We start from the raw sequence: 40,933 nt of genomic DNA, 5'->3' as shown, positions 1-40,933 counted from the left end.
AGGTATTACAATAACGACCGCATCAAACTTAAACTAAAAGGCCAAAGCCCTGTACAGTACAGGACCCAGGCCATGGGCGCTTAACGACTTAACGTCCAACAATTTGGGGTCAGTTCACTTCGCCGACCACCCTACAACAAAGAAACCCGCCTTTCGGCGGGTTTCTTTATTACTTCATCAGCTCTTCAATCATCTTCTTCAGCTTGATCGAATCGGCCACGAAGGCGCGGATGCCTTCGGCCAGCTTCTCGGTGCCCATCGCGTCTTCGTTCAGCATGAAGCGGAAGCTCTTTTCGTCAATCGCGATCTTCTCGATGTCTGCATTGGCGTCCGCCACCAGCTTGCGCTCCACCGCCGCATCGCTATCGGCCAGCTTCTGCAGCAGGTCCGGCGAGATGGTGAGCAGGTCGCAGCCCGCCAGTTCCAGGATCTGCGAGGTGTTGCGGAAGCTCGCGCCCATGACTTCGGTCTGGTAGCCGAACTTGCGGTAGTACTGGTAGATGCGCTTGACCGACTGCACGCCCGGGTCGTCCGCACCCTGGTACTCAAGACCGGTCGACTTCTTGTACCAGTCGTAGATGCGGCCCACGAACGGGGAAATGAGCTTGACGCCGGCTTCGGCGCAGGCCACCGCCTGGCACAGCGAGAATAGCAGGGTCAGGTTGCAGTGGATGCCGTCCTTTTCCAGGATCTCGGCGGCGCGGATGCCTTCCCAGGTCGAGGCGATCTTGATCAGCACGCGCTCGCGCGACACGCCGGCCTTTTCGTACAGGGCGATCAGTTCGCGGCCCTTGGCGACGGTGGCTTCGGTATCAAAAGAAAGGGCGGCATCGATCTCGGTCGAGACGCGGCCCGGCACGTACTTCAGGATTTCGACGCCGAAGGCGATCAGCAGGCTGTCGACGATGGCGTCGATCGAGGCGCCATTGGCGTCGGCGACGGCTTTTTCCAACAGCGGACGGTATTCCGGCTTTTGCACAGCCTTCAGGATCAGGGACGGGTTGGTGGTCGCATCCTGCGGGGCGTAGGCCTTGATCGACTGGAAGTCGCCGGTGTCGGCGACCACGGTGGTGTACTGCTTGAGTTGTTCGAGTTGGTTCATGGCGGAAAATCCTGGGTGGAGGTGGTTTGGTAGGGTGGGCGGGTCTCCCGCCCGCGCGTTCAACGAGCTTTTGCGCGGCCGAGCACGAAGCTTTGGACGCGTGGGCAAGGAAATGCCCACCCACCGGATTACGAAAAGTCGGTGCCGTCCATGAAAGCGGTGAGCATGCGCTCCAGCCCTTCACGGTCTTCTTCGGAGAAACGGTCCGGCAGCGGGCTGTCGATATCGAACACGCCGACCACGTCGCCGTCCTTGATGAGCGGAATCACGATTTCCGAATTCGACGCCGAATCGCAGGCGATGTGACCCGGGAAGGCGTGCACGTCCGGCACGACAATGGTCTTGCGCTCGACGGCGACCGTACCGCAGACGCCGCGCCCGAACGGAATGCGGGCGCAGGCCGGCTTGCCCTGGAAGGGGCCGACCAGCAGGTCCTGGCCCTCACCCTTGCGCGCGGGAACCGTGAAATAGAAGCCGGCCCAGTTCAGGTCGGCCAGGGTGTCGTAGACGAGCGCGGAGAACTGCGCCGCGTTCGTCATCAGGCTGCGTTCGCCTTCAAGGACGCTCTCGACCTGGCGCTCCAGCAGGGCGTAGTCGGGACGGGAGCTGCGTTCGGGATTGATGTGCATGGCGTGACCCGGAGTGCTATGGAAACCGGGTATTTTACACTTGTGGTGGCCATGGTGCGTTTCGGGCGGCGTGGCGAAACCGGGCAGCCTGATGGGCGACGCGTCAGCCGATGAACGAATCGAACTGCATGTCGAACTCCTGCAGCGCCTTCTGCGCATTCTGCATCTTCTTGCGGAACTCCGGCCCGCGCTGCAGCGCCAGGCCCACTGCCAGCACGTCGATCACGACCAGGTAGGCCAGGCGCGCCGAGATCGGCGTGTACGGGTCGATCGCGAACACCAGGTCGATCGGGATGAACAGGGTCGCGATCTCCGCCAGGGGCGTGCCGGACGGCGCCAGCACGATCACGTCGGCCCCGCCGCGCCGCGCCAGCTTGGCCGAGCGGGTCAGGGCGGGATTGTTGCCGCGCTGCGAAATCGCCACCACCGCGTCGCCCTGGCGCAGCAGCGCCGCAGCGATCGAGTGGATCGCCGGGTCGGTATAGGCCACCGTCGGCACCCCCGAGCGGAAGAACTTGTGCTGCGCGTCCGACGCCACGAAGCCCGACGAGCCCTGGCCGTAGAATTCGATCTTGTTGGCGCGCGACAGGATGTCGAGGGCCTTCTGGATCAGCTCCGGCTTGAGGTTGTTGCGCAGGTCGAGCAGGGTATTGATCGAGCGGCTGCAGATCTTGTTCACCAGGTCCGACGCCAGGTCGTCCGGCGCCGGCTGCTCGTTCGCGCCCGGCAGCGCCAGCGCCAGGCCCTGGGCCAGCTTGAGCTTGAACTCGTGCCATCCGTCGTAGCCGAGCGTGCGGCAAAAGCGCACCACGGTCGGCTCCGACACCTGCGCGCTCTTGGCCAGCGCCGTGATGTTCTGGCTCACCGTGACGGATGGCGCGGCCAGCACGGCGAGCGCTACCTTGCGTTCCGATTTCGACAGCGAATCGAGCTGGGTGCGGATGGAATCGAGCAGCATGATGGGCGCCCTCAGTCTTCAGGCAGCACTTCTTCGCGCCACTGCAGTCCGTCGCGCCCGATCAGCGCACTCGACGCGGCCGGACCCCAGGTACCGGAGGTGTAGGGTACGGGCGCGCTGTCGTCCTGTTCCCAGTGCGCCAGGATCGGCTCGACCCATTCCCAGGCCGCTTCCAGCTCGTCGCCGCGCATGAACAGGGTCAGCTGGCCGCGCAGCACGTCGACCAGCAGGCGCTCGTAGGCTTCCATGCGCGGGCTGGTGAACTGTTCGCGGAAGTCGAGTTCGAGCTCGGCCTGCTTCAGGCGCATCGAGTCGCCCGGGGTCTTGGCCATCAGGTTCATCGACAGGCCTTCGTCCGGCTGCAGGCGGATCACCAGGCTGTTCGGCTGGAAGCTCGAATTCGGCTGGTTGAAGATCGAATGCGGAATCTGCTTGAAGCGCACCACGATCTCGGCCAGGCGGTCGGCCATGCGCTTGCCGGTGCGCAGGTAGAAGGGCACGCCTGCCCAGCGCCAGGTATCGATCTCGGCCTTCATGGCCACGAAGGTCTCGGTCCTGGAACCTTTCGGTGCGCCCGGCTCGTCGCGATAGCCGGGCACTGCCTGGCCGTCGATGTGGCCGGAGCGGTACTGGCCGCGCACGATGTTCTGCGACAGCGTGGTCGGCGTGAAGCGTTTCAGCGAACGCAGGACCTGCAGCTTGGCGTCGCGCACGGCGTCCGGCGCGATCGAGGTGGGCGGCTCCATCGCCACGATGCACAGCAGCTGCAGCAGGTGGTTCTGCAGCATGTCGCGCAGCGCGCCCGAGGTGTCGTAGTAGCCGAGGCGGTTGCCCACGCCGATCTTCTCGGCGATGGTGATCTGCACGTCCGAGATCCATTCGCGGCGCCACAGCGGCTCGAACAGGATGTTCCCGAAGCGCAGGGCCAGCAGGTTCTGCACCGTTTCCTTGCCCAGGTAGTGGTCGATCCGGTAGATCTGCGATTCGCTGAACACCTTGCCGACGTCCAGGTTGATTTGCCTGGCCGAGGCCAGGTCGCGCCCCAGCGGCTTTTCGAGCACCACGCGCGAGTTCGGCGTGGCCAGCCCGGTTGCGGCCAGGTTGTCGCAGATAGTGGCGAACAGGTGGGGCGGGGTGGCCAGGTAGTAGACGCGGGTCAGCGACTCGTCCTTGCGCAGCGCCTCGACCAGCGGGCCGAAGGTACCCACGTCGGTGGCGTTCAGCGAGACATAGACGATGCGCTTCAGGAAGCGGGCCCAGGTGTCCGGCGCCGGCGTCTCCTTGATGTGCGGTTTCGAGTTCTTCTCGATGAACGCGATGAAGTCTTCCTGCGTGGAGTCGTCGCGGCCCACGCAGATGATGCGGGCCGTGGCGGGCAGGTCGTCGCAGACGTCACGCGCGTACATGGCGGGAAGCAGCTTGCGCATTGCAAGGTCGCCGCTGCCGCCAAAGAAAACGAGGTCGAAATCGGAAAGGGCCATGGTATCTAGGGAGAGGTGAAAGCGTATTGTGTAAATTTACTACACAAATTGCGGGGTTCGCAAGAAAATCTACTACGGAATCGCTGTATTGCGTAGGGTGGTCGGCTTGGCCGACCGCGCGTTCAAACAGTGCGGGCTATAAAGAAACGATGTGTCGACCGATACATCGATGCGGTCATCTTCGTATCGGTTCATATGGGAGTTGAACGCGCGGTCGGCGGAGCGTGGTTCAGTCCACTGGACTGAACCACCCCTACAGGTCAGCGGTGAAGGTATTCCGGCTCTTCGCGCCCGGCCACGTCGACCCGGATCGACAGCACTTTGCCGCTGAGCGGATATTTCGCCAGCTCTTCGGCCGAACGCCCATGGCTGGCGCTGGTGATGTAGAGGGTGCGCAGGTCCGAACCGCCGAAGGCCACCGAGGTGGGGCAGCGCACCGGCAGGGCGATCTCGCGCAGGATCTCGCCTTCGGGCGACATGCGCAGCACACGGCCGCCCTCGAACATCGCGACCCAATAGGCCCCTTCGCTGTCGATGGTGGCGCCGTCCGGGCGGCCGCCGTAGTCCGCCGCCGACTTATCGCTCGGGAAGGTCTTGATGGTGCGCCCGTTCGTGTGCATGCCGGTGGCCGGGTCGTAGTCGTAGCAGTCGACCCGGTGTGTCGTGGTGTCGGCATGGAACATGGTGTGTCCGTCCAGGCTCCAGGCCAGGCCGTTCGAATTGGTCATGCCCCCTGCCCAGGCGCGGCGCAGCTGGCCGTGCTCGAGCACGTACATCTCGGCGGCCGGCTTGTCGCGCGGTTCGTACATGGTGCCGATCCAGAAGCGGCCGGCCGGGTCCACGCGGCCGTCGTTGAAGCGCACGATCGCCGTGTCGTAGGGCGCGTCCGCGACCGGGGTTTCCTTGCCGCTGGTCGTGTTCAGGCAGACCAGGCTGGTCCGCGTCGCGACTACCAGGTTGTTGTCGCCGTCGACGGCGAGCGCCGAGGGCTCGGCGCCCATCTTCCAGTACGAATACTTGCCGCTGGCCGGATGGACGCGATTGACCGTGAGGCCATTGATGTCCACCCAGTACAGGGCCGACTCGACCTCGTGCCAGGTTGCTGCTTCGCCGACGAGCATCGGCGCCTCGTGCACCACTTCGAATTTATCGCTTGCCATGTGAGCTGAAAGGTTGGGGTTCAGGTTCAGATTGCGGCCTTGGCGCGGGCGATCAGGCCGTTGGTGGAGCTGTCGTGCTTGGCCGGCTGGACCTCGCCCGCCAGCTCGGCTTCGATCTTCTTGGCCAGCACCTTGCCCAGTTCAACGCCCCACTGGTCGAAGCTGTTGACGTTCCAGATCACACCCTGCACGAAGGTCTTGTGCTCATACAGCGCGATCAGGGCGCCCAGGGTGGACGGGGTCAGGCGTTCCATCAGGATGGTGTTGCTCGGCCGGTTGCCCGGGAAGGTCTTGTGCGGCGCCAGGCGCTCGACTTCCTCAGACGCCAGGCCCTGGTCCTGCAGGTCGGCGCGCACTTCAATGATGGTCTTGCCCGTCATGAAGGCTTCCGACTGGGCGAAGCAGTTGGCCAGCAGGGCCGTGTGGTGCTGCTCCATCTCGTGGGCCGGACGCAAGGCGGCGATGAAGTCGATCGGGGTCAGGTCGGTGCCCTGGTGCAGCAGCTGGAAGTAGGCGTGCTGGCCGTTGGTGCCGGGTTCGCCCCAGATGGCCGGGCAGGTCGCGGTGTCGACCGGGTCGCCGTCGCGCGTGACGCACTTGCCGTTGCTCTCCATGTCGAGCTGCTGCAGGTAGGCCGGGAAGCGGTTCAGGTCCTGGTGGTAGGGCGCGATCGTGACCGAGTGGGCATCGAGGAACTCGCGGTTCCAAAAACCCACCAGGGCCAGCAGCACCGGCATGTTCTGTTCCACCGGCGCCGTGCGGAAATGCTCGTCCATCTCATGGGCGCCGGCCAGGAAGTCGGAGAAATAACCGAAGCCCACCGCCAGCGCGACCGACAGGCCGATCGCCGACCACACGGAGTAGCGTCCGCCGACCCAGTCCCAGAAGGGGAACATGTTGGCCGGGTCGATGCCGAAGGTCTTGATGGCCTCGGTATTCGTCGAGACAGCGACGAAGTGCTTCGCCAACGCTTCTTCAGGCGCATGCCCGAGGAACCAGCGGCGCGCGGTCTGCGCGTTCATCATGGTCTCGGCTGTGGTGAAGGTTTTCGACGCGACGATGAACAGGGTCGTTTCCGGGTTGACCAGCGACAGGGCCGCGTCCATGTCGTGGCCGTCCACGTTCGACACGAAGTGCAGCTTCAGGCGCGGGTGGGCGTAGTGGCGCAGCGCCAGCACCACCATCTTCGGGCCCAGGTCCGAGCCGCCGATGCCGATGTTGACGACGTCGGTGATCGGCTTGCCGGTATGGCCCAGCCATTCGCCGCTGCGCACGGCGTCGGTGAAGCTGCGGATACGGTCGAGCACCGCGTGCACGTCGGCATTCACGTCCTGACCGTCGACCACGAGCTTGCTGCCGCGCGGGGCGCGCAGGGCGGTGTGCAGGACGGCGCGGTTTTCGGTGCTGTTGATGCGTTCGCCCGCGAACATGGCGTCGCGCTGCTGCTCGACGCCGCGCTCGCGCGCCAGCGCCGCCAGCAGTTCAAGCGTGCGCCCGTCGAGGCGATTTTTTGAATAGTCTAGGAATAGCCCTGCCGCCTCGAGGGAGAAGCGCTCGAAGCGCTGCGGATCGGCGGCGAACAGGTCGCGCATCCGCCAGTCTTCGGCAAGCTGGGCGTGGTTTTCGAGGGCCTGGAAGCTGGCGGTGCTGGTCAAGGTCGGCTGGCGCATGGGGTCGATATTAATGGCACAATGTTGTCAATTGCAGATTATCGAATAATACAGGAAGCGCGCGTAAAATCACTACATAAAAGCTTGCCAGTTTGTCGTAGGGTGGTCGGCTTTGCCGACCGCGCGTTCAGCCAGCGTGGGAATTGATGATGCGCTGATAACATGCAATCGAGGTTTGAACGCGCGGTCGGGAGACCCGACCACCCTACGAAAGCGCACGCCTCATCGGCCAGGTCGCCGGCGAGCTCTGGCCGGCCAAGCCCCATCGGGTGCACCCCTCCAAATTCTGTAGTAAAATTTCAGCTACCAAATTCAAGAAGGAACGATCATGGCGCTGCACCCCGTAGTCGAACAGGTAACGAACCGGATCATCAAGCGAAGCCGTCCATCGCGCGCGGCTTACCTTGCGCATATGGAGGCGGCCCGCGTCCAGGGCGTGCAGCGCGGCTCGCTGTCGTGCACGAACCTCGCGCACGGCTTCGCGGCCTTCCCGGCCAACGACAAGCTCAAGCTGAAAGAGTACAAGAAGCCGTCGGTGGCGATCGTCTCGTCCTATAACGACATGCTGTCGGCGCACCAGCCCTTCGAAACCTACCCGCAGCTGATCAAGGAAGCCGTGCGCGAGGTCGACGCCGTGGCCCAGTTCGCCGGCGGCGTGCCGGCCATGTGCGACGGCGTCACCCAGGGCCAGCCGGGCATGGAGCTGTCGCTATTCTCGCGCGATGCCATCGCCATGGCGACGGCGGTGGCGATGTCGCACAACATGTTCGACTCGGCCCTGTACCTGGGCATCTGCGACAAGATCGTGCCGGGCCTCCTGATCGGCGCGCTGCACTTCGGCCACATTCCGGGCATCTTCGTGCCGGGCGGCCCCATGACCACCGGTATCTCGAACAAGGAAAAGGCGGCGATCCGCCAGCGCTACGCCAAGGGCGAGGCCACCCGCGATGAACTGCTGGAAGGCGAGTCGGCGTCCTACCACGGCGCCGGCACCTGCACCTTCTACGGCACTGCCAACAGCAACCAGATGCTGATGGAGATGATGGGCCTGCACATGCCGGGCGCCGCCTTCATCACGCCCGGCACGCCGCTGCGCGACGCCTTGACCCGCGCCGCGGCGCAGCAGGCGGTCGCGATCTCCCAGCAGGGCAGCAACTACATGCCGATCGGGCAGATCGTCGACGAGAAGAGCATCGTCAACGCCATCGTCGCGCTGCACGCGACCGGCGGCTCGACCAACCATACCCTGCACCTGATCGCCATCGCCCGCGCGGCCGGCATCGTCGTCGACTGGAACGACTTCGACGAACTGTCGAAAGTCGTCCCCTCGATCACCAGGATCTACCCGAACGGCGAAGCCGACGTGAACCACTTCCAGGCCGCCGGCGGCCCGGGCTTCGTGATCCGCGAGCTGCTCGACGCCGGCCTGGCGCACGAAGACGTCAACACCATCCTCGGCCGCGGCCTGCGCGCGCACTGCAAGGAGCCCTTCCTCGGCGAAGACGGCAAGGTGGTGTGGAAGGATGCGCCCGGGAAGAGCGGCGACGAAGCGGTGCTGCGCCCAGCCAGCAACCCGTTCGTCAACAACGGCGGCATGGTCCTGGTGCAGGGCAACCTGGGCCGCGCCGTGATGAAGATCTCTGCCGTCAAGCCCGAGTACCACGCGATCGAAGCCCCGGCCATCACCTTCGATTCGCAGGAAGACTTCATGCAGCGCTACAAGGACGGCCTCCTGAACCGCGACTTCGTGGCCGTGATCCGCTTCCAGGGCCCGCGCGCCAACGGCATGCCGGAACTGCACGCGCTGACCCCGGCGCTGGCGAACCTGCAGGACGCCGGCTTCAAGGTGGCGATGGTGACCGACGGCCGCATGTCGGGCGCTTCCGGCAAGGTGCCGGCAGCGATCCACGTGTCGCCCGAGATCCTGGCCGGCGGCCCGCTCGGCCTGGTGCGCGACGGCGACATCATCCGTGTCGACGCCATCACCGGCACCCTGGAAGCGCTGGTGACCAACACGGTCTGGGCCTCGCGCCGCATGGCCAGCGCCGACCTGTCGAAGAGCCACATCGGCATGGGCCGCGAGCTGTTCGCCATGTTCCGCACCCATTCCAGCCCGGCGGAGGAGGGGGCGGCCACCTTCCCTTTGCCGTCGCCGATTGAAACCACCGTACCGCTGCACGACGGCATCCAGACCGATGAAGTCCAGCCCGGTTCCGACGAAGACTATCTCTTTAGGACGCAGAAATAATGGCACAAATGAGCTTACTTGACATCATGCGCTCGGCGAGCGTCATCCCGGTCATCGCCATCGACGACCCGGCGCATGCCGTGCCGCTGGCGAAGGCCCTGGTGGCGGGCGGCATCCGCGTGCTCGAAGTGACGCTGCGCACCGAGCACGGCCTCGATGCGATCCGCGCCATGAGCGAGGTCGAAGGCGCCATCGTCGGCGTGGGCACCCTGACCCAGCCGCACGAATTCGCGGCCGCGCGCGATGCGGGCGCCGTGTTCGGCGTGTCGCCGGGCCTGACCCCGTCGCTGATCGAGGCCGCGCGCAAGAGCGGCCTGCCGCTGCTGCCGGGCGTGATGACCCCGTCCGAAGTGATGGCCGCGCGCGAGCAGGGCTTCAAGCAGCTGAAACTGTTTCCGGCGGTGCCGGCGGGCGGCGTGGGCATGCTCAACGCGATCGGCGGCCCGCTGCCGGATGTGACCTTCTGCCCGACCGGCGGCATCTCGATCGAGACGGCGCCCAAGTTCCTGGCCTGCAAGAACGTGGCCTGCGTGGGCGGCTCGTGGCTGACGCCGAAGGACCTGATGCTCGCCGGCCAGTGGGACCAGATCACCGAACTGGCAAAGGCGGCGGCTGCGCTGCGTGCCGCCTGACGTCTTCATGAAACGGCCTCGTTCCCGGCCCCTGACCGGGAACGAGATCGCGATGGCGTCGCTGCTGTTCCGCGACGCCATCGACTACAGCCGCGTCCGTATCCACGGCCGGCGCTACATGCCCTTCCAGCCGAAGAACTGCTGCATGACGCCGAACGGCAGCATGTACTTCCACCGTTCCTGTTTCCTTCCCGATTACACCCGCGGCGATCCCGGCGCCATCCACTGGTTCATGCACGAGATGGTGCACGTATGGCAGCACCAGCTGGGCTACCCGGTGCGGCTGCGCGGCGCCGTGCGCATCGGCCTTTCCTATGCCTACACGCTGCGCGAAGGGGCGGTTCTCTCCGACTACAACATGGAGGCGCAGGGCGACCTGCTGGCCGACTACTTCGTGCTGAAATACCTGCGCAAGCCCGGCGCCATGCGCCAGGAGCGCTATCGCGGCAGCCTGGCGCTGTACGAGCAGGTGCTGGCGGACTTCCTGGCCGATCCCGCTGACCGGGGCAACCTGCACCGCGGCCCGGCACGCTGGCTGGCGGCGCGCACCTAGTGCCCACTCGAACGCAGCGGCGCACCCGGCTGATCGTCTTTGGCGCCGCCGTCCTCAGTGTTCCGCCGCCAGGCCGGGACGCAGCGCAGCTCGCGCCGCGGACATGGCGGCAGGCGCTCCCACTTCCTTGACCGTATAGCCGTCGCGGCCCGTGCGCTTGGTACGGTACAGGGCCGCGTCGGCGTGCTGCAGCAGTTCGCCGACCGCCGGCACCGGGAAGCGGGCGACGGCGATGCCGATGCTGGTGGTGACGGTCAGCTCCGCGCCGCCGGCCTCGAAGGGCCGGCGGATCGCGCGCAGGATCTTGGCCGCGAAGCGGCGGGCATTCTCGGCAGTTTCCAGGCGTTCCGAGACGATCACGAACTCGTCGCCCGCCAGCCGGTAGCAGCGGTCGGTCGGCCTGATCACGGTGCGCAGGCGGCGCGCGAATTCCTTCAGCACGGCGTCGCCGGCCGCATGGCCATAGGTGTCGTTGATCGACTTGAAGTAGTCGATGTCGAGGAAGGCGACCGACAGGCCGAAGCGGTAGCGGCAGGCCTGTTCGGTCAGCAGGCCGACTTCGTGGTCGAACTGGCGCCGGTTGCCGAGGCCGGTGAGCACGTCGGTGAGGCTGAGTTCCTTCAACTGCTGCTCGGTGATCTGGCGCTTGACCGACAGCGCGTGGAAAGCGCGCCCGAGCGCGCCGATTTCATCGTGCCGCTCGAGATCGAGCACCTTGATGTCGGCCTCTTCGCGCTCGACGGCCTGGACATGGCGGCGCAGTTCGCGCATGGGGCGCAGCAGCAGCACCATGGCCGACCAGCCGGCCGCCCCGGCGCACAGGGCAAGAACGGCGCTCCAGAACCAGGCGTGGCTGCGGGCCCGATGGATGCCGGCAAAGGCGTCGTCGGCGGGGAAGGCGGAACCGAGGACCCAGCCGGCGACGCCGACCTGTTTATAGGTGAGCAGGGCCGGCGTGCCCACGGCGTCGGCGCCGAAGGTCCAGCCGTCCCAGCCGTCCATGGCGGCATCCGCCATCGACGGCTGCGACCCCTTCACACCATCCGTGCCCCTGGCGCCGGCGCGGCGTCCATGGTCCGGGTGGTACAGGATGGCGCCGCTGCGGGTCAGGGCGAACAGGTAGCCGGTAGCGCCGGGGCGCAGGCGCGCGGCCTGGCCGAACAGGGAGGAGTCCTCCAGCCTGGTGGCGCCGCAGAGCACGAAGGCGGTGCGGCCGCCGGCGTCGACCACCGGCTGGGTCAGCAGCACGGCCGCATCGGCGCCGGCCTGGCCGGCCGGCGGCTCCAGCATCAAGGCCGAGCGTGCGCGCAGCGTCTCCCGCAGGCAGCGCTTGTCCGCCTGCTGCGTGCGAACGAAGTAGCCGGGCTGGTGCAGGCCGGCGATACGGCCGGCCGTATCGATGACCACCAGGTCGGCGAAGGCCTGGCGCAGGCCGGGATGGCGGGCCAGGGTGTCCTGGACCGACCCGCCCCCGGCCTCTTGCTGCGCGATTTCCTCGGCCAGCATGCGCAGGAGTGCGCGCCTGGCGTCCAGTTCCGAGGCAAGCTGGGCGGCCACGCTGGTGAGCAGCGCATATTGCTGCCGCCCCGTCGATTCCTTCATCTCCCGATAGGCGACGTCGAGCGAGAGGGCGGTGGCCAGCACGCAGGCGGCGGCCACCAGCGCCGTCACGGCGGCGGCAAGCCTGCCTTTGAGTGTCCGGGGAAGCATTCCGATCCCTCAGGCGCCGTCCGTCCCGGCCGTTTCTGCCGGCGCGAGCACGGCGAAGATGTCGGCCAGCAGGGGCGGTTTGGTCAGGTAGGCGTCGAATCCCGCCGCTTCGGCGGCGGCGCGGCATGCCGCATCGGTGCGGCTGGTGACTGCGACGATGCGGGTGCGCGCCAGGCTGGGCAGGCCGCGCAGGCGGCGCGCCACTTCGAAGCCGTTCATGCGCGGCATGCCGAGGTCGAGGAAGACCAGGTCCGGTACGAAGCGGACCGCCGCCGCCAGGGCATCGGTCCCGCTGTGCGCGGTCTCGATATGGTGCCCGTAGTGCCGCAGGGCCATGGACAGCATCGTGGCGGCGGCCGCGTTGTCGTCGACGATCAGGAGCCGGCGCCGTTCGGGCATGGCGCTTGCGGAAGCCCCGGTGGTCGGGCCTGGGTGGTTGTGCACGGTGAAGTCCTGGAGGGTACTGGCGAGCCGTCCTGATGGACGCGGCTTGCAAACGTGTTGAGAAAGGCTGGATTTGCCGAGATTCTAAAAGCGTTTGCGCCGGTCGGGACGCCTTGCCGAGCGTTTCCCCCCTGGGTGGTGGAACTTTCCACCTAGATACAAATTTAAGACATTTGACAAGTTTTCGGCGTGGATGCCCTTCTCGGCCAGGCTGACGATGTGGGGCGGCCCGACGAATCTGATCGTGGCCGCAGGGTCACGCGGGACAGATTGGACAGCCCACGCTGGCGCACGGACAGCCGGATCGCCGACATCGGGGGGATGTCGGCGCCGCAGGCCCGGCGCCAGCGCACTTCACTTCGTACCTCACTCGTAGCGCAGGCAATCCACCGGCAGCAGGCGCGAGGCCCGGCGCGCCGGATAGAATCCGAAGAACACGCCGACCGCCGTGGCGAAGCCGCAGGCGACCAGTACGCCCTGCAGGGTCAGGTACACGTCGAACTTGCCGGTCGAGGTAATCGCCGCCGCGCCGGCCGCCGCGATTGCCACGCCCACCAGGCCGCCGGCCACGCAGATCACCACCGACTCGGCCAGGAATTGCAGCAGCACCGCGCTCGGCCGCGCGCCGATCGCCATCCGGATGCCGATCTCGCGGGTACGCTCGGTGACCGACACCAGCATGATGTTCATGATGCCGATGCCGCCGACCAGCAGGGAGATCGCGCCGATCAGGCCGAGCAGCATGGCGACGCCGGCGCTGATCGTTTCGGCGGTCTCCGCGAACGAGGCCACGTTCTCCACCCGGAAGTCGTCGGGGTCGCCGGGACGGATGCGGTGGCGCACGCGCAGGGTGTCCTTGATGTCTTCCACCGCCTCGTCGAGCGACATGCCCGGCTTGCCCTGCGCCGCGATGTAGTGGGCGTTCTGGGGAAACGGCGTACGGATCAGGTTCGAACTGGCCGTCGTTCCCGGCACCAGCACCATCTCCGCGATGTTGCCGCCGTCGATCTGCTTGCCTTCGCCGGCAAGCACGCCGATCACCTGGAAGGCGACGTTCTCGATGCGGATGTAACGGCCCAGCGGATCGCTCTTGTAGAAGAACTGGTCCGCCACCTTCTGCCCGACCACCACCATGCGCGCCGACGCCCGCATGTCGGCTTCGCTGAACATGGTGCCCGCCTCGAGTTTCCAGTTGCGGATCCTGAACATGGCCGGGGTGATGCCCTGGACCGTGCTGTTCAGGGTCTCGTTGCCGGCGCTGAGCTTGAAGCCGCCCTGCAGGGCAGGCGCCGCGCCGACCAGGCTGGGGAGCCGGTTCAGGGCCTCGGCATCGGCAAGGGTGATCGACTGGATCGCGCCGGCGCGCGCGCGCCGCTCGGTGGTCCGGTCGCCGCCCGGGAACACGTAGATCATGTTCGTGCCCAGCTGCTGCAGTTCCTTGCCGATGAAGCGCTGCATGCTGTCGCCGATGGCCAGCAGCAGCACCACCGAGGCGATGCCGATCACGATGCCGAGCATGGTCAGTGCCGTGCGCAGGCGGTTGGCCGCCATCGAACGGAAGGATTCGATCAGGACCTGGATGAAGTTCATGCCGTCACCTCCGCGTTGGCCGGGTGTGTGCCCGCGTTCAGCTGGCCCAGTCCCTCGGCGGACGGGCCGTCGTACAGCACGCGGCCGTCCTTCAGGCGCACCAGCCGGCGGCTGTAGGCGGCGACGTCCGGCTCGTGGGTGACGAGCACGATGGTGATGCCGCGCTCCCTGTTCAGCTCACGGAAGCTGTTCATGATGTCGTCGCTGGTCTGCGTGTCGAGGTTGCCGGTCGGTTCGTCGGCCAGCAGCAGGGGCGGGTCGGTGGCAAGCGCCCGCGCGATGGCCACGCGCTGCTGCTGGCCGCCCGACAGCTGGCTGGGCGTGCGCCTGGCCAGCCCGCCCAGGCCCACGCGCTCGAGTTCCTGCAGGGCGCGCGCATGCGCCTTGCCCCGGCTGCTTCCCGCATAGATCAGCGGCAGCGCGACGTTCTCGGCCACGCTCATCCGCTTGATCAGGTTGAAGCTCTGAAACACGAAGCCGATCGCGCGGTTGCGGATGTCGGCCAGCTGGGCGCGCGTCAGCGACAGCGTGTCGACCCCATCCAGCAGGTAGGTGCCGCCGGTCGCCTGGTCCAGGCAGCCGAGGATGTTCATCAGGGTCGACTTGCCGGAACCGGACTGGCCCATGATGGAGACGAAGTCGCCGCGCGCCACGCCCAGGTCGATGCCGTGCAGCACGCGGGTCTCCACGCTTCCGCTGACGTAGGTCTTGGTGACGCCGCGGATGTCGATCAACTGATCAATCGATGAAGAAGTCACGTCGGCTCACTCGTCTTCTTGCGGTTTCGCCAGGGCGCGCGTGACGATCTGGTCGCCCAGCTTCAGGCCGCCCGACACGACTTCGGTATAGCGGAAGTTCGACAGGCCGACGCGGATGTCGACGGGCTGCGGCTGGTTCCTGGCGTCCAGGCGGTACACCTTGTACTGGCGCGCCGTCTCGCTCGCGGTACGGAAGGCGATGTCGTCTTCCTGGCCCGGCTGCGGCGTCATTTGCGCTACCTGCCGCAGCTTCGCATCCTTGCCGGCCTGCTGCCGTTCCTGCTCCTGCTCTTTCTTGCGCAGCTTTTCCTGCTCTTCTTCCGGCAGCTGGAAGCGCAGGGCGGTGGTCGGGATGCGCAGCACATTGGGACGATGGGCCACCACCAGGCGCACCTGGGCCGTCATGCCGGGCTTGAGCAGCTCGTCCTTGTTGTCGACATCGAGCACCACGTTGTAGGTGACGACGTTCTGCACCACGTTGGCGGCCAGGCGGAACTGGCGCATGGTGGCGTGGAATTCGCGGTCCGGATAGGCATCGACGACGAAGCGCGCCGGCAGGCCGTCCTTCAGGGCGCCGACGTCGGCTTCCGACACGCTGGTGTCGATCTGCATCTTGGTCAGGTCGCGCGCGATCTGAAACAGGTTCGGTGTGTTGAACGAGGCGGCCACGGTCTGGCCCAGGTCGATGGTGCGCTTGATGATCACGCCATCGATCGGCGAGCGGATCACGCTGTTGTTCAGGTCAGCTCTAGCCCGGTCGAGCTGGGCCTGGGCCAGCTGCACGTTGGCGCGGGCCACCTCCATCTCGCGGCGGCTGGCGTCGAGCGCGGTGCTGGAGACGAAGCTTTGCGTGACGAGCTGCTGGTTGCGCTGGTAGTTGGCTTCGGCCAGCTTCAGGTTGGCCTGGGCGGAGGCGCGGCTGGCCTCGAACTGGCGGATCTGGGCATTGAAGATGGTCGGGTCCAGCTTGAGCAGCACCTGGCCCTTGGTGACGCGGTCGTTGAAGTCGGCATTCAGCTCGACCACGGTGCCGGACACCTGCGAGCCCACGTTCACCAGCGCCACCGGGTTGATGGTGCCGGTGGCGGTGACCGACTGGTTGATGGCGCCCATGTCGACCTGCGCGCTGCGGTACTTCGACGGCGGCACCTCCGGCTCGCCTTTCGGCATCCACCATGCTGCGGCCGCGCCGCCCACCACGATCACGCCAGCGGCGATCGCAATCCGCTTCTTCGTCAAGAGTTTCATTGTGTTGTTCTATTTGCTTACGGAAAGACTAGTGTGATGTACAGATAAAAGCTTGGCAATGCGTGGCGCATCGACGGTCGAAACGGTGTGACGAAGCGTCGTTTTCGGGGGGCGAACGGTGCAATCCGCTAAAATGGCGCCTTCCCCCATTCCTCCAACTTCTCATTCACAGCATCATGACCCAGGACGAACTCAAGCAAGCCGTGGCGCGCGCCGCGATCGATTACGTGGTGGACGGCGAGATCATCGGCGTCGGCACCGGCTCGACGGCCAATTTCTTCATCGACGAACTGGCCAGGATCAAGGACCGCATCAAGGGCACCGTGGCCTCGTCGGAAGCGACGGCCAGCCGCCTGCGCGGTCACGGCATCCCCGTGTTCGACCTGAACGAAGTCAGCTCGATGGCGGTCTACATCGACGGCGCCGACGAGATCACCGCCAGCGGCGCGATGATCAAGGGCGGCGGCGCGGCGCTCACGCGCGAAAAGATCGTGGCCTCGGTCGCGAAGCGCTTTGTCTGCATCGCGGACGGCTCGAAGCTGGTCGATACGCTCGGCAAGTTCCCGCTGCCGGTCGAGGTGATCCCGATGGCACGCGCCTCGGTGATGCGCCAGCTGGCGGCGCTGGGCGGCCAGCCGCGGCTGCGTACCAAGGCCGGTTCGGACGAAGCCTTCATTACCGACAACGGCGGCGAAATCATCGACGTGGTCGGCCTGTCGATCAGCGACCCGGTGGCAATGGAAGAGCGGATCAACCAGATGGTCGGCGTGATCGCCGTCGGCCTGTTCGCCAAGGCGGGCGCGAACGTGTGCCTGCTGGGTACTCCGGAAGGCGTCAAGACCCTGGTTTTCTGAGCGGAGAACGCACGATGAAGCATGCGCTGGCCTCTTTGCCTGTCCTCGTGGCCGTCCTGCTGGGCGGCTGTACCCTGTTCAAGAGCGGGATGAAGCCGGCGCCTGCGCCGGTCGCGGCGGCCAGGCCGGCGGCGCCGGCCCTGCTCGACCCGAGCGGCACGCCGATCGAGCGCGTGCCGTTCCGGATCGGCGTGTCGTCGGCGACGGTCGAGAGGATGGCGAAGGGGCAGGGCTGCACGGGCGGGCAGGGCGCCGGGCTCGTGACGGAAGAAGGGCCGGTGGAGGTTTACCGGATGCGTTGCGAGGATGGGAAGGTATTTATGGCGCGCTGTGAGTTGCGCCAGTGCGTGAAGATGTAGTTGGCAGCTTAGTTGGACGTAGGGTGGTCGGCTTCGCCGACCGCGCGTCCAAATCACACATGCATCGCGACGACGCATCCCGTGCTTGAACGCGCGGTCGGCGGAGCCGACCACCCTACAAATGAATCAGGCCGCAGGCGGCACGTAACCCTGCGCCTGGTCGGCAGCGCCATCACCGAAGAAATGACGTTCCATCTGCGTCGCCAGGTACTTGCGCGCGCGGTCGTCCGCCAGGTTCAGGCGGTTCTCGTTGATCAGCATGGTCTGGTGCTTCAGCCATGCCTGCCAGGCTTCTTTCGAAACCGACAGGTACAGCTTCTTGCCCATTTCGCCTGGTACCGGCGGGAAGTCCAGTCCTTCGGCTTCCTTCTTCAGTTTGATGCATTGGACGGTGCGGGCCATGGTAGTGCTCCTGTAATCCTGTTATTCAAGCCGTGCGGGTCGGGCCGGCACGCAGTAAAGCTCTATTATAGGGTCTTGATGAAAACCTGTGACCGGCGCTGCCAGTTGTACATGTGCTGGCGGTCCTTCGGCAGGTCGTCCACCGTGGCCGGTACGAAGCCGCGCTTCTTGAACCAGTGCGCGGTGCGCGTGGTCAGCACGAACAGCTTGGTCAGGCCGGCCGCGCGGGCGCGGTTCTCGATGTGCTTGAGGATGCGCTCGCCGTCGCCCTGGGTCTGGGCGTCCGGGCTCACCGTCAGGCAGGCCATCTCGCCCATCTTCGCCTCCGGGAACGGATACAGGGCGGCGCAGCCGAAGATCACGCCGTCGTGGTCGATCACGGAGAACTGGTCGATCTCGCGCTCGATGAGTTCGCGGCCGCGGTAGACCAGGGTGCCGTCAGCTTCGAGCGGCTCGATCAGCTTGATAATCCCGCCGACGTCCTCAATTGTGGCGTGACGCAGGCTTTCGAGGTTTTCGTGGCTGATCATGGTGCCGACGCCGTCGTGGGTGAACAGCTCCAGCAGGGCGGAACCGTCCATCTCGAAAGACACGATGTGCGCGCGGTCGACGCCGCTATTGCAGGCCTTGACGGCGTGCCGCAGGTAGAAGGCCGCGTCAGGCGGCAGGAAGCCGGCCTGCAGCACGGCCTCGGCCTGGTGCGAGGACAGTTCGCGGATCTCGGCGCCGGCCGCGTCGCTCATCATCGAGGTCTCGGTGATGAAGATCAGCTTGTCGGCGTGCAGGGCGATCGCGGCCTCGGCGGCCACGTCTTCCATGGTCAGGTTGAAGATTTCGCCGGTGGGCGAGAAGCCCAGCGGCGACAGCAGCACCAGGCTGTCCTCGGTCTGCAGGATCGGCTGGATCTTGTCGGCGGCGATCTTGCGGGTGACGCCGGTGAGTTCGAAGTCGGTGCCGTCGATCACGCCCAGCGGGCGGGCGACGACGAAGTTGCCCGAGACGATGCTGATCTGGGCATGCGACATCGGGGTGTTCGGCAGCCCCTGGCTGAAAGCGGCTTCGATGTCGAGACGCAGTTCGCCGGCGGCTTCCTTCGCGCACTCGAGCGCGGCGCTGTCGGTGATGCGGATGCCGTTGTGAAAGCGCCCTTCCACGTTACGCAGGGCGAGCTGCTCGGCCACCTGCGGACGCGAGCCGTGCACCAGCACCAGGCGGATGCCGAGGCCCAGCAGCAGGGACAGGTCCTGGGCCAGCACCGGCAGGGCGCCGGATGCCACCAGTTCGCCCGGGAAGGCAACGACGAAGGTCTTGCCGCCGAAGGTGTGAATGTATGGCGCGACGGAGCGCAGCCACTGGACGAATTGGGTAGGATTTTCCATTTGCCGCATTATAATTCGCTGCGCGTTGTGCGCACCAAATACCGTATAAAAATCAATGTCTGAACAGAGTAACAAGCCTTCGCAGCAGCAGGCGCGCACTGCTTCCCGGAACCCTTCCGCCACCGATACGGATACCCGGCGGCCGGAGGACGAAACGCGTGCGCCGCAGACGCGACAGCCGATGACGCAGACGCGCGATGGCGAACTGCAGACCCGGCCCGAGGACAAGGGGCCGCGCCGGGCACCTGCGCCGCCGCGCAAGGAGCATGGCGAGCGTCCGGCGAACGGGCAGGGCGGCGGGCAGCCGCGGCCCCAGCGTGCACCGGATCGGCCGGATGCGCCGCCACGCGAACGCGGCGAGCGCGCGCCACGCGAGCAGGAGCGCGGCGCGGATGCGCGCACGCCTCCTTTCCGCAATCCGCTCCCGCCGATTACCTTCCCCGAAGACCTGCCGGTGTCCGGCCGCCGCGCCGAGATCGCGAAGGCGATTAACGACAACCAGGTGGTCATCGTCTCCGGCGAAACCGGTTCGGGCAAGACCACCCAGCTGCCGAAGATCTGCCTGGAGCTGGGCCGCGGCCAGAGGGGCCTGATCGGCCACACCCAGCCGCGCCGCATCGCCGCGTCGAGCACCGCCAAGCGCATCGCGCAGGAACTCGGTTCGCCGCTGGGCGAGCACGTGGGCTTCAAGGTGCGCTTCAACGACACCTTGCACAAGGGCGCGTCGGTCAAGCTGATGACCGACGGTATCCTGCTGGCCGAGACCCAGACCGATCCGCTGCTGCGCGCCTACGACACGATCATCATCGACGAAGCGCACGAACGCAGCCTGAACATCGACTTCCTGCTCGGCTACCTCAAGCAGCTGCTGCCGCGCCGTCCGGACCTGAAGGTGATCATCACTTCGGCGACCATCGATGCCGAGCGCTTCTCGCGCCATTTCGGCACGCCGGGCAAGCCGGCGCCCGTCATCGAGGTCTCGGGCCGCCTGTACAAGGTGGAAGTGCGCTATCGGCCGGTGGACCGCGACCCGGTGTCCGCCACCCAGCCGAAGCCGGGCGAACCCTCTCCGAAGGCACAGGTAGCCCGCGACAAGCGCGACCTGATGGATGCCGTCGTCGATGCGGTCGATGAGCTGTGCCGCATCGGCTCGGGCGACGTGCTGGTGTTCCTGCCGGGCGAGCGCGAGATCCGCGACTGCGCGGAAAGCCTGCGCAAGCACCATCCGCCGCATGTCGAGATCCTGCCGCTGTTCGCGCGCCTGTCCGTCGAGGAGCAGGACCGCGTGTTCAAGACGACCAATGCGCGCCGCATCGTGCTGTCGACGAATGTGGCTGAAACCTCGCTGACCGTTCCGGGCATCCGCTACGTGGTCGATACCGGCCTGGCGCGCGTGAAACGCTACAGCTTCCGCAACAAGGTCGAGCAGCTGCAGATCGAGCCGGTGGCGCAATCCTCGGCCAACCAGCGCGCCGGCCGCTGCGGCCGCGTGGCCGACGGCGTCTGCATCCGCCTGTACGAAGAGGACGATTTCAACAAGCGCCCCAGGTTCGCCGACCCGGAGATCCTGCGCTCCTCGCTGGCGGCGGTCATCCTGCGCATGAAGTCGCTGCACCTGACCGACGTCGAGACCTTCCCTTTCATCGAGCCGCCGCAGGGCCGCGCGATCGCGGACGGCTACCAGCTGCTGCAGGAAGTCGGCGCGGTCGACGACGCCAACGAGCTGACGAGCCTCGGCCGCAAGCTGGCCAAGCTGCCGCTCGATCCGCGCGTGGGCCGCATGATCCTGGCAGCGGTCGACAACGACTGCCTCACCGAGATGCTGATCGTGGCGTCGGCCCTGTCGACGCAGGATCCGCGCGACCGCCCGGTCGAGTACCAGCAGCAGGCCGACGAGAAGCACAAGAAGTTCGCCGACGAGAAGTCCGAGTTCCTCAGCTACCTGAAGATCTGGGCCTGGTTCGAGGACGCGATCGAGCACAAGAAAACCAACCGCCAGCTGCAGGAGAACTGCCGCGCCAACTTCCTGTCGCAGCTGCGCCTGCGCGAGTGGCGCGACGTGCATTCGCAGCTTCTGACGGTGGCGCGCGAGCAGGGCTGGCGCCTGAACGCCGCCCCGGCCACCTACGACCAGCTGCACCTGGCGCTCCTCACCGGCCTGCTGGGCAACATCGGCTTCAAGGCCGAGGACGAGCCGGTATTCCTGGGCGCGCGCGGCATCAAGTTCCACATCTGGCCCGGTTCCTACCTCGCCAAGAAGCCGGGACGCTGGGTGATGGCGGCCGAACTTGTCGAGACCACGCGCCTGTATGCGCGCACCATTGCGCAGATCCAGCCGGAGTGGGTGGAGAAGATCGGCGCGCACCTGTTGAAGAAGTCGTGGGGCGAGCCGCGCTGGGAAAAGCGCCAGGCGCAAGTGACGGCGCTGGAGCGCGCCACCCTGTACGGCATCGTCGTCTACAGCAACCGCCGCATCAACTACAGCCAGCACAACCCGGTGGAGGCGCGCGAGATCTTCATCCGCGACGCGCTGGTGGCGGGCGACTACGAAACGCGCGCGCCCTTTTTTGCGCACAACCACAAGCTGGTGCGCGAGATCGAGAACCTCGAGCATAAATCGCGCCGTCTGGACGTGCTGGTGGACGAGCAGCTGATCGCCGCGTTCTACGACAAGGAAATCCCCGACACGGTGGTGAACGGCGCCGGTTTCGAGAAGTGGTACAAGGACGCGTCGCGCGACAATCCGAAGCTCCTGTTCCTGGTCCGCGAAGAGCTGATGCGGCACGAGGCGGCCGGCGTCACCACCGAGCTGTTCCCGAAGACGATGAACGTCACCGGCATCGAGATGGGCTTGACCTATCACTTCGAGCCGGGCAGCCCGCGCGACGGCGTGACCCTCGCCGTGCCGCTGTTCGCACTCAACCAGATTCCGCAAGAGCGCGCGGGCTGGCTGGTGCCGGGCATGCTGAAGGAGAAGGTGCACCTGCTGCTCAAATCGCTGCCGCAGAAGCTGCGCCGCCATTGCGTGCCGCTGCCGGACTATGCGGCCAGGTTCTTCGAGCGCCACCAGGAGCCCTTGCGCTTCGCCAAGGGCGACCTGGTCGACGCGCTGATCGCCGACATTCACATGCACACCAGTGCGCGCGTGCTCACTGGCGACTTCAAGCTCGAGACGCTGCCGGCGCACCTGTTCATGAACTTCAAGGTGATCGACGAGCACGGACGGCAGCTGGACATGGGACGCAACCTGGCGACCCTGCAGGCCGAGCTGGGCGGACAGGCGCGCGAGAGCTTCCAGAAGATGGCGGAAGCGACGCCGACGGCGGCGCCGGCGAAGCTGCAGGCCGCCCCGGCGCCTGCCGTGCCGGCAAAAGGGAAGGGCAATGCGCCGGTGACGAAACCGGGCAGCCAGGCATCGAACGCGGCGCCTGGCGCTGGCGCGGCCGCAGGCGCGGTCCAGCACACCGGCTTGACCACCTGGAGCTTCGGCGAGCTGCCGGAACTGCTGGAGATCACGCAAGGCAAGCTGACCCTCATCGGCTTCCCGGCCCTGGTGGACAAGAACACGCATTGCGACCTGGAAGTGTTCGACGACCCGAACGTCGCGGCACGCACCCACCGGATCGGCCTGCGCCGCCTGTTCGCGCTGCAGCTGAAGGACCAGCTCAAGTTCGCCGAAAAGAACATCCCCGGCCTGCAGGGCATGGGCATGCAGTTCATGAGCGTGGGCACGCAGGAAGAGCTGCGCGACCAGATCATCGCCAAGGCGATCGACATCGCCTGCCTGCAGGATCCGCTGCCGGTCAACTCCGGCGAGTTCAACAAGCGCAAGGACGAAGGCAAGGGCCGCATCGGCCTCCTGATCAACGAGATCGCGCGCCTGGTAGGCTCGGTGCTGGCGGAGTTCCATGGCATGCCCAAGCGTATCCAGAGCCTGGCGCCGGCGGTGCAGCAGGACATCGGGTCGCAGCTGCAGGGCTTGATCCACAAGCGCTTCATCGCGGACAACGAGTACAGCCAGCTGGCGCACTTTCCGCGCTACCTGAAGGCGATCAACGTGCGCCTCGAGAAGCTGCGCGGCAATCCTTCGCGCGACGCGCAGCTGATGGCGGAGTGGCAGAACGCGGCCAGCCAGTTCCAGCGTACGCTCAAGAACCAGGCGGGCAAGAACAACGATCCGCGCATGCTGGAGTTCCGCTGGATGCTGGAGGAATTGCGGGTGTCGCTGTTCGCGCAGGAGTTGCGTACGCCGATGCCGGTGTCGGCCAAGCGCTTGCAGAAGGTGTGGGAGTCGATGATTCGCTAATGCAGCGGGGTTTCGTAGGCTGGGCAGATTCTGCCCACGCGTTCAACTGAAGCACGTATTCACGCGCTGTGTCGCATGTCGGCCAAAGCCCGACATTTCATCGCGGGATGTGATTGCGCTCCGGTGGTCGAAACGCGTGGGCGGGAGAACAGTCCACTGGACTGTTTTCCCGCGCCCACGCTACGGAGGCCTTCACGCTTGCGCTGTCAGCCGATATTGCTGCCGCGAATCCGGCTCAGGTCCTTATCGTCTCCATCATGCCCCGGTCGCGGATCGGGGCTGCCGCCGACGCCATACGAGTCGCCATGCAGGCTCCCCGATCCGACACTGACGCCCACGCTGCTGCCGGCGCCGCCGCCGCTCCCTGCGTGCCCTGCGCCCATGCTGGAGCCCACGGCGCCGCCCATCGTGGAGCCGGCTCCCGTGCTGCCCGGCATGGTGCGGATCGGAAGCGCCGGACCCATCGACGGTGCGCCCAGGCGATTGATGTCGGTGCCATAGAAGCTGTGGATACTGTCGGCCCAGGTGATATCGCTCATGTCCGGCCAGGCGTCCTTGTTGAAGCCGGGGGCGCTCTTGAGCCGTTCCTTTTCGACGTTGAGTACCATGCGCTTGTTGTCCGTATCCAGGTGCAGCGCCTGCCAGGGCACGGCGAACAGCTTCTCGCCCATGCCCAGGAAGCCGCCGAAGGCCAGCACGGCATACGCCACCTGGCCGGTCTGCATGTCGAGCATGATTTCCTTGATCTCGCCGAGATCTTCTTCGGCAGCGTTGACGACGCTGTCTCCGATCAGGGTATCCGCACCCATCAGCGCAGGCCCCGGGCCAGTGTTGCGGACGTTTTTGTACATGCCATATTTATCACGATCTGCGTAGCTCATCGCACACCTCCTAGGTCGTTGGTTGGCCACGAAGCAGGGCGGCTCACCCGTCAAGGGTAGGGCGCAACCCCACTGGTCGCATGATATGGCGCAATCGTGCGAGGGCGCGCGCGGCAGGAGACAAGCTGCGTGCGCGCTATGCGAGCTAGCGTACAGAACAATAGCTGGCGCGTGGTTATTGTGCCAAGTAATGTTTCGGAGAGAAAAGAGATGACCGTCAATTCCCGCTGCAACTACACCGGCTTGTTCAGCAAACGTATCCCCACGCGCTCGGCAGGCACCCTGTTCAGTTCCGTTTTCGCCCGCCTGGGCTGGTTCGGCCGCCGCTGAACCGGGGCGCAGCGCGCGGGCCGGCCCCGGCCCGCGCCAGTCTCAGGACCGGCGCGCTCTCAGGCCCATCCGATGCCGCTGCGGGCAGTCACGCCACAGGCGCGTCCGGTGGCGAAGGGCGAGGCATCCGCCATCGACGCCAGCACGGGGCCGCCGCCGGCCCGGCCGTCTGCCAAACGCTTCACTTGTATCTCCCGCACGACGCCTCTCCAGATTCCCGCATTGGTCCCGCCCTGGTACAGGCATGACAAAAACTCCTTGTTGTTTCGCACACCTGTGCTAAAGTGTGCGCATGAACACCACTTCCAAAAGCGAAGCCACCTACGCGACCATCCTCGACGCCGCCTACGGCATGGCGTCCAGCGAGGGCATCGGCAAGGTCTCGCTGGGCGAGCTGTCCAAGCGGACCGGCATCAGCAAGAGCGGCGTGTTCTCGCGCGTCGGTTCGCTCGAGGCCCTGCAGGCGGCGGTGCTGGACGAATACGACCGCCGCTTCAGCGAGGAAGTGTTCATGCCTGCCCTGCAGGTGGCCAAGGGCCTGCCGCGCCTGACCCTGCAGGTCGAGTTGTGGCTGAGGAAGATCGGCAACGAGACGGCGCGGGGAGGCTGCCTGTACACGGCCGGCGCCTTCGAGTTCGACGACGTGCCGGGTCCGCTGCGCGACCGCATCGAAGCCGGCGTGAACCGCTGGCGCGCCTCCCTGCGCAAGACGGTGCTGCAGGCGATGGAGGCGGGGCAGCTGCGGCCCGATACCGAACCCGAGCAGCTGGTGTTCGAGATCTACAGCCTGGCCATCGGCGTGATGCACGACGCGCGCTTCCTGCGTGCGAACGCGGTGCCGCGGCGGGCGCAACGGGCCTTCAACCGCCTGATATCGACGTACAAGAGTTTCAACGACCTGGAATAGGGTGTCACTGAACCGGACAGGCCACGCCTGTCCTTTTTTCTCAACTTATTTCGCACGGGTGTGCGAAAACAAGCTGTGCTGAAGGAGTCGATCATGTCTGCATTCTGGTTGCTGGTATTCCCCGTCGCCGGGTTCGCGTGGGTAGGGTTGCGCAAGGTGATGTGCGCGTTGCCGAAGTCGAATGAGGATTTCGTGTTTTGTTGACGCGGCTCGAAGAGAATGCGCTGCCACCGCGCTTCCGTGAGCTGAACGCGCGGGCGGCGCAGGTGTCGCAGGCGGCTCATCGCATCGGGTGGAGCCGCCCACCCTACGATCAGCGTGGTCTCGCAGTTGCACGGCAGGCTGCGCGATGATCAGCGCAGCAGCTTGAGCCCCGGCGGCAGCGCGTCGCCCAGCATGCGGGTTTCGACAGCCTGGTCGAGTTCGACCACCTCGCGCACCATGGCGGGCCAGGCAGCGGGAGCGCCGCTGGCGGACAGGCGGCGCAGCACCTCCTCGCGCATCGCCTGGCCTATGTCGCGCGAGCGGTCGCCGGTCATGCGCGCGATGTGGGCGGCGGCAAAGCCGGCCGGCTCGATCCGCTTCCAGTCGAGCTGCAACAGCTTGCCGAGCCAGCTTTCCGCGGACGCGGCCGGGGCTACTTCGTGCGCGGCGCCGTGGAAGGACTGGCGGGCGCCCACCCTGCCCAGCGCCCACAGGTAGCGTGCGTAGCGGGCCGCGGCGCGGGCGTCGATCCTGGCGCCGGTCGGCATGTCCATGATCTGCTGGACCAGCCAGTCGCCGATCTCGGCCTTGTAGGCGGACGGAATGCGTTCCAGCGAAGCGCCGACGCGCAGCATGTCGTCCTCGGTGCCGTCGACCAGCGTCACCGGACGGCGGCCGCGTTCCGACGCATCGGCCTGCAGGTTGAAGGCGAAGTCGTCGAGCAGGCGCAGCTGGGCTTCGGTAGACAGGCCGCCGGCCACGCGGCGCCACAGGGTCCACCACTCGGCCCGCACCTGGCCGTCCTTGTGGTACTGCAGCCCTGGCTCGAACAGCGCCCACAGCTGCTCGATGCGCCACGCGTCGAGCGGATGGCCGAAGCCGGGACGCAGGCAGTAGCCGGCCAGGTTCAGCCACACGCGTTCGTGCTCGCCCGACCTGCGCCGTCCCTTGGCGCGTGCCAGCAGGGCGTCGAACAGGCGGCGCAACAGCGGCGTGGTCCAGCGTTCGCGTGGACCCAGCAGCTGCTCGAGCGCGGCGCGCAGCTGGCGCACCTCGCGCGGGTCGACCTGCTGCGAGCGGTTGCCGAAGATGCGGTCGATGAGGGCGATGGCCTCATCGAGTTCCTGCGGCAGCGCAGCCTCCTCGACCGGCTCTTCGTCCTCCTGGCCGCGCAGCTGGAATTCGAGACGCCAGCGTTGGCTTGCGTCTTCTTCGGCGACGCAGGACACTTCCAGCGTGCCGACTTCGGACAGGACGGTTGCCAGCTGCACCGGAATATCGGTGCTGCGCCTGCTGCGCAAGACTGTCGAGATGGCCGGCAGGCGCACGATGTCGGCGGCCGGCAGGTCCAGCAGGTCGCCGGGCTGCGGCGGCACGCCGCCGGGATCGCCCGTCATGGACACCAGGTGGAAACGCACCGGCCGCCCCAGGCGCAGGGCAAAGCTGCGGCTCGCCAGGCGGATTTCTTCGGCGGCGGGCGCGCCGCGCGGCAGCAGGCAGACCGCGCGTACCGTGTCCCCGGACTGCTGCGCGTCCAGCAGCAGGTAGTAGTTGCGCGCCGAGCCGCTTTCGATGCCTGGGGCCTGGCCCGCGCGCGCCAGCGAATAGGCGACGCCGCCGCGCGCCACCGCGACGTCCGGATCCTCGTTGTGCAGCACCTGGACGGGTGCGCCGCGCCAGGTGGACAGCACCTCGGCCAGGCGCCGCGCCAGGGCCGCGCCGCGGAACACGCCGCCGTTGAGCAGCAGGGCGTCGGGAACCGGAAGCCTTCCGTCATTCCCGGTGTCGTCCGCCTTGCCGAGCGCTTCACGCGCAGCGGCCGCATGCTGGCGCAGGAACCCGGCGAGGTGGCGCGTCACGGCCGGGTCGCTCGCATACGGCAGGCCGAATTCGACGATGCCGGCCCTCGCGCGCCTGGCGGGTTCCTGCGCTTCGTTCGGCGGGAAGAAGCCGTCGAGGACGATGCGCTGCACATCCTCGCGCGTGATCGTGGCCGAGCGGCTGGCGCCGACCAGGCGCGAACCGGCGCCGAGCAGCGTGACGCCGACCTGCTCCGGTGCGTCGGGGGCCAGCAGCTGTTCCTTGGCAGCGCGGCAGCGCTCCGTCAGCTGGGCCATGCGGCCGGCCGACAGGCGCTCGGGGTTGCCGAGACGCGACTCGGCCAGGTGCGCCAGCGCCAGGTCCATGTTGTCGCCGCCGAGGATCAGGTGGTTGCCGACGCCGATGCGGGTCAGCGCCGGCTCGCCGCCGTCGTCCAGCCCGACCTTGACCAGGCTGAAGTCGGTAGTGCCGCCGCCGACGTCGGCCACCAGCACCAGGCGCGTGTGCGCCAGGTCCCGGGCCAGGGTGGCGCGGTGGCGGTAGAGCCAGTCGTAGAGGGCGGCCTGGGGTTCTTCCAGCAGGCGCAGTTCCGGCAGGCCGGCCATGCGCGCCGACGCCAGGGTGAGCGCACGCGCGCCTTCGTCGAACGAGGCAGGGACGGTGAGGACGATCTGCTGGCGCTCCAGCGGCGCCTGTGGGAAGCGCGCGTTCCAGGCCGCGCGCAGGTGCGCCAGGTAGCTGGCGCTGGCCGCGACCGGCGATACCTTGGCCACGTCCGCGTCTCCGGCGCCCCAGGGCAGGATGGCGGCCATGCGATCGACGCCCGCATGGGACAGCCAGCTCTTGGCGCTGGCCACCAGCCGTCCCGGCGCTTGCCCGCCGAGCACGCGCGCCAGGCGCCCCACGGCGACGCGCTCGACGCCGGCCGGGTCCTGCTGGATCCACGGGAGCTGGAGTTCGCCGGAAGCGAGTTCGCCCTCGGCGGGGTGGTAGCGCATCGAGGGCAGCAGCGGCGAAGCGGCAACTTCGCCGGGCGCCACCAGTTGCTCGATCTCCAACAGCTCGACATCGGGCGCGCCGGGCCGGGCGTAGGCGAGCACCGTGTTCGTGGTGCCCAGGTCGATGCTGACGAGGTACTGATTCACTGCGGGGTCACTGGGGCATCAATGCTGGTCCGGCGCATTGCGGACGTCGAATTCGATCTTCCAGCGCTGGCCTTCGCGCGATACGGCCGCCAGTTCCAGCGTGCCGGCATCCGTCGCCAGCGCATGCAGCTTGACCTGCACCACGTCGCCCGCGACGCGGCCCTCGGCCGGCAGCGTGGCCTGGATTTCGTTCATCTCCTGCAGCTCGTCCGGGCCCCAGAACTCGAGCACCTCGCCGATGCGGTCCTGGCGGCGCGTGGTGGAACCGAAGAAGCGGAAGGTGACCGGCTCGCCCACCACCAGGCCGAATTCCTGGCCCGGCAGTTCGAGTTCACTGCCTTCTTCCATGCCGAAGGGCGCCACGCACAGCGCTTCGATCGGTGGCTCCATGCCGGGAATGGCCGGCATCGACGATTCCACGCCGACGTAGTAGGAACGGGCCGTGCCGCCGCGGATGCGAACGCCGCCGCCGCGGCGGGCATGGCTGAAGTAGGCGGCGCCGCGCGCCACCGCCAGGTCGAGGTCGGCGCCTTCGAGCATGCGCGCCGGTTCGGCTCCTTCCAGGTAGAGCCAGTCGTTGATGGTGTCCATCACGCGCTGGGCCAGGATGTTCGATTTGAAGACGCCGCCGTTGAACAGCACCGCGCTCGGGTGCAGGAAACTCGGGCCGCCGTCGCGGTGTTCGGCATTCACGCGGCCCTCGAAACCTTCCAGCTCCGCCGTGGCGCCGGCCTGGCGCGCCAGGAAGGCGGCCAGGTGTTTCGTGATCGCGGCATCCTGCGCGTAGGGCAGGCCGACCTGGGTCAGGCCGGCGCGCTGGCGCGTGGCCGGGCGTGCCGACGCCTCGACGCGCGGGAAGAAGCCGTCGGTAATGAAGGCGGTGACCTCATCGCGCGTGAGTTCAGTGCGGATCGAGCCGCCGATGAGCTTCGAGCTGCGGCTCGGCACCACGATCGGCCACACGGTGGCGTTGGCGTCGGCCAGCAGGTGTTCCTTGGCGCTGCGGCAGCCGTAGGTGAGGGCGCGCATCTGCCAGGCATCGAGCTGGGTGCCGCCCGCCTGCAGTTTGCGCGCCACGAAATGGGCCAGGGCCAGGTCCATGTTGTCGCCGCCCAGCAGGATGTGGTCGCCTACTGCCACGCGATGCGGCTCCAGCTTGCCGTCGCGCTCGAGGATGGCGATCAGCGAGAAGTCGCTGGTGCCGCCGCCCACGTCCACGACCAGCACGATGTCGCCGGCCTTGACCTGCTTGCGCCAGGCGCCGCGGCTGCCCTGGATCCAGCTGTAGAGGGCGGCCTGCGGCTCTTCCAGCAGGGTCGGCTGGAAGCCGGCGTTGCGCGCCGCCTCGGCCGTGAGCTCGCGCGCGCCCGGATCGAAGGAAGCGGGAATGGTGACGGTGACCTGCTGGGCATCGAAAGGCGCGTCCGGATGCGCCGCATTCCAGGCCTGGCGCAGGTGCGCCAGGTAGCGGGTCGAGGCCTCGAGCGGCGAGACGCGCGCGACTTCTTCCGGGGCGTCGTGCGGCAGGATGGCTGCGCGGCGGTCCACGCTCGGATGGCTCAGCCAGCTCTTGGCCGAGGACACCAGGCGGATCGGTGTGGTGGCGCCGCGGCTCCTTGCCATTTCACCGGCAATGAAGCCCTCGCCCCCCGGGCTCCACGGCAGCGCCGTTTCGCCGGCGGCCAGTTCGTCCGGATGCGGCAGGTAGAGGAAGGAGGGCAGCAGCGGCAGCGCCTCGACGGTGCCGGGCCCGCTCAGCTGCGGGATGGGCAGGACGCCGTCGACGGTCTTCTCGCCGTCGCTGGCCTGCAGGTCGACATAGGACAGGGCGCTGTGGGTAGTGCCGAGGTCGATGCCGATCGCATACCGGGCCGACTGCGGGGCGTTCAATGCGTCGCTCACAGTTCCACCTCCGCCGGCGCCAGCACGCGCGCGTCGTGCTTCTCGGCCAGCTGCGGCAGCTGGACCTTGGTGGCACGCCAGCCGCGGTGCGACAGCGTCCCCTTGAACGGCGCCTGGCCGACCACGTTGCCGGTCAGGCGCACGCTGGCGGCGTCGAAGCCTTCCTCGAGCGTGATGCGGGCGCCTTCTGCTTCGCTGCGTACCGGTTCGATGGTGAAGTGCTCGCGCAGCACGCGCGCGCAGCCTTCGTGCACGACGCGGGCGGCGGCGCCGATATCGGCGTCGGAATAGGCGCTCAGGTTTTCCTGGGTGAAGTCGATCAGGCGCGCTTCGCGCTGGAGCAGGCTCAGCAGCTGCAGGGCCGACTCGGCGGTCGGGGCGCGCAGAGGGGCGGCCGTCGGGGCCGGCGTTGGTGCGACAGTTGGCGCAGGCGTCGGCGTAGGCGTCGGCGCCACGGTCGGGGCCGCCACCGGGCCGACCCCGTCATCGCGCACGCGCGCGGCGAACTCGGCGTCGCCGAGCGACTTGAAGAAGGTGCCAAAGGCGATCGAAAGCCGGCTCCAGAAGCCGGGCAGCTTGCTTGGTGTGTTCATTCTTGATGTTCTGTAGGGTAAGGGACGGGCCCGCTGTCGGACAGCATCGGGGCCGGATTCCGGAAAACGCGCATGATACCAGTTCAGCCACGAGCGGGGCGCGGGTGCGCCGGCGCGGCGCGCGGCGCCGGCAGTCGGCCGGGCCGGCGCCATGGCCGAAGGCTAGGGCTGGGCGCCCCAGCGGCGGCACGTTTCCAGGTTGCGTTCGGGGTTCGTGCCCCACTGGTTGGTGTGGATCGCGGTGCCCAGCTTGCCGAGCAGCGAGGTGAAGACCGGCTTGTCCTTGGCCAGGCATGCCATGTAGGCGTAGCGGTTCAGGCGCGCCGGGTTGTTGGGAAAGCGGGCGAACATGTCCTCGTAAGCCTGTTTCATGCGCGGCCATTCCGCAAGGCTGTCGTCGAACAGTGCATGGCCGAATTCGTCCGCCACGCCGGAGTACAGCTCCGCATACATGCCGGAGCCGAAGCGCGTCGTGGTCTGCTCGGCGGCGTGTCGGATGAAGCTGTCGATCGACCTGATGTCGCCGCCCCACTTGGGCAGGAGCGACACCAGCAACTCGGGGTAGAGCGAGATGTCGTCGGGATTACGTTTCAGGCCGTCGGCCAGGATTGCCGCCATCTGCTGCTGGTCCCAGCCGAGGGCGGTGCCGATCTTGAGCAGCACCAGGTGGGAATAGCTGTCCGTCAGGGCGACGGCGGCGTGGGTCTCGAGATGCTTCACGGCGCGCTGCAGGTAGGCCTGGAACTGCTTCCGTGCTTCCGGCGGCACCTTGGAGATGACGTCGCCGCCGCGGTAGGACCAGCCGTGCGCCACCAGCGCGCGGGCATGCAGGCCGTGGGCGATCGCGGATGTGGGGTGGGCGGTGGCCCATTCCAGCGTCAGGCGGTCGAGTTCCGACAGGTAGGCTTCGGCATTGCTCACTTTGTTGTTGATCACCTTGCCCAGGCCGGAGCGGAACTGGTCGAGCTGCGAGCTGCCGTCCGGGCCGAAGCGTCCCGGCTGCCGGTAGTCTGCGTTCTGGCGCTCGATGGCGGCGAAGTCGCCGATCCAGAACGCGTTTGCGGCGGCCTGGGTGATGGGCGGCGTGGCCGGTTCCTCCTGGGCGTGGACGAGGGTCGCCGGCAGGCTCGCGCAGAAGACGGCGCGGCACAGGAGGCGGGCAAGACGCGCCGGAAAGAACGATGGTTTCATGGCCTGGCTCCTGCTGCGGTGGCGGACGGACGGCCGGGCGGGGCGCCGGCCGGGGCCTCTGGCGATTCCAGGCTCCAGTCCATCTTGAAGGTAGCGGGAGGGGGCTCCCCCGGTTTCGCAGGCGCGGCGTTGGCCAGCGCATAGCGCAGCGAGAGCGCGTCGAAGCTGTTCTCGAAGGCGACCGGCCGAACCCCGCGGATGCCGCGAACCGTAATTTGGCGCGCACTGATGCTGGCCTGCACCGGCTTGCCGGCGGTGTCGAAGCTGCGCGTGATGGTGGTGGCGCCGGTGACGTCGAAGCGCTGCGCCATCCTGGGGTAGGCCCGCCGGGCGGCCGGGTCCGCCTTGGCCGCCAGCGATGCCTCGGTCTCGAACATGGTGCCGAAGCGGTCGGTGGCGGTCATCAGGGTACCGTAGCGAAAGGCATTGAGCGCGGCGTCCGGCGCGGTCTTGGCGACAAGGCTTACCCGCAGCCACCAGCGCTGGACGGCGCAGCGGCTTTCCCAGTGCACGTCCTGGTAAGCCTTGCCTTGCGCCAGCAGCACCGATGCCAGGAAAGGGGGCAAGGGCAGCGGTGTGGGCTTGCCGCCGCTGCGCGCCTGGGCGATGGCGGCCATGGCGGCGTCTTGCGGCAGCGGCGCCGGCCACGCCGGCACGGCCTTGCGCGGCTTGCCCCAGGCCGTGAGCAGGCTGCGCTCGGTGGACAGGGCGTGCTTGCGCTGGCCTGGCGGCATGGCCTGCACGCGCATGATGCGGCTGGCGAAATCGACGAAACGGGGATCGTCTTCGGTACTGCAGACCTGCGGCGACGCGGCGATGGCCGCCAGCGTGGCCTGTTCGTAGGCGGCGTCTCCGGGTGCGAGGTGCCAGAGCGCGAGCTCGTTGAGCACGCGGGCGAACACGGCGAAGAACAGGGCATTGCCGTCGGGCTTGCCGCTTTCCGCGGCCTGCACGCGGCGCTCTTCGTCTATCCAGGCCGGCAAGACCTGCCCCATGCGCTCGAGATGGGCGGCGGCGATGCCTTCGGCCTCGGTGCGCAGTCCGGGATCGAGCTTCAGGGCCGCCGGCAGCACGAAAGTCCGGGCCAGGTCTTCGTGCAGCCGCTTCGTCATGGAGGCGGTTTGCTCGGCAGTCGGGTCGGCGGCCAGGACAGGCAGGGCCGGGCCGGCCAGCAAGGCGAGGAGGACAAGGGCGCCTGCGGAGCGGGAAAAGCGTGTCATGCCGGCCTTTCGACTGTCTTCAAGGATGGCGCATGATAGCAATACTGCCCAGCCGTGACGGCATGCGCGATTCGTCAGCCTGCGATTTATCCATGCTGCATAGGCGCCGCCATCCCGCGCATCTGGCGCGGCAGCGCAGGCTCGCGCCGGTCCTCGCGCAAGGCCCGCCACGGCGCGATCACCCATCAGCACGATCACCAGCGCGGAGGGCATGGCGGCCTTGGCCGCTTCTGGCGTGCCGAGATAGTTAATTCGTGAATGACGATCATCATGGATCGCAATTTGATTTCTATCTTGGAGGCCGCATACTGGAGTCATTCGATAGCGACTCCAGGGAATGACATCATGGCCACCATCATCAGTTTCATCCGCAGCCTCTTCCTCACCCCGGCTCCCATCGGTGCCCGCAATAGCAATGGCGTTGACCTGCGGACCCTGTACCAGCTCAGCCGCGGCCGCGATTCGGTATCGCCCGCCGTGCTGCGCAGGCTGGCCGAAGCGGCAGGCAAATAGGCCGTCGCCGTACTGCTCCATCGAACCCTGCCGCGTGCAGGGTTTGTTGTGGGCGCGCCGGGCCTGGTCCAGGAGATCGGCGAGGCTGCGGCGCTCAATCAGGCGCTGCCGCCGAGACAAGGCCCTGCCTTGCACAGGGCGTTCTCATGTCATGAGACCGGGCCTGGCATGCTTGCGTAGACGATCACGCCGATCAGGGCCAGCAAGGCGATCCGGGACAGCCAGCGTACGGAGCGGTAGCGTTTAGCGGCGACTTCGCCAAACAAGTTCAGGATCAAATCGGCAAGCATGTCGTTCACCTCTTTATTGTTGGACAGCCAAGCGTTTCTGCTTTCCGTCCAGTATATATGGATGAGCTGAGCCTGCGCATGGCCGGCCGGGTCCACTGCCGCGGGCGTTCAATCCAGTGCAATCACCTCGTCGCCCGCGCCCGGCTCGCATTGGGCGCCCAGCGGTTCCCAGCCATGGCGCACGACGATGCGTTCCTGCGTGTGGCAAAGCTCGACGCGGCGCGCCTGCGGCGCCTGGCGGCGCACGAAGGCCTCGATCGAGGCCGGCACGCTCACCTGCAGCGCCAGCGCCTGGATGTCCTCGACCGGATGGTCGTTCATGTGCACCAGGGGCACGAACTGCCCGGCGAACATCATCCAGTGCGAGGGAATGCGGACCGGTCCGGCTGTATAGCCCTGTGCGCGCAGCCATTCCTGCGCCTGTTCGCGCACGCCTTCCCCTGCATCGAAGCGGCCCCAGGCGCCGGCGAGCAATTCCGCCACCCACTGGTTGCAGTTCTGGTAGCGCGTGCTCCAGGCATGGGCATTGGCGCTGTATTGCCCGGCCAGCAGCGCCAGGGCCAGGCGCTTGTCCTGGGCCGCGCGCGCCAGCAGCGCGCCGTCTTGCTCCGGCAGGAACAGCAGCGAGATGTGGCCGCGCGTGGGTGCGTCGGCGCCCAGCGCGAAGCCGGCGATGCCCTGGTCGAACAGGCGCGGGCGCGACTCGTCGCAGGCATAGTAGAGCTGGCGCACGGCCCATGGACCGCCTGGATGCTCGCGCAGGGCGATGCCGGCGTGCGAGTAGAGCTGGCCGAAGCGGCTCAGGTCCAGGCCGGCGCGCGCGATGAGGGCGACGCCCGCCCCGGAGCGCTCCAGCTCGCGCTTGACCACGTTCGAGAAGCGCAGCACGCGGTCCTGCTCGGTGGCGCCGATGTCGATGGACTGCTGGCAGAACACCGGCAGTCCCGCCCACGCGCCGGCGCTCGCGCACAGCAGGAGCGCGCCGGCGGCAAGCTGGCGCAACATCGGATGCGTCAGATCGCGACCTTGCGCGAGGCCAGATCGCGGTACCAGTCGTCCTGCAGCGCCAGGAAGAAGGAGCGTTTGGTATCGGCGTGGGCGAATTCGTAGCCGTATGCGCGTTCGTTGACCTGCACCAGTTCACCCTTGTTCACGCCGCGTTCGGCCAGGGCACGGTTCGGCACGTCGAGGGTGAACTCGCGCGCCGCACCTGCCGGGCCGGCCGCCACGGCGCGCAGGGTCATGCGGGTGGTGTCGGCCTTGGCCGGGGCCTGGGCGATGTCGATCACGCGGTAGGCGCCGGCCGCCACGCGCTCGTCGCCGCCCGAGCTGTTGCTGGAGGCGCCGATCGAGTCGGACACGCTGCCGGACGAGGCCGAGCCCGCGCTCGAAGCGGACGAGGTGAAGCTGGTTGCGTGGACGGGGACGGCGAAGGCGGCGGCGAACGCGGCCAGGCACAGCGCGCGTGAAACGGTGGTGAAGGTCATGGATGTCTTTCGAGGTCTTGGCAAATGGTGCTTATGGTACAAGTCCGGCGAACTGTTGAGAAGGCGGCAGGCGTGGGATTTCTGTAAGTTGTTGTAATCGCCGGCATCGCGACGCGCTCGCGGCAAAGCGCCGCCGTCGTGTTGTGAAAAGCACCAGTGGGGCATATCCGGCCGGGCGCCTGAAAGAACTGCCGATCCGGCGTAGCATGTCTCTTCCGTATTTTCCAGGAGGATGCCCTTGATGACACCAGCCACCAACCAGCGGGTCCTGCTCGCTTCCCGTCCCGATGGCCTGCCGCGGCTCGACAACTTCCGCATCGTGCAGGAACCGGTCCCCGTTCCCGCCGACGGCCAGCTGCTGCTGGAAATCCTCTACCTCTCGCTCGACCCCTATATGCGGGGCAGGATGGACGATGCGAAATCGTACGCGGAACCGGTGCCGGTCGGCGGCGTCATGGAAGGCGGCACGGTTGCGCGCGTGGTGGTCTCGCGGAGACCGGACTTCGCGGTGGACGATATTGTGCTGTCACACTCGGGCTGGCAGCGCTATGCGCTGTCCGATGGCGCCAACCTGCGCAAGCTGGACCCGTCCCTGGCGCCGCCCAGCACGGCGCTCGGCGTGCTGGGCATGCCCGGCTTTACCGCATGGACGGGCCTGCTGCAGATCGGCCGCCCGAAGCCGGGCGAGACCGTGGTGGTGGCCGCGGCAAGCGGTGCGGTCGGCTCGGCGGTGGGGCAGATCGCCCGCATCCATGGCGCGCGGGCGGTCGGCATTGCGGGCGGATCCGACAAATGCGCCTTCGTGCGCGACGAGCTGGGCTTCGACGCCGTGATCGACCACCGCGCGCCCGATTTCGCACAGCAGCTGGCAAGCGCCTGCCCGGATGGGATCGACGTCTACTTCGAAAATGTCGGCGGCAGGGTCTGGGACGCGGTGTTCCCGCTGCTGAACGACTTCGCCAGGGTGCCGGTCTGCGGCCTGATCTCCCAGTACAACGCCTTGCCGCAGGCCGCGCCCGGCGCCGACCGGCTGGCCCTCGTCATGCGCGACGTGCTGAAGAAGAGCCTGACCATCCGCGGCTTCATCCAGCGCGAGTTCGCGGAGCTGCGTCCGGCCTTCCTGGAGCAGGCCGGGCAATGGATCAGGGAGGGACGCCTGCGCTACCGTGAAGATATCGTCGACGGGCTGGAACAGGCGCCGGCGGCCTTCATCGATTTGCTGCAAGGGCATAACTTCGGCAAGCTCGTCGTCAGGCTTGCAGGCTGATGGAACAAGGGTTCGCGTGCCGGACACGCTGCCTGGCCTGGCAGGCAGCGTAACCGTGGCTCCACGCGAATCAGGCAGTCAGCAAGAAGTACATGGCGCCGTAACTGAGTGCGGCCGTCATGATCAAGAGAACAACACCCAGCAGCGGATACAAGTTCTTGCCCGATTCCCGCTTGGCCCGGCGTGAGGGGATATACCTGAGATGGTTTGTCTTGAAGAGATTCATTGGGACCCCCGCTCGTATTGCTTATGCATCGCACATTACGCCTCGCGCCTGAAGTTTCAAGCGTCAGACCGGGATCGGAAATGATTGGTTACAAATTCCTTGATAAAGCTTGCGGTAGCTTAACAAGTACGTATTAAAAGATGACAAACGCTCATCTTCCACTTGTGCACGCTAACGTACAGACTGCCGCGTTGGAAAAGAGGCATACTGCGATCACTCCATTGAATGAGCCCGCTACCGCTTTCGAGACTGCCATGCTGCCCACTTTCGTGACCCTGGTTGCCGTAATCGTCCTTGCGACGCTGCTGCCCCTGTTGCGATGTACAGGGTGGTGGATACGCGACCTCGATTTTCCGCGGCTGCAACTGGCCGTCCTGTCGCTCGCAGTACTGGTCGGGCAGTTCCTGTTCCTAGAGTGGCGCGACAGCCCCTTTTACCTGTTGCTGGCAGCGAATGCCGCTTGTCTGGCCTATCAGGCTTGGTGGATCATTCCATACACCAAGGCTTACCCCCATGAAGTGAAAAACGCGGTGGTTGGCGGAGCGAGCCGGCAGTTCCGTATCCTGACAGCCAATGTGCTGATGCCGAACCGAAATACCGAGGGATTGATCGCCCTGATCCGTCAGCATGAGCCTGATATTTTCGTTACCTTGGAGACAGATGCATGGTGGCAAGAGCGGCTGGATGTGCTGGAAAAGGATTATCCCCATACGCTCAAGTGTCCGCTCGACAATCTGTACGGCATGCACGTCTATTCTCGGCTGCCGCTGGAGGACAGTGCCATCCAGTTCCTGGTCGAGGACGATATTCCGTCGATGCATACCTTGATCATCCTGCCGTCCGGGCACAAGGTGCGCATGCATTTCCTGCATCCGACGCCGCCCAGCCCCACGGAACACATGGAATCGACCCAGCGCGACGCCGAGCTGCTGGTGGTGGCCAAGAGCGTGGCCGAGGCCGGCCTGGAGACGCCGGTGATCGTCGCGGGCGACCTGAACGACGTGGCGTGGTCGACCACCACCCGGCTGTTCCGCAAGATCAGCGGCCTGCTCGATCCGCGCATCGGGCGCGGCATGTTCAACACCTTCCACGCCGGCTTCTGGTTCGCCCGCTGGCCGCTCGACCACCTGTTCCACAGCGAGCATTTCACGCTGTCGCATATCGAGCGCCTGCCGTCCTTCGGCTCGGACCATTTCCCGATGCTGGTGGAACTGACCTATGACAGTGCGCGTGGCGCCGGCCAGGAGGGACTGGCGGCGGACGAGGAAGACCACGAGTTGGCGGAGGAGAAGATCGCCGCCGAGGACGTGGAGGTATCGGACGTGCACGAGCCCCAGCCGTAGTGCTGCGGCTCAGGTGGCGGCGGCCCCGCTCACCAGTGCCTGGGCATATTGCCCGAAATCGTCGAGCCCGCGCTTGAGGATGGTGACCAGGGCCGGCAGCGGCGCCTCCTGGTAATCCCATTCGGCGCGGCAGAATTCGCCGGTGCGCTTGAGGTCCTCGGCCAGGGTGGGGGCGATCCAGCCATGCTCGGCCAGCAGGGTGATGACCTCGCGCTCGTCGTGCGGCAGGCCGAGGCGGGCATTGCCGATCACGTAGTCGCCCATCTCGATCGCCGCTTCCCAGGCGCGGATCACGTTGAGGGTGGCCGCATCCTGGCGCGTCAGGTCGCTCACGAAGGTGGTCGGGTCCTTCTCGTATTCCTCGCGCGCGCGCCGGCAGCAGCGTTCGATGGTGCCCGTCTTGTGTACCAGGATGTCGTCGTCCATCACACTCTCTCCGCGCGCCTGACAGAACCCTCATTGCTGCGTTGCATCGTCTCGCCGTACCAGCGTACTGTCTTTGTGGTCCGCCACTGCAGCGATGCGCCTTGCCCTGAGGGTTCTGTTAGACGCTTAATTAGATGAGAAACATCGCCGCCGCCACGCAGGTCGGTCCGAGCGCACCCAGGAACAGCCCGCCCATGCCGATCGAGCCGTCTTCGAAGCCGTCGCGCAGCAGGGCGGCGCCGGCCGGATTGGGCGCGTTGGCGATCACGGTCAGTCCGCCGCCGCCGACCGCCCCGGCCACCAGCATGTACTTGGCATGGTCGGACAGGCCCTCGATCAGCGAACCGAGGTAAGTCAGTGCCGCATTATCGGTGATTGCCGTCAGGGCCAGCGCGCCGAAGAACAGGGCGGTCGGCTCCAGGCTGGAGACCAGCGGCTGCAGCCACCACTGCTGCATGCCACCCAGCAGCACCAGTCCGGCCAGAAAGAAGCCGACCAGCAGGCCTTCCTTCAGGATCAGCGGCGACTGGTGCTTGGGATAGGCCTGGGTATAGCCGAGGAAGAACAGGAACAGGCCGATGAACAGCACCGGGTGGTGGGCCAGCAGCACCACGCCTGCCAGCAAAGCCAGGTGGACCGCGGACACGACCCAGGGCATGCGCACGTCCTCGACCACGGCGCCGGGCGCCAGGTGGCGGCGCAACAGCAGGGTGATGACGGTGGCATTGAACAGCACCGCCAGCGCGGCGCGCCAGCCGAAGGTGGCGGCCATGAAGGCGCTGTCCCAGCCCCAGGCGCCGGCAACCATCAGCACCGGAGGCGCCGCATACGAGGTGAGGGTGCCGCCGATCGAGACGTTGACGAAGAGCACGCCGATGGCGCCGTACTTCAGCCATTCGGGAATTCCGGGCCGGAATACCTGGGGCGCCAGCATCAGGGCGGCCAGCGTCATCGCGGCCGGCTCGGTGATCAGGGAGCCCGCCAGGGGCACCAGCGCCAGGCCGAGCCAGCACAGGGCCACCTCGGTGCGCACCGGCGCCAGCCGCGCCAGCAGCGCGAGCAGGTCGCGCACGGCGTCGAGCACGGGACGCGAGGCGGCGATCACCATCACCACGAACACGAACAGCGGCTCGGTATAGTGGCGCGATTCAGCGTAGGCAACGGCTTCGGCGCTGCCGGCCAGCAAGGCCATGGCGAGCACCAGCACGAAAGCCCAGAAGCCGAACACGACTTCGACTTCGCCCAGCAGGTGGAACAGGCCGGCATGGCGCGGATGGCGCCTGGCCAGCGAATGGAACAGCTTGGTAGAAAAGGTGTGGACGAGGGCGATCGCGAACAGGATGGCGCCGGTGAGCTGGAGGGTGGTCACGGGCGTGCTCCGTGGCGTGCATGAGACAGCTTCATCATTGTCTGAGCATTGTCTGAGTGTAAATGGACGAGCCGCCATTATTTCATGGATTGCAGAGCAGGGCGGCTTTTCCGGGGTATTCGCAGCTTTAGCTTCTGTCAATACCAATCGGGTAAGTGGTATGGCCAAAATGAATACATCTTGCCAAATCCAGGCTCAGCGAGTACTGTATGTTTATACAGTACTTTTTCACCAATCCCTATGAATTCCTCATCCACACCGGGGGCATTGTCCTCTGTTGCGCCGGAAGCCTTGCACCCTTCGCTGTGGCGCGCCTCGCAGCTGGCGCGCGCCGG

The 40,933-nt window shown here is 66.8% G+C and carries 37 protein-coding genes (1 of these 37 running past the window's edge); 12 read left to right on the top strand and 25 right to left on the bottom strand.

The window, feature by feature from the left end; translation table 11 throughout:
- Positions 1-84 (top strand): IS3 family transposase (locus tag AC56KL_RS04465; RefSeq protein ID WP_497178958.1); only part of this gene is annotated, 84 nt, incomplete at its 5' end.
- An 85-nt stretch (positions 85-169) separates the two neighbouring features.
- Here the strand turns inward: AC56KL_RS04465 and tal are convergent.
- The 6 genes from tal to pgi all read right to left on the bottom strand — a co-directional run bounded on the left by tal (position 170) and on the right by pgi (position 7,000).
- Positions 170-1,102 carry a transaldolase gene (gene tal / locus AC56KL_RS04460; RefSeq protein ID WP_497178927.1) on the bottom strand — a complete coding sequence of 311 codons (933 nt, stop codon included), beginning with the start codon at positions 1,100-1,102 and terminating at the stop codon, positions 170-172.
- Positions 1,103-1,230: 128 nt separating this feature from the next.
- On the bottom strand, positions 1,231-1,731 hold the full coding sequence (locus tag AC56KL_RS04455; protein WP_497178926.1) for a GAF domain-containing protein: 501 nt from the start codon (positions 1,729-1,731) through the stop codon (positions 1,231-1,233).
- Between the two features lie 103 nt (positions 1,732-1,834).
- Positions 1,835-2,689, bottom strand: a complete 855-nt coding sequence (locus AC56KL_RS04450) for an SIS domain-containing protein (protein ID WP_497178925.1) — start codon at positions 2,687-2,689, stop codon at positions 1,835-1,837.
- An 11-nt stretch (positions 2,690-2,700) separates the two neighbouring features.
- A complete protein-coding gene (gene zwf, locus AC56KL_RS04445) occupies positions 2,701-4,170 on the bottom strand; it encodes a glucose-6-phosphate dehydrogenase (RefSeq protein WP_497178924.1) in 1,470 nt (489 codons plus the stop codon).
- Positions 4,171-4,430: 260 nt separating this feature from the next.
- Positions 4,431-5,330 (bottom strand): SMP-30/gluconolactonase/LRE family protein, encoded by a 900-nt coding sequence (locus AC56KL_RS04440; RefSeq protein WP_497178923.1) that lies wholly within the window; start codon positions 5,328-5,330, stop codon positions 4,431-4,433.
- A gap of 26 nt (positions 5,331-5,356) precedes the next feature.
- Entirely contained in the window at positions 5,357-7,000 is a 1,644-nt protein-coding gene (gene pgi / locus AC56KL_RS04435) for a glucose-6-phosphate isomerase (protein WP_497178922.1), read from the bottom strand.
- 328 nt (positions 7,001-7,328) lie between these two features.
- On the opposite strand from pgi, the gene edd reads away from it, so the two are divergent.
- From edd to AC56KL_RS04420, 3 genes are read left to right on the top strand one after another with little or no spacing between them, the layout of a single operon-like run.
- Positions 7,329-9,248: a phosphogluconate dehydratase gene (gene edd / locus AC56KL_RS04430; RefSeq protein WP_497178921.1), complete on the top strand. Its 1,920-nt coding sequence runs from the start codon at positions 7,329-7,331 to the stop codon at positions 9,246-9,248.
- Between the two features lie 8 nt (positions 9,249-9,256).
- Complete coding sequence (eda, locus tag AC56KL_RS04425) at positions 9,257-9,880, top strand: bifunctional 4-hydroxy-2-oxoglutarate aldolase/2-dehydro-3-deoxy-phosphogluconate aldolase (RefSeq protein WP_497178920.1); 624 nt, start codon at positions 9,257-9,259, stop codon at positions 9,878-9,880.
- Between the two features lie 7 nt (positions 9,881-9,887).
- A complete protein-coding gene (locus tag AC56KL_RS04420; protein WP_497178919.1) occupies positions 9,888-10,433 on the top strand; it encodes a Rhs element Vgr protein in 546 nt (181 codons plus the stop codon).
- Between the two features lie 54 nt (positions 10,434-10,487).
- On the opposite strand, the gene AC56KL_RS04415 is transcribed toward AC56KL_RS04420, so the two are convergent.
- From AC56KL_RS04415 to AC56KL_RS04395, 5 genes are all read right to left on the bottom strand, one after another.
- Entirely contained in the window at positions 10,488-12,143 is a 1,656-nt protein-coding gene (locus tag AC56KL_RS04415) for a diguanylate cyclase domain-containing protein (RefSeq protein ID WP_497178918.1), read from the bottom strand.
- A gap of 9 nt (positions 12,144-12,152) precedes the next feature.
- Positions 12,153-12,587, bottom strand: coding sequence for a response regulator (locus AC56KL_RS04410; protein WP_497178917.1), 435 nt, complete (start codon positions 12,585-12,587; stop codon positions 12,153-12,155).
- Positions 12,588-12,953: 366 nt separating this feature from the next.
- Positions 12,954-14,177, bottom strand: coding sequence for an ABC transporter permease (locus AC56KL_RS04405; RefSeq protein ID WP_497178916.1), 1,224 nt, complete (start codon positions 14,175-14,177; stop codon positions 12,954-12,956).
- Positions 14,174-14,935, bottom strand: coding sequence for an ABC transporter ATP-binding protein (locus AC56KL_RS04400; RefSeq protein WP_497178915.1), 762 nt, complete (start codon positions 14,933-14,935; stop codon positions 14,174-14,176). Before AC56KL_RS04400 ends, AC56KL_RS04405 begins: the two co-directional genes overlap by 4 nt.
- 6 nt (positions 14,936-14,941) lie before the next feature.
- On the bottom strand, positions 14,942-16,183 hold the full coding sequence (locus tag AC56KL_RS04395; protein WP_497178914.1) for an efflux RND transporter periplasmic adaptor subunit: 1,242 nt from the start codon (positions 16,181-16,183) through the stop codon (positions 14,942-14,944).
- A gap of 176 nt (positions 16,184-16,359) precedes the next feature.
- Here AC56KL_RS04395 and rpiA point away from each other — a divergent pair, with 176 nt between their 5' ends.
- Both rpiA and AC56KL_RS04385 read left to right on the top strand, forming a co-directional pair.
- Positions 16,360-17,037, top strand: a complete 678-nt coding sequence (rpiA, locus tag AC56KL_RS04390; protein WP_497178913.1) for a ribose-5-phosphate isomerase RpiA — start codon at positions 16,360-16,362, stop codon at positions 17,035-17,037.
- A gap of 14 nt (positions 17,038-17,051) precedes the next feature.
- Complete coding sequence (locus AC56KL_RS04385; protein ID WP_497178912.1) at positions 17,052-17,396, top strand: hypothetical protein; 345 nt, start codon at positions 17,052-17,054, stop codon at positions 17,394-17,396.
- A 126-nt stretch (positions 17,397-17,522) separates the two neighbouring features.
- Here the strand turns inward: AC56KL_RS04385 and AC56KL_RS04380 are convergent, their stop codons facing one another.
- Both AC56KL_RS04380 and argA read right to left on the bottom strand, forming a co-directional pair.
- The gene (locus tag AC56KL_RS04380) at positions 17,523-17,798 is read right to left on the bottom strand and encodes an oxidative damage protection protein (RefSeq protein ID WP_497178911.1); all 276 of its coding nucleotides are present in this window, start codon (positions 17,796-17,798) and stop codon (positions 17,523-17,525) included.
- A 65-nt stretch (positions 17,799-17,863) separates the two neighbouring features.
- On the bottom strand, positions 17,864-19,177 hold the full coding sequence (gene argA, locus AC56KL_RS04375) for an amino-acid N-acetyltransferase (protein WP_497178910.1): 1,314 nt from the start codon (positions 19,175-19,177) through the stop codon (positions 17,864-17,866).
- Between the two features lie 181 nt (positions 19,178-19,358).
- Between argA and hrpA the strand changes: the two genes are divergently transcribed.
- Positions 19,359-23,483: an ATP-dependent RNA helicase HrpA gene (gene hrpA, locus AC56KL_RS04370; protein ID WP_497178909.1), complete on the top strand. Its 4,125-nt coding sequence runs from the start codon at positions 19,359-19,361 to the stop codon at positions 23,481-23,483.
- 206 nt (positions 23,484-23,689) lie between these two features.
- Here the strand turns inward: hrpA and AC56KL_RS04365 are convergent, their stop codons facing one another.
- Positions 23,690-24,334, bottom strand: a complete 645-nt coding sequence (locus AC56KL_RS04365; protein ID WP_497178908.1) for a PRC-barrel domain-containing protein — start codon at positions 24,332-24,334, stop codon at positions 23,690-23,692.
- Between the two features lie 419 nt (positions 24,335-24,753).
- Complete coding sequence (locus tag AC56KL_RS04360; protein WP_497178907.1) at positions 24,754-24,879, bottom strand: hypothetical protein; 126 nt, start codon at positions 24,877-24,879, stop codon at positions 24,754-24,756.
- Positions 24,880-24,986: 107 nt separating this feature from the next.
- Here AC56KL_RS04360 and AC56KL_RS04355 point away from each other — a divergent pair, with 107 nt between their 5' ends.
- Positions 24,987-25,601, top strand: a complete 615-nt coding sequence (locus AC56KL_RS04355) for a TetR/AcrR family transcriptional regulator (RefSeq protein ID WP_497178906.1) — start codon at positions 24,987-24,989, stop codon at positions 25,599-25,601.
- A gap of 353 nt (positions 25,602-25,954) precedes the next feature.
- Here AC56KL_RS04355 and AC56KL_RS04350 read toward each other — a convergent pair whose 3' ends face one another.
- The 5 genes from AC56KL_RS04350 to AC56KL_RS04330 all read right to left on the bottom strand — a co-directional run bounded on the left by AC56KL_RS04350 (position 25,955) and on the right by AC56KL_RS04330 (position 33,677).
- Positions 25,955-28,771, bottom strand: coding sequence for an Hsp70 family protein (locus AC56KL_RS04350; RefSeq protein ID WP_497178905.1), 2,817 nt, complete (start codon positions 28,769-28,771; stop codon positions 25,955-25,957).
- 18 nt (positions 28,772-28,789) lie between these two features.
- Positions 28,790-30,673, bottom strand: coding sequence for an Hsp70 family protein (locus tag AC56KL_RS04345; RefSeq protein ID WP_497178904.1), 1,884 nt, complete (start codon positions 30,671-30,673; stop codon positions 28,790-28,792).
- Positions 30,670-31,266: a DUF2760 domain-containing protein gene (locus AC56KL_RS04340; RefSeq protein ID WP_497178903.1), complete on the bottom strand. Its 597-nt coding sequence runs from the start codon at positions 31,264-31,266 to the stop codon at positions 30,670-30,672. Before AC56KL_RS04340 ends, AC56KL_RS04345 begins: the two co-directional genes overlap by 4 nt.
- 162 nt (positions 31,267-31,428) lie before the next feature.
- Positions 31,429-32,457 carry a DUF4034 domain-containing protein gene (locus AC56KL_RS04335; protein WP_497178902.1) on the bottom strand — a complete coding sequence of 343 codons (1,029 nt, stop codon included), beginning with the start codon at positions 32,455-32,457 and terminating at the stop codon, positions 31,429-31,431.
- Positions 32,454-33,677 (bottom strand): hypothetical protein, encoded by a 1,224-nt coding sequence (locus AC56KL_RS04330; protein ID WP_497178901.1) that lies wholly within the window; start codon positions 33,675-33,677, stop codon positions 32,454-32,456. The genes AC56KL_RS04335 and AC56KL_RS04330 overlap by 4 nt, the downstream gene beginning before the upstream one ends.
- A 345-nt stretch (positions 33,678-34,022) precedes the next feature.
- Between AC56KL_RS04330 and AC56KL_RS04325 the strand changes: the two genes are divergently transcribed.
- Positions 34,023-34,190 carry a hypothetical protein gene (locus AC56KL_RS04325; RefSeq protein WP_497178900.1) on the top strand — a complete coding sequence of 56 codons (168 nt, stop codon included), beginning with the start codon at positions 34,023-34,025 and terminating at the stop codon, positions 34,188-34,190.
- Between the two features lie 149 nt (positions 34,191-34,339).
- Here the strand turns inward: AC56KL_RS04325 and AC56KL_RS04320 are convergent, their stop codons facing one another.
- From AC56KL_RS04320 to AC56KL_RS04310, 3 genes are read right to left on the bottom strand one after another with little or no spacing between them, the layout of a single operon-like run.
- Positions 34,340-34,576, bottom strand: a complete 237-nt coding sequence (locus tag AC56KL_RS04320) for a hypothetical protein (RefSeq protein WP_497178899.1) — start codon at positions 34,574-34,576, stop codon at positions 34,340-34,342.
- A gap of 12 nt (positions 34,577-34,588) precedes the next feature.
- Complete coding sequence (locus AC56KL_RS04315; RefSeq protein WP_497178898.1) at positions 34,589-35,485, bottom strand: DUF2145 domain-containing protein; 897 nt, start codon at positions 35,483-35,485, stop codon at positions 34,589-34,591.
- Between the two features lie 8 nt (positions 35,486-35,493).
- Positions 35,494-35,967, bottom strand: coding sequence for a hypothetical protein (locus AC56KL_RS04310; RefSeq protein WP_497178897.1), 474 nt, complete (start codon positions 35,965-35,967; stop codon positions 35,494-35,496).
- A 241-nt stretch (positions 35,968-36,208) separates the two neighbouring features.
- Here AC56KL_RS04310 and curA point away from each other — a divergent pair, with 241 nt between their 5' ends.
- Together curA and AC56KL_RS04300 are read left to right on the top strand one after the other, a co-directional pair.
- Positions 36,209-37,234, top strand: coding sequence for an NADPH-dependent curcumin/dihydrocurcumin reductase (gene curA, locus AC56KL_RS04305; RefSeq protein WP_497178957.1), 1,026 nt, complete (start codon positions 36,209-36,211; stop codon positions 37,232-37,234).
- Positions 37,235-37,714: 480 nt separating this feature from the next.
- On the top strand, positions 37,715-38,803 hold the full coding sequence (locus tag AC56KL_RS04300) for an endonuclease/exonuclease/phosphatase family protein (RefSeq protein ID WP_497178896.1): 1,089 nt from the start codon (positions 37,715-37,717) through the stop codon (positions 38,801-38,803).
- A 9-nt stretch (positions 38,804-38,812) separates the two neighbouring features.
- Here the strand turns inward: AC56KL_RS04300 and hepT are convergent, their stop codons facing one another.
- Together hepT and AC56KL_RS04290 are read right to left on the bottom strand one after the other, a co-directional pair.
- Positions 38,813-39,229 (bottom strand): type VII toxin-antitoxin system HepT family RNase toxin, encoded by a 417-nt coding sequence (gene hepT / locus AC56KL_RS04295; protein WP_497178895.1) that lies wholly within the window; start codon positions 39,227-39,229, stop codon positions 38,813-38,815.
- Between the two features lie 130 nt (positions 39,230-39,359).
- Positions 39,360-40,598, bottom strand: coding sequence for a putative Na+/H+ antiporter (locus AC56KL_RS04290; protein WP_497178894.1), 1,239 nt, complete (start codon positions 40,596-40,598; stop codon positions 39,360-39,362).
- A gap of 240 nt (positions 40,599-40,838) precedes the next feature.
- Between AC56KL_RS04290 and imuA the strand changes: the two genes are divergently transcribed.
- On the top strand, positions 40,839-40,933 hold the 5' end (the start) of the coding sequence (gene imuA, locus AC56KL_RS04285; RefSeq protein WP_497178893.1) for a translesion DNA synthesis-associated protein ImuA. Its footprint extends 640 nt past the window's final position; the window shows 95 of its 735 coding nt (coding positions 1-95); the start codon lies at positions 40,839-40,841; its stop codon lies beyond the right edge, outside the window.

This window comes from Telluria sp. ZB4P34 (assembly GCF_059686055.1).
Note: the sequence above shows the minus strand (reverse complement) of the source record. Positions and strands in the feature narration are given on the sequence as shown.

Excerpts from the sequence above, each read along its gene's own strand:
- tal (WP_497178927.1), bottom strand. The coding sequence starts at position 1,102 with ATGAACCAACTCGAACAACTCAAGCAGTACACCACCGTGGTCGCCGAC.
- AC56KL_RS04455 (WP_497178926.1), bottom strand. The coding sequence starts at position 1,731 with ATGCACATCAATCCCGAACGCAGCTCCCGTCCCGACTACGCCCTGCTG.
- AC56KL_RS04450 (WP_497178925.1), bottom strand. The coding sequence starts at position 2,689 with ATGCTGCTCGATTCCATCCGCACCCAGCTCGATTCGCTGTCGAAATCG.
- zwf (WP_497178924.1), bottom strand. The coding sequence starts at position 4,170 with ATGGCCCTTTCCGATTTCGACCTCGTTTTCTTTGGCGGCAGCGGCGAC.
- AC56KL_RS04440 (WP_497178923.1), bottom strand. The coding sequence starts at position 5,330 with ATGGCAAGCGATAAATTCGAAGTGGTGCACGAGGCGCCGATGCTCGTC.
- pgi (WP_497178922.1), bottom strand. The coding sequence starts at position 7,000 with ATGCGCCAGCCGACCTTGACCAGCACCGCCAGCTTCCAGGCCCTCGAA.
- edd (WP_497178921.1), top strand. The coding sequence starts at position 7,329 with ATGGCGCTGCACCCCGTAGTCGAACAGGTAACGAACCGGATCATCAAG.
- eda (WP_497178920.1), top strand. The coding sequence starts at position 9,257 with ATGAGCTTACTTGACATCATGCGCTCGGCGAGCGTCATCCCGGTCATC.
- AC56KL_RS04420 (WP_497178919.1), top strand. The coding sequence starts at position 9,888 with ATGAAACGGCCTCGTTCCCGGCCCCTGACCGGGAACGAGATCGCGATG.
- AC56KL_RS04415 (WP_497178918.1), bottom strand. The coding sequence starts at position 12,143 with ATGCTTCCCCGGACACTCAAAGGCAGGCTTGCCGCCGCCGTGACGGCG.
- AC56KL_RS04405 (WP_497178916.1), bottom strand. The coding sequence starts at position 14,177 with ATGAACTTCATCCAGGTCCTGATCGAATCCTTCCGTTCGATGGCGGCC.
- AC56KL_RS04395 (WP_497178914.1), bottom strand. The coding sequence starts at position 16,183 with ATGAAACTCTTGACGAAGAAGCGGATTGCGATCGCCGCTGGCGTGATC.
- rpiA (WP_497178913.1), top strand. The coding sequence starts at position 16,360 with ATGACCCAGGACGAACTCAAGCAAGCCGTGGCGCGCGCCGCGATCGAT.
- AC56KL_RS04385 (WP_497178912.1), top strand. The coding sequence starts at position 17,052 with ATGAAGCATGCGCTGGCCTCTTTGCCTGTCCTCGTGGCCGTCCTGCTG.
- AC56KL_RS04380 (WP_497178911.1), bottom strand. The coding sequence starts at position 17,798 with ATGGCCCGCACCGTCCAATGCATCAAACTGAAGAAGGAAGCCGAAGGA.
- argA (WP_497178910.1), bottom strand. The coding sequence starts at position 19,177 with ATGGAAAATCCTACCCAATTCGTCCAGTGGCTGCGCTCCGTCGCGCCA.
- hrpA (WP_497178909.1), top strand. The coding sequence starts at position 19,359 with ATGACGCAGACGCGCGATGGCGAACTGCAGACCCGGCCCGAGGACAAG.
- AC56KL_RS04365 (WP_497178908.1), bottom strand. The coding sequence starts at position 24,334 with ATGTACAAAAACGTCCGCAACACTGGCCCGGGGCCTGCGCTGATGGGT.
- AC56KL_RS04355 (WP_497178906.1), top strand. The coding sequence starts at position 24,987 with ATGAACACCACTTCCAAAAGCGAAGCCACCTACGCGACCATCCTCGAC.
- AC56KL_RS04340 (WP_497178903.1), bottom strand. The coding sequence starts at position 31,266 with ATGAACACACCAAGCAAGCTGCCCGGCTTCTGGAGCCGGCTTTCGATC.
- AC56KL_RS04335 (WP_497178902.1), bottom strand. The coding sequence starts at position 32,457 with ATGAAACCATCGTTCTTTCCGGCGCGTCTTGCCCGCCTCCTGTGCCGC.
- AC56KL_RS04330 (WP_497178901.1), bottom strand. The coding sequence starts at position 33,677 with ATGACACGCTTTTCCCGCTCCGCAGGCGCCCTTGTCCTCCTCGCCTTG.
- AC56KL_RS04325 (WP_497178900.1), top strand. The coding sequence starts at position 34,023 with ATGGCCACCATCATCAGTTTCATCCGCAGCCTCTTCCTCACCCCGGCT.
- AC56KL_RS04315 (WP_497178898.1), bottom strand. The coding sequence starts at position 35,485 with ATGTTGCGCCAGCTTGCCGCCGGCGCGCTCCTGCTGTGCGCGAGCGCC.
- AC56KL_RS04310 (WP_497178897.1), bottom strand. The coding sequence starts at position 35,967 with ATGACCTTCACCACCGTTTCACGCGCGCTGTGCCTGGCCGCGTTCGCC.
- curA (WP_497178957.1), top strand. The coding sequence starts at position 36,209 with ATGACACCAGCCACCAACCAGCGGGTCCTGCTCGCTTCCCGTCCCGAT.
- AC56KL_RS04300 (WP_497178896.1), top strand. The coding sequence starts at position 37,715 with ATGCTGCCCACTTTCGTGACCCTGGTTGCCGTAATCGTCCTTGCGACG.
- hepT (WP_497178895.1), bottom strand. The coding sequence starts at position 39,229 with ATGGACGACGACATCCTGGTACACAAGACGGGCACCATCGAACGCTGC.